At 50.2% G+C, this 56,115-nt stretch carries 60 protein-coding genes, 1 pseudogene and 1 riboswitch (1 of these 62 only partly in view); of the genes and pseudogenes, 45 read left to right on the top strand and 16 right to left on the bottom strand.

Annotation, left to right across the window (positions count from 1 at the left end):
- The 3 genes in view from kduD to kduI are tightly spaced (at most 3 nt apart) and all read right to left on the bottom strand, a layout consistent with a single transcriptional unit that may run on beyond the window.
- Nucleotides 1-675 carry the 5' portion of a 2-dehydro-3-deoxy-D-gluconate 5-dehydrogenase KduD gene (gene kduD, locus QQK89_RS27865; RefSeq protein ID WP_284242032.1) on the bottom strand. The gene continues 75 nt to the left of window position 1, outside the view, so only the first 675 of its 750 coding nucleotides appear in the window; its start codon is at nucleotides 673-675; the stop codon falls past the left edge of the window.
- 3 nt (nucleotides 676-678) lie between these two features.
- Nucleotides 679-1,446, bottom strand: coding sequence for a DeoR/GlpR family DNA-binding transcription regulator (locus QQK89_RS27860; protein WP_284242031.1), 768 nt, complete (start codon nucleotides 1,444-1,446; stop codon nucleotides 679-681).
- 2 nt (nucleotides 1,447-1,448) lie between these two features.
- Entirely contained in the window at nucleotides 1,449-2,282 is an 834-nt protein-coding gene (kduI, locus tag QQK89_RS27855; protein ID WP_284242030.1) for a 5-dehydro-4-deoxy-D-glucuronate isomerase, read from the bottom strand.
- A gap of 194 nt (nucleotides 2,283-2,476) precedes the next feature.
- On the opposite strand from kduI, the gene QQK89_RS27850 reads away from it, so the two are divergent.
- On the top strand, nucleotides 2,477-3,034 hold the full coding sequence (locus QQK89_RS27850; protein WP_349816757.1) for a GNAT family N-acetyltransferase: 558 nt from the start codon (nucleotides 2,477-2,479) through the stop codon (nucleotides 3,032-3,034).
- 38 nt (nucleotides 3,035-3,072) lie between these two features.
- Here the strand turns inward: QQK89_RS27850 and QQK89_RS27845 are convergent, their stop codons facing one another.
- On the bottom strand, nucleotides 3,073-4,641 hold the full coding sequence (locus QQK89_RS27845) for an FMN-binding glutamate synthase family protein (protein ID WP_284242029.1): 1,569 nt from the start codon (nucleotides 4,639-4,641) through the stop codon (nucleotides 3,073-3,075).
- A gap of 363 nt (nucleotides 4,642-5,004) precedes the next feature.
- Between QQK89_RS27845 and gmd the strand changes: the two genes are divergently transcribed.
- From gmd to QQK89_RS27820, 5 genes and pseudogenes are all read left to right on the top strand, one after another.
- The gene (gene gmd, locus QQK89_RS27840) at nucleotides 5,005-6,120 is read left to right on the top strand and encodes a GDP-mannose 4,6-dehydratase (protein ID WP_284242028.1); all 1,116 of its coding nucleotides are present in this window, start codon (nucleotides 5,005-5,007) and stop codon (nucleotides 6,118-6,120) included.
- A 184-nt stretch (nucleotides 6,121-6,304) separates the two neighbouring features.
- A complete protein-coding gene (locus tag QQK89_RS27835; RefSeq protein ID WP_284242027.1) occupies nucleotides 6,305-7,270 on the top strand; it encodes an ABC transporter substrate-binding protein in 966 nt (321 codons plus the stop codon).
- A 134-nt stretch (nucleotides 7,271-7,404) separates the two neighbouring features.
- Nucleotides 7,405-7,662: pseudogene (locus tag QQK89_RS27830) on the top strand (IS1595 family transposase); the annotation flags it as partial.
- A gap of 94 nt (nucleotides 7,663-7,756) precedes the next feature.
- The gene (locus tag QQK89_RS27825) at nucleotides 7,757-8,290 is read left to right on the top strand and encodes a GNAT family N-acetyltransferase (protein WP_284242026.1); all 534 of its coding nucleotides are present in this window, start codon (nucleotides 7,757-7,759) and stop codon (nucleotides 8,288-8,290) included.
- Between the two features lie 66 nt (nucleotides 8,291-8,356).
- Nucleotides 8,357-8,908 carry a hypothetical protein gene (locus QQK89_RS27820; RefSeq protein ID WP_284242025.1) on the top strand — a complete coding sequence of 184 codons (552 nt, stop codon included), beginning with the start codon at nucleotides 8,357-8,359 and terminating at the stop codon, nucleotides 8,906-8,908.
- A 60-nt stretch (nucleotides 8,909-8,968) separates the two neighbouring features.
- On the opposite strand, the gene QQK89_RS27815 is transcribed toward QQK89_RS27820, so the two are convergent.
- Entirely contained in the window at nucleotides 8,969-10,087 is a 1,119-nt protein-coding gene (locus tag QQK89_RS27815) for a DegT/DnrJ/EryC1/StrS family aminotransferase (protein WP_284242024.1), read from the bottom strand.
- Between the two features lie 26 nt (nucleotides 10,088-10,113).
- A complete protein-coding gene (locus tag QQK89_RS27810; protein WP_284242023.1) occupies nucleotides 10,114-10,767 on the bottom strand; it encodes an acetyltransferase in 654 nt (217 codons plus the stop codon).
- A gap of 190 nt (nucleotides 10,768-10,957) precedes the next feature.
- Here QQK89_RS27810 and QQK89_RS27805 point away from each other — a divergent pair, with 190 nt between their 5' ends.
- Entirely contained in the window at nucleotides 10,958-12,868 is a 1,911-nt protein-coding gene (locus tag QQK89_RS27805) for a DUF4214 domain-containing protein (protein WP_284242022.1), read from the top strand.
- 2 nt (nucleotides 12,869-12,870) lie between these two features.
- Here QQK89_RS27805 and QQK89_RS27800 read toward each other — a convergent pair whose 3' ends face one another.
- The 3 genes from QQK89_RS27800 to QQK89_RS27790 are packed head-to-tail and all read right to left on the bottom strand — an operon-like array spanning nucleotide 12,871 to nucleotide 15,857.
- On the bottom strand, nucleotides 12,871-14,043 hold the full coding sequence (locus QQK89_RS27800) for a glycosyltransferase family 4 protein (RefSeq protein ID WP_284242021.1): 1,173 nt from the start codon (nucleotides 14,041-14,043) through the stop codon (nucleotides 12,871-12,873).
- A 30-nt stretch (nucleotides 14,044-14,073) separates the two neighbouring features.
- On the bottom strand, nucleotides 14,074-15,171 hold the full coding sequence (locus tag QQK89_RS27795) for a glycosyltransferase family 61 protein (RefSeq protein ID WP_284242020.1): 1,098 nt from the start codon (nucleotides 15,169-15,171) through the stop codon (nucleotides 14,074-14,076).
- A 2-nt stretch (nucleotides 15,172-15,173) separates the two neighbouring features.
- Complete coding sequence (locus tag QQK89_RS27790; RefSeq protein WP_284242019.1) at nucleotides 15,174-15,857, bottom strand: class I SAM-dependent methyltransferase; 684 nt, start codon at nucleotides 15,855-15,857, stop codon at nucleotides 15,174-15,176.
- A 462-nt stretch (nucleotides 15,858-16,319) separates the two neighbouring features.
- Here QQK89_RS27790 and QQK89_RS27785 point away from each other — a divergent pair, with 462 nt between their 5' ends.
- Genes QQK89_RS27785 through QQK89_RS27775 form a run of 3 tightly spaced genes read left to right on the top strand, consistent with a single transcriptional unit; the run spans nucleotide 16,320 to nucleotide 18,985 of the window.
- Complete coding sequence (locus QQK89_RS27785; protein WP_284242018.1) at nucleotides 16,320-17,258, top strand: glycosyltransferase family 2 protein; 939 nt, start codon at nucleotides 16,320-16,322, stop codon at nucleotides 17,256-17,258.
- A complete protein-coding gene (locus QQK89_RS27780; RefSeq protein ID WP_284242017.1) occupies nucleotides 17,227-17,994 on the top strand; it encodes a glycosyltransferase family 2 protein in 768 nt (255 codons plus the stop codon). Before QQK89_RS27785 ends, QQK89_RS27780 begins: the two co-directional genes overlap by 32 nt.
- Nucleotides 17,972-18,985: a GT-D fold domain-containing protein gene (locus tag QQK89_RS27775; RefSeq protein WP_284242016.1), complete on the top strand. Its 1,014-nt coding sequence runs from the start codon at nucleotides 17,972-17,974 to the stop codon at nucleotides 18,983-18,985. Before QQK89_RS27780 ends, QQK89_RS27775 begins: the two co-directional genes overlap by 23 nt.
- A 59-nt stretch (nucleotides 18,986-19,044) precedes the next feature.
- Here QQK89_RS27775 and QQK89_RS27770 read toward each other — a convergent pair whose 3' ends face one another.
- The gene (locus QQK89_RS27770) at nucleotides 19,045-19,614 is read right to left on the bottom strand and encodes a hypothetical protein (RefSeq protein ID WP_284242015.1); all 570 of its coding nucleotides are present in this window, start codon (nucleotides 19,612-19,614) and stop codon (nucleotides 19,045-19,047) included.
- Nucleotides 19,615-19,911: 297 nt separating this feature from the next.
- Between QQK89_RS27770 and QQK89_RS27765 the strand changes: the two genes are divergently transcribed.
- Both QQK89_RS27765 and QQK89_RS27760 read left to right on the top strand, forming a co-directional pair.
- Entirely contained in the window at nucleotides 19,912-20,952 is a 1,041-nt protein-coding gene (locus tag QQK89_RS27765) for a mannose-1-phosphate guanylyltransferase (protein ID WP_284242014.1), read from the top strand.
- Nucleotides 20,949-21,902 carry a GDP-mannose 4,6-dehydratase gene (locus QQK89_RS27760; protein ID WP_284242013.1) on the top strand — a complete coding sequence of 318 codons (954 nt, stop codon included), beginning with the start codon at nucleotides 20,949-20,951 and terminating at the stop codon, nucleotides 21,900-21,902. Before QQK89_RS27765 ends, QQK89_RS27760 begins: the two co-directional genes overlap by 4 nt.
- Before the next feature lie 59 nt (nucleotides 21,903-21,961).
- Here the strand turns inward: QQK89_RS27760 and QQK89_RS27755 are convergent, their stop codons facing one another.
- The gene (locus QQK89_RS27755; RefSeq protein WP_284242012.1) at nucleotides 21,962-23,242 is read right to left on the bottom strand and encodes a glycosyltransferase family 4 protein; all 1,281 of its coding nucleotides are present in this window, start codon (nucleotides 23,240-23,242) and stop codon (nucleotides 21,962-21,964) included.
- Between the two features lie 168 nt (nucleotides 23,243-23,410).
- Nucleotides 23,411-23,523, top strand: a riboswitch (TPP riboswitch).
- Between the two features lie 145 nt (nucleotides 23,524-23,668).
- Here QQK89_RS27755 and QQK89_RS27750 point away from each other — a divergent pair.
- The 6 genes from QQK89_RS27750 (at nucleotide 23,669) to QQK89_RS27725 (ending at nucleotide 28,327) form a co-directional block, all read left to right on the top strand.
- Nucleotides 23,669-24,703: an ABC transporter substrate-binding protein gene (locus tag QQK89_RS27750; RefSeq protein ID WP_284242011.1), complete on the top strand. Its 1,035-nt coding sequence runs from the start codon at nucleotides 23,669-23,671 to the stop codon at nucleotides 24,701-24,703.
- 50 nt (nucleotides 24,704-24,753) lie between these two features.
- Nucleotides 24,754-25,056 carry a thiamine-binding protein gene (locus QQK89_RS27745; protein WP_284242010.1) on the top strand — a complete coding sequence of 101 codons (303 nt, stop codon included), beginning with the start codon at nucleotides 24,754-24,756 and terminating at the stop codon, nucleotides 25,054-25,056.
- Nucleotides 25,046-25,828, top strand: coding sequence for an ABC transporter permease (locus tag QQK89_RS27740; RefSeq protein ID WP_284242009.1), 783 nt, complete (start codon nucleotides 25,046-25,048; stop codon nucleotides 25,826-25,828). Before QQK89_RS27745 ends, QQK89_RS27740 begins: the two co-directional genes overlap by 11 nt.
- Entirely contained in the window at nucleotides 25,825-26,574 is a 750-nt protein-coding gene (locus QQK89_RS27735; RefSeq protein WP_284242008.1) for an ABC transporter ATP-binding protein, read from the top strand. Before QQK89_RS27740 ends, QQK89_RS27735 begins: the two co-directional genes overlap by 4 nt.
- Nucleotides 26,575-26,600: 26 nt before the next feature.
- Entirely contained in the window at nucleotides 26,601-27,401 is an 801-nt protein-coding gene (locus tag QQK89_RS27730; RefSeq protein ID WP_284242007.1) for a TatD family hydrolase, read from the top strand.
- A gap of 140 nt (nucleotides 27,402-27,541) precedes the next feature.
- A complete protein-coding gene (locus QQK89_RS27725) occupies nucleotides 27,542-28,327 on the top strand; it encodes a glucosaminidase domain-containing protein (RefSeq protein WP_284242006.1) in 786 nt (261 codons plus the stop codon).
- 26 nt (nucleotides 28,328-28,353) lie between these two features.
- Here QQK89_RS27725 and QQK89_RS27720 read toward each other — a convergent pair whose 3' ends face one another.
- Nucleotides 28,354-28,692 carry a L,D-transpeptidase gene (locus tag QQK89_RS27720; RefSeq protein ID WP_284242005.1) on the bottom strand — a complete coding sequence of 113 codons (339 nt, stop codon included), beginning with the start codon at nucleotides 28,690-28,692 and terminating at the stop codon, nucleotides 28,354-28,356.
- 135 nt (nucleotides 28,693-28,827) lie between these two features.
- Here QQK89_RS27720 and QQK89_RS27715 point away from each other — a divergent pair, with 135 nt between their 5' ends.
- The 4 genes from QQK89_RS27715 to coaD all read left to right on the top strand — a co-directional run bounded on the left by QQK89_RS27715 (nucleotide 28,828) and on the right by coaD (nucleotide 30,917).
- Nucleotides 28,828-29,274 (top strand): CBO0543 family protein, encoded by a 447-nt coding sequence (locus tag QQK89_RS27715; protein ID WP_284242004.1) that lies wholly within the window; start codon nucleotides 28,828-28,830, stop codon nucleotides 29,272-29,274.
- A 321-nt stretch (nucleotides 29,275-29,595) separates the two neighbouring features.
- Nucleotides 29,596-29,808, top strand: coding sequence for a single-stranded DNA-binding protein (locus QQK89_RS27710; RefSeq protein WP_284242003.1), 213 nt, complete (start codon nucleotides 29,596-29,598; stop codon nucleotides 29,806-29,808).
- Between the two features lie 19 nt (nucleotides 29,809-29,827).
- On the top strand, nucleotides 29,828-30,418 hold the full coding sequence (gene rsmD, locus QQK89_RS27705) for a 16S rRNA (guanine(966)-N(2))-methyltransferase RsmD (RefSeq protein ID WP_284242002.1): 591 nt from the start codon (nucleotides 29,828-29,830) through the stop codon (nucleotides 30,416-30,418).
- Entirely contained in the window at nucleotides 30,405-30,917 is a 513-nt protein-coding gene (gene coaD / locus QQK89_RS27700; RefSeq protein ID WP_284242001.1) for a pantetheine-phosphate adenylyltransferase, read from the top strand. The genes rsmD and coaD overlap by 14 nt, the downstream gene beginning before the upstream one ends.
- Before the next feature lie 7 nt (nucleotides 30,918-30,924).
- On the opposite strand, the gene QQK89_RS27695 is transcribed toward coaD, so the two are convergent.
- On the bottom strand, nucleotides 30,925-32,169 hold the full coding sequence (locus QQK89_RS27695; protein WP_284242000.1) for a nucleoside recognition domain-containing protein: 1,245 nt from the start codon (nucleotides 32,167-32,169) through the stop codon (nucleotides 30,925-30,927).
- A gap of 132 nt (nucleotides 32,170-32,301) precedes the next feature.
- Here QQK89_RS27695 and QQK89_RS27690 point away from each other — a divergent pair, with 132 nt between their 5' ends.
- Entirely contained in the window at nucleotides 32,302-33,102 is an 801-nt protein-coding gene (locus tag QQK89_RS27690) for a S16 family serine protease (protein ID WP_284241999.1), read from the top strand.
- Nucleotides 33,103-33,107: 5 nt separating this feature from the next.
- On the opposite strand, the gene QQK89_RS27685 is transcribed toward QQK89_RS27690, so the two are convergent.
- The gene (locus QQK89_RS27685; protein ID WP_284241998.1) at nucleotides 33,108-34,355 is read right to left on the bottom strand and encodes a nucleotidyltransferase; all 1,248 of its coding nucleotides are present in this window, start codon (nucleotides 34,353-34,355) and stop codon (nucleotides 33,108-33,110) included.
- Nucleotides 34,356-34,517: 162 nt separating this feature from the next.
- On the opposite strand from QQK89_RS27685, the gene QQK89_RS27680 reads away from it, so the two are divergent.
- The 18 genes from QQK89_RS27680 to trmD all read left to right on the top strand — a co-directional run bounded on the left by QQK89_RS27680 (nucleotide 34,518) and on the right by trmD (nucleotide 50,748).
- The gene (locus tag QQK89_RS27680; RefSeq protein ID WP_284241997.1) at nucleotides 34,518-35,042 is read left to right on the top strand and encodes a YceD family protein; all 525 of its coding nucleotides are present in this window, start codon (nucleotides 34,518-34,520) and stop codon (nucleotides 35,040-35,042) included.
- Nucleotides 35,043-35,080: 38 nt separating this feature from the next.
- Nucleotides 35,081-35,254 (top strand): 50S ribosomal protein L32, encoded by a 174-nt coding sequence (gene rpmF / locus QQK89_RS27675; protein WP_167280790.1) that lies wholly within the window; start codon nucleotides 35,081-35,083, stop codon nucleotides 35,252-35,254.
- Nucleotides 35,255-35,434: 180 nt separating this feature from the next.
- On the top strand, nucleotides 35,435-36,007 hold the full coding sequence (gene fapR, locus QQK89_RS27670) for a transcription factor FapR (protein WP_284241996.1): 573 nt from the start codon (nucleotides 35,435-35,437) through the stop codon (nucleotides 36,005-36,007).
- A gap of 60 nt (nucleotides 36,008-36,067) precedes the next feature.
- Nucleotides 36,068-37,060 (top strand): phosphate acyltransferase PlsX, encoded by a 993-nt coding sequence (gene plsX / locus QQK89_RS27665; protein ID WP_284241995.1) that lies wholly within the window; start codon nucleotides 36,068-36,070, stop codon nucleotides 37,058-37,060.
- The gene (locus QQK89_RS27660) at nucleotides 37,060-38,046 is read left to right on the top strand and encodes a beta-ketoacyl-ACP synthase III (RefSeq protein ID WP_284242089.1); all 987 of its coding nucleotides are present in this window, start codon (nucleotides 37,060-37,062) and stop codon (nucleotides 38,044-38,046) included. Before plsX ends, QQK89_RS27660 begins: the two co-directional genes overlap by 1 nt.
- 14 nt (nucleotides 38,047-38,060) lie before the next feature.
- Complete coding sequence (fabD, locus tag QQK89_RS27655) at nucleotides 38,061-38,984, top strand: ACP S-malonyltransferase (RefSeq protein WP_284241994.1); 924 nt, start codon at nucleotides 38,061-38,063, stop codon at nucleotides 38,982-38,984.
- Between the two features lie 31 nt (nucleotides 38,985-39,015).
- Nucleotides 39,016-39,765 carry a 3-oxoacyl-[acyl-carrier-protein] reductase gene (gene fabG / locus QQK89_RS27650; RefSeq protein ID WP_284241993.1) on the top strand — a complete coding sequence of 250 codons (750 nt, stop codon included), beginning with the start codon at nucleotides 39,016-39,018 and terminating at the stop codon, nucleotides 39,763-39,765.
- Nucleotides 39,766-39,860: 95 nt separating this feature from the next.
- A complete protein-coding gene (gene acpP, locus QQK89_RS27645) occupies nucleotides 39,861-40,094 on the top strand; it encodes an acyl carrier protein (RefSeq protein ID WP_091181516.1) in 234 nt (77 codons plus the stop codon).
- Nucleotides 40,095-40,244: 150 nt separating this feature from the next.
- On the top strand, nucleotides 40,245-41,486 hold the full coding sequence (fabF, locus tag QQK89_RS27640) for a beta-ketoacyl-ACP synthase II (RefSeq protein ID WP_284241992.1): 1,242 nt from the start codon (nucleotides 40,245-40,247) through the stop codon (nucleotides 41,484-41,486).
- A complete protein-coding gene (gene rnc / locus QQK89_RS27635) occupies nucleotides 41,476-42,171 on the top strand; it encodes a ribonuclease III (protein WP_284241991.1) in 696 nt (231 codons plus the stop codon). The genes fabF and rnc overlap by 11 nt, the downstream gene beginning before the upstream one ends.
- 132 nt (nucleotides 42,172-42,303) lie before the next feature.
- A complete protein-coding gene (smc, locus tag QQK89_RS27630) occupies nucleotides 42,304-45,891 on the top strand; it encodes a chromosome segregation protein SMC (RefSeq protein WP_284241990.1) in 3,588 nt (1,195 codons plus the stop codon).
- Nucleotides 45,892-45,937: 46 nt separating this feature from the next.
- Nucleotides 45,938-46,936, top strand: a complete 999-nt coding sequence (gene ftsY, locus QQK89_RS27625; RefSeq protein ID WP_284241989.1) for a signal recognition particle-docking protein FtsY — start codon at nucleotides 45,938-45,940, stop codon at nucleotides 46,934-46,936.
- Between the two features lie 117 nt (nucleotides 46,937-47,053).
- Nucleotides 47,054-47,425: a YlxM family DNA-binding protein gene (gene ylxM, locus QQK89_RS27620; protein ID WP_434481796.1), complete on the top strand. Its 372-nt coding sequence runs from the start codon at nucleotides 47,054-47,056 to the stop codon at nucleotides 47,423-47,425.
- A gap of 15 nt (nucleotides 47,426-47,440) precedes the next feature.
- Nucleotides 47,441-48,829 (top strand): signal recognition particle protein, encoded by a 1,389-nt coding sequence (gene ffh / locus QQK89_RS27615; RefSeq protein ID WP_284241988.1) that lies wholly within the window; start codon nucleotides 47,441-47,443, stop codon nucleotides 48,827-48,829.
- A 47-nt stretch (nucleotides 48,830-48,876) separates the two neighbouring features.
- On the top strand, nucleotides 48,877-49,149 hold the full coding sequence (gene rpsP, locus QQK89_RS27610; protein WP_015845058.1) for a 30S ribosomal protein S16: 273 nt from the start codon (nucleotides 48,877-48,879) through the stop codon (nucleotides 49,147-49,149).
- A 26-nt stretch (nucleotides 49,150-49,175) separates the two neighbouring features.
- The gene (locus QQK89_RS27605; protein WP_127499255.1) at nucleotides 49,176-49,406 is read left to right on the top strand and encodes a KH domain-containing protein; all 231 of its coding nucleotides are present in this window, start codon (nucleotides 49,176-49,178) and stop codon (nucleotides 49,404-49,406) included.
- Nucleotides 49,407-49,480: 74 nt separating this feature from the next.
- Entirely contained in the window at nucleotides 49,481-49,999 is a 519-nt protein-coding gene (rimM, locus tag QQK89_RS27600) for a ribosome maturation factor RimM (protein WP_284241987.1), read from the top strand.
- Between the two features lie 2 nt (nucleotides 50,000-50,001).
- Nucleotides 50,002-50,748: a tRNA (guanosine(37)-N1)-methyltransferase TrmD gene (trmD, locus tag QQK89_RS27595; RefSeq protein ID WP_284241986.1), complete on the top strand. Its 747-nt coding sequence runs from the start codon at nucleotides 50,002-50,004 to the stop codon at nucleotides 50,746-50,748.
- Between the two features lie 66 nt (nucleotides 50,749-50,814).
- On the opposite strand, the gene QQK89_RS27590 is transcribed toward trmD, so the two are convergent.
- Nucleotides 50,815-51,492: a C1q-like domain-containing protein gene (locus QQK89_RS27590; RefSeq protein WP_284242087.1), complete on the bottom strand. Its 678-nt coding sequence runs from the start codon at nucleotides 51,490-51,492 to the stop codon at nucleotides 50,815-50,817.
- Nucleotides 51,493-51,552: 60 nt separating this feature from the next.
- Nucleotides 51,553-52,131, bottom strand: coding sequence for a C1q-like domain-containing protein (locus QQK89_RS27585; RefSeq protein WP_284241985.1), 579 nt, complete (start codon nucleotides 52,129-52,131; stop codon nucleotides 51,553-51,555).
- Nucleotides 52,132-52,478: 347 nt separating this feature from the next.
- On the opposite strand from QQK89_RS27585, the gene rplS reads away from it, so the two are divergent.
- From rplS to QQK89_RS27565, 4 genes are all read left to right on the top strand, one after another.
- Nucleotides 52,479-52,820, top strand: a complete 342-nt coding sequence (rplS, locus tag QQK89_RS27580) for a 50S ribosomal protein L19 (RefSeq protein ID WP_284241984.1) — start codon at nucleotides 52,479-52,481, stop codon at nucleotides 52,818-52,820.
- Between the two features lie 106 nt (nucleotides 52,821-52,926).
- Nucleotides 52,927-53,604 carry a signal peptidase I gene (lepB, locus tag QQK89_RS27575; RefSeq protein ID WP_284241983.1) on the top strand — a complete coding sequence of 226 codons (678 nt, stop codon included), beginning with the start codon at nucleotides 52,927-52,929 and terminating at the stop codon, nucleotides 53,602-53,604.
- A gap of 20 nt (nucleotides 53,605-53,624) precedes the next feature.
- A complete protein-coding gene (ylqF, locus tag QQK89_RS27570) occupies nucleotides 53,625-54,515 on the top strand; it encodes a ribosome biogenesis GTPase YlqF (protein WP_284241982.1) in 891 nt (296 codons plus the stop codon).
- Between the two features lie 5 nt (nucleotides 54,516-54,520).
- Nucleotides 54,521-55,132, top strand: a complete 612-nt coding sequence (locus QQK89_RS27565; protein WP_284241981.1) for a ribonuclease HII — start codon at nucleotides 54,521-54,523, stop codon at nucleotides 55,130-55,132.
- Nucleotides 55,133-56,115: the final 983 nt, after the last annotated feature.

The raw sequence follows: 56,115 nt of genomic DNA, 5'->3' as shown, positions 1-56,115 counted from the left end.
GACGACGGGACCTTTCAGATCATCCGGCGTTCCCCAACGGCCCGCTGGAATCCGTTCGGTAATGGCGTTCGTACGGGCTTCGTCCTTCAGAATCGGAGCCGTATTGTTCGTTGTCATGTAGCCTGGAGCAATCGCGTTAACTTGTACGCCGCGGCCTGCCCATTCATTGGCAAGCGCTTTTGTTATGCCGGCAACCGCATGTTTGCTCGCTGTATAACCTGGCACATTAATACCGCCTTGGTAGCTAAGCATGGAGGCGATGTTTATGATTTTGCCGCTGCCGCGCTCCAGCATATGGCGGCCAGCCAGCTGGCTGAAGAAAAAGACGGAGTTTAAGTTAAGATCAATGACATCATACCAGTCTTGAGCGGAATGATCCGCAGCCGGCGTACGGCGGATAATGCCTGCATTGTTAACGAGTATATCCACCGAGCCAAACAATCCGCGGGCCTGGTTGAATACGTCTTCAAGTATGGACGCGTTGCTGAGATCTGCGGAAATTTCTTCCGCTTGTCCGCCAAGCTCGCGAATCTTGGCAACGGTTGCGTTGCTGTTCGAAGAGGAGATGGCTACGACCGACGCGCCGGCTTCTGCAAGTCCAATGGCCATTGCTTGGCCAAGACCGCCGGAGGTGCCTGTTACGACTGCGGTTTTGCCTGTTAAGTCAAATAACATTGATTAATTCATCCTTTCATAGACCGATAGATTGGCGCCAATCTCTGCGTATTGCCTGACCGTGTCCGCTGGTATCCCGGAGTCGGTTATGATTGTGCTGATTTCAGTAAAGTCCGCAAAAGTAAACAATGCGCCTTGGCCGAATTTATGATGATCAACCACCACATAGGAGCTTTGCGCCGAAGCGAGCAGTGCTCGCTTGAATGCGATCAAATCCCCGGTGTAGATCGTAAAGCCAAAGTCCGCATGTACGCCTGTTGCGGAGAGGAACGCTTTTTTTATGTTCAGTTTTCTGATGTAGGCTTCGGCTTCAGCGCCAGCCAGCATATTTCGGACGCGGTAACCGCCGGGTACAACAAGCTGAATCTCATCCTTGCGGGAAAGTTCGGCGATGATATGCACATCGTTGGTTACTACGGTAAGCGGCTGATTGCGAAGTTTTTTGGCGATCTCAAGCGTTGTACTGCCGCCATCCAAGGCGATGATGTCTCCTGACTCGATAAACGTAAGCGCCAGCTCCGCAATCTCCGCTTTCTCCGGGGCATGCCGTACGAGAGGCTCTTGCTGGGACAAAATACCGAACTGGCCCGTTTGGGCAAGGACTGCTCCCCCGTGAATGCGGAGGAGCAGTCCTTTTTCTTCAAGCCGCGCCAAGTCTTCGCGAATGGTTTTCCCCGTTACGTCCAGACGCTCGCTTAACTCTTGAACGGTCACTTCGCGGCTAGCCAGCAAAGCTTCCATAATTAATTCATGCCTGCGCACAACATTCATGGTTATCTCAGATCTTGAGGCGCGACCGCGTCCATATCTTCAAAGATTTGGTTCTCGCCAGCCATACCCCAGATGAAGGTATATGCGCTTGTTCCTACGCCGCTGTGGATCGACCAGCTCGGCGAGAGGATAGCCTGCTCATTGCGCACGACCAAATGACGCGTTTCCTGCGGCTCGCCCATGAAGTGGAAGACATTGCCGTCTACCGGCATATCGAAATAGAGGTAAACTTCCGAGCGGCGGTTATGCGTATGGCAAGGCATTGTATTCCAGTTGCTTCCAGGCTTCAGCATCGTGAGTCCCATTACAAGCTGGCAGCTTTGGATGCCGCCTGTATGAATGTAGCGGTAAATAGTGCGTTCGTTGTTTGTATTAAGAGCTCCCAGATGGTTAGGGGAAGCTTCGCTGATCGACGCTTTGACCGTCGGGTAGTTTTTGTGAGCGGGCGTCGAGTTCAAATAGAACTTAGCCGGATTAGCAGAGTCCGCGCTTGCGAATACAACTTCCTCCGCGCCAAGGCCGATGTAGAGGCAATCTTTGTTCTCCAGATCGTATACGGTGCCGTCTACGGTAACGGTGCCTCGTGCGCCAATGTTAATAATGCCGATCTCGCGGCGTTCCAGGAAGGTTGCGGCACCGATTGTTTTGGTGTCGGCTTCCAGCTTGACAGGCCCGCTAACCGGTACGGCGCCGCCGATGATGAAGCGGTCGACATGCGAATAAGTAAGCGTCAATTGATCTTGAACGAACAGCGTTTCAAGCAGAAATTCTTGGCGAAGACGTGTAGTGTCAAATGCTTTTACTTCTTGCGGATGCGATGCGTAACGGATTTCCATCGGGATTAACCTCCATAAGTTCAAATAATTTGGTTTAAATAAGTTCATTTAAGTTTGTATATGTTCATTTTAAAGTGGCTATTGTGGATTTGCAACCCTTATTTTAAATGGGAAAGTTTATTTATAAGGAAATAAGGTACTGAAGCGGGAAGGAAAGGTTGGTATATTAAGGAAAGAAAAGGAAGGAGGCGATCATGATGAGCGAAATTCGAATCGAGTGCCCGGCTGTTTATTTGCGGGAGTATACAATAGATGACTTGGAAAGCCTTCACGCTTTGACATGGCAGCCGGAAATATATGAATTTCTCCCGGGCTGGAATGTATCCAGAGAGCAGAGGGAAGAGTGGTTTGTCCATTATGAGCTGGAAGAGAATGCAAGGTTCATCCAGGCTGTAGCCGAGGGCGGACACGTGGGAGATTTGAGGCTTCGATTAGGGATTATCGAGAAAACAAGCGATGAATTTATAGGTTGGTGTTGTACGGGGATCAAGGATGAGTTACCGGAACCGGAGCGGGAGATTATGTACGCCATATCTAATAAGCACCGGAACAAAGGTTACGTCACGCAAGCCGTGAAAGGAATGATGGAGTATATGTTTCAATATACGAAGATCGAAAGTTTAGTTGCGCTCGCCCATATACGGAATTTGGCGTCCGCGCGCGTGATCGAGAAATCCGGCTTTACTTATAAGAAAAAGCTGAAGCTCGAGGAAGAGAACTTTCTGTATTACAAAATAGAAAAAATCCGTTAGACAAACGTCTAACGGATTTTTTTATGCCGAATCATTTCTCATACGGTATCTGGATACGGATAGAGATCAACAACACGGTCGGTATGACCGTTATCGGTCATAAATACGGCATGCTCGCGGCGGAATTCGCGCGGACTGTTAAGGCCGCATGCCGCTGCCAGGGAGAATAAGCCTTCCCGCATTTGGAGGATGTAATTCATGACACGCCACTGTTTCTCTTCGGGCGCGAGCGCCTCTTGATACTTGTCGTCAGTTGTTGTAACCCCAGCCGGGCATTTGCCGGTATGGCACTGAAGCGCCATAATACAGCCGTTTGCCATCATAAAGCCGCGTGCCGAGTTAACCGCATCGGCTCCAAGCGCCAGCGCTATGGCGACTTTATCTGGGGTGATGAGCTTGCCGGAAGCGAAGATTTTGAACTTCTCCCGGATTCCGAACTTTCGAGCCGCATCATCAAGGATTAGCAGAGCAGCGAATAAGGGGAGTCCCATGCCGTCCGCCATCGCTTTAAAGGTAGCGCCGGAGCCGCCTTCCGAACCGTCAACGGTTATGAAATCCGGATAAACATCCATATCGATCATCGCTTGGAAAAAAGGTTCAAGCCGCTTCGGATCGCCAACAACGATCTTGACGCCAATCGGCTTGCCGCCTTCCTGCTGCAAGGTACGGATAAAGTCCAGCGCTTGAACGGGGCTCGTCAGAAATTCGAAACGGTTTGGCGAGTTGACCGTTTTTCCGACAGGCACCAGTCTTGCGGCTGCTACCTTTTCATTAACTTTGGAGCCTTCTAGATGACCGCCGCGAATTTTCGCGCCTTGATGAAATTTGAGCTCGAAAGCTTTAATGTTGGAATGGCTGGCTTTGCGCTTAAAGGCTTCAATGGAAAAGTTCCCTGCTCCATCCCGGAAGCCAAACAGGCCGGGGCCAATCTGGGAGACGACATCAACGCCGGTTGCCAAATGCACGTCGGCAACGCCGCCTTCGCCGGTATTAATCCAGGAACCGCCTGCCATAAACGCACCGCTGCCGGTTGATTGAATGTAATTTTCGCCAACGGCGCCAAAGGAAGTGGCAGATGCGCCAAATAATCCTTTCAGCTTCCAGGGTTGCTCGCGGTCCCCGCCTACAATGAGGGCGTCATCATCATGCAGCAGCCATGGTCGAACGTCTTCGCTGATAAATTTTTCTGAACGCGTAAATATCCCTTCACCGGTAATGACGTATTTTTTGCCGGGCAACATGGCGTGATTATCAATCTTTAATTCGCTCGTTAATTTCGGGAACATGGCATTGGACAAATAGAAACCAGGCTTCTCATAGTCCCGGCGGCCTCCGAAGGAGATCAAGTCGGTCCGGTATTTCGCCGCATACACAACGCCAACAAAGTCTGCCCGCGAGAACGGTTTGCCTTCCGTATCGTTATCGAACCAATATTGCCTGAACTCAGGACCAAGCTTCTCAAGCAGGTAACGAAGCCATCCGAGGAACGGATGCGATCGGATAATGGAATGTTTCGGTTTCTTCGACAGGGCATACATATAGCTGAAGAAAATGAGCGGCGGAAGCAAAATTATTGCGATTAATATTAGCAAAACGGAAAGAAGCATAAGCAGGTAAACCTCCCGGGTGAACATTGAATTGGTTACCATTATATCACAGTCCGCTGACCGATTGCCTCTTGCGGCTTAAGCGCTTGTACCAATCCCGGTTGTACAATCTCGGCGAATGTCCCGCCCGCATATACTGAATACGTATATTGACGCTAAAGGGGACGATGCAATGAACAGACGGACAGCGCTACTAATATCCCTGGTTTTGTACGCGGCATTGGCAATAGTACTTATCTTAAGTGCTGTATTTCATTTTGGCTAAAATGGTTCTTTGTCCGATGCCGAGCCAGTTTGTCCTGTCATACCTTATTAGAGATAACCGGGACTAACCGGCTCAATACGACATTGACGGAGGGAACCATGAACAAGGTCGCCTTCATTACAGGGATTACGGGGCAGGACGGCATGTACCTGGCAGAGCTGCTGCTTGCCAAAGGGTATACCGTGCACGGCCTAAGACGGCGCAGCTCGCTGGCTAATACCGGACGGATCGACCGGATTGCGAGCGAAGCGAATACAACGGGACAGAAGCTTATTCTCCATTACGGCGATTTGACGGATTCCACCAATCTGGTTCGACTCGTCCAGCAGATCCAGCCGGACGAGATTTATAATCTGGCTGCCATGAGCCATGTTCACGTCAGCTTTGATTCTCCGGAGTATACGGCAAATGCGGACGGGATCGGTACATTAAGACTGCTTGAAGCGATCCGGATTCTTGGGTTGACGGAGAAGACCCGGATCTATCAGGCGTCTACTTCTGAGCTGTATGGCCTTGTGCAGGCTGTTCCGCAAAGCGAAACGACACCTTTTTATCCCCGCAGCCCTTATGCGGTGGCGAAGCTGTACGGCTACTGGATTACGGTGAACTACCGGGAAGCTTACAATATGTATGCTTGCAACGGGATCTTGTTCAACCATGAAAGTCCGGTTCGCGGCGAAACATTCGTGACGAGAAAAATTACGCGTGCCGTTGCGCGGATTGCTTTTGGACTGCAGGACGTATTGCCGCTCGGCAACCTGTCGGCCAAACGAGACTGGGGGCACGCGCGTGACTATGTCGATGCGATGTACCGGATTCTTCAGCAGGAGGTTGCGGAAGATTACGTGATCGCGACGGGCGAAACGACGGAAGTAAGAGAGTTTGTTCGTCTTGCTTTTGCGGAAGCGGGAATTGAAGTAGCCTTCGAAGGCGAAGGGGCAGAGGAATACGGCTACGTCGTATCCTGTAACCATCCAGATTATCAATTGCCGGCGGGCACAACCGTGGTGAAGGTGGATCCGCGTTTCTATCGGCCTTCCGAAGTTGAACTCTTGATTGGGGATGCCACTAAAGCACGGACCAAGCTTGGCTGGCAGCCGGTAAGCAGTCTTCAGGATCTTGTCAGCGAGATGGTGGCAGGAGATCTGGCTGAAGCGCGGCGGGTTGTTGACTTGCGCAAGCTTGGATATGACGTAAGTTTGGATATGGAATAACAGGGTGTGGCAATGGCATGCACAGTAGCGGAAGCTGTCTCGTAGAGGCAGCTTTTTGTTTTGGAAGAGAGTACCCGTTTATTTGTACATTCCCTATTGCCTGATTAGTAGACTTTCACTATAATCTCATTATGATAATGATTATCATTATTGAATACATAAACAGGGAGAACGGGAGAGAGACATGAAAAAGCTATTATTCGCTATTTTATTTTTGACTTTATTTGTTGCGGCATGCGGGAATGCCAACACATCTTCGAGTGCGGGAGAAGCGGGCAATGCGCCGGCACCAAGCGAATCAGCGGCTGCACAGCAGGAGGGCGCTACTAAAATCTATAAAGATTACAAAGGCAATGAAGTGGAAGTCCCAACGAATCCTCAGAAAATTGTTTATGTAGGCAGTAATCCGGGCGATCTGCTCGCGCTTGGAGTAACGCCTGCGGGAGCAACGCTTAGCGTCATCGCAAGTCAAGTTGCGTATCCGGATCTGATTGAAGGTATCACGGACGTGGGATATCCGTATTCTTCCGAGAAAATACTTGCCTTGCAGCCTGACCTGATCATTTTTGACGACTGGGATGAAGAAGGATTGGCGGCTTTGAGCAAGATTGCTCCAACGGTAGTCATTGGACTGGATGGAACTTTCCTGACCAAAGAGCGGGTAAGCCATCTGGCGGATTTGCTCGGCAAGACAAAAGAGTATGACGAATGGTTTGCGAAATACGAGGAGAAAGTGCAAGCGACCAAAACAAAATTAGGGATTAAAGAGGGCGATACGGCGACTTCTCTGCTGCTGCTTGGTCCCGACATGTACATCATGGGGAATAAGGGACTCAATACGACTTTGTTTAGTCAATTAGGTTTTACTCCTGCCAAAGGCGTAGATAAACTCGTGAGCGACAATGAAAGATTTATTGACGTATCGGATGAAGTATTGCCTGATTACATGGGCTCGTACGTGTTTCTGTTGACGGACAGTAGCAAAGAGACTTCCGCCAGACAAACGACGTTGACCAATAGCGGATTGTGGAAGTCCATTCCTGCCGTGAAAGAAAATCATGTGTATACGCTGGATAGCAAATTCAACTATGATGATCCGATTACGCTCGACCGTTTGCTCGACGAGATTGTCTCGATTATGAAACCTTAATCGGCAAGTATGCGTAATTAGAGCTGTCTCAGCGGAGGCAGCTTTTTTAAGTTTGGCTATGTTAAACCTCAATGTTGATATTTTGAATTATGCGAACGTTTGTTCTATAGTAAAGGTAACATCAAGCTTGGAGTTACCGCTGTAAATCTTGCCTTCAAACTTTTAATGACCTGACTAATGCATTGAAGCAGATCCCAACCGAAGCGTTCCAAGGCATCGTCGAAATGGACGAGACTTACTTCCTATACTCCGAAAAGGTCAGAAGGAACATCACTGAACGCAAGCCGCGTAAACGCGGCGGAAAAGCCAAATACCAGGGCGTCAGCAACGACCAAGTATGTGTGCTGGCTGCCCGCGATCGTCAGAAAATGACTTTCTCTGGCGCTATCGGAAAGTTTTGCACAAAGATCATTGCCAATTTTTTCTTAATGGATATAATGGGGACATATGTTCTTGTGTGATGAAGAGAGAAATGGAGTGAAAGATATGGCCAATCAACAACCTTTAATTCAGATACGTATTGAGTCTTGGGCAGATGAAGATGCCAACATGGAATTACTACGTCGTACATATGACCCGGAAATGACAAAGCACTTAGGGGGACCAGAAACCGAGGAGCAGCTCATTGCACGCCATAAGCGATATCTGAAGGTCAACAAAGCGGGGACTGGACGTATGTGCAGCATTGTGTTGCTCCCGAGTCTCGAAGTGGTTGGCGGCATCGGATATTGGGAAACACTCCACCACGGTGAGACCGTGTATGAAATGGGTTGGAGTGTATTACCACCGTTTCAAGGAAAAGGCATAGCCGTTGCGGCGATCGCAGCAGCTATATCCAGTGCCAAGTCGGAGCAGAAGCATAGGTTTGTTTACGCATTCCCATCCGTCGACAATCTTGCGTCAAACGCAATTTGCAAGAAGAATAACTTCTCGATTATCGGTGAGTGTGAATTCGAGTACCCGAAAGGGAGTTTTATGCGGTGCAACGAATGGCGTCTGGACTTAGAAACGACAATGTGAGATAGAGCAGCATTATCGTCTATGTCTTAAGTTTAAGTTGACCACAGCATAAAGGAGTCCTTCCGGATGCCCAATCGAATAATCCCGTTTTCTCTTCGTTTCAAAATGTTTTTCGTCGGGAATTACCAATTCACACAGGTTTTTCTCATCTTTTTTATCGTGTTTAGCACGATATCATTGCTTTCGTTTCGCAGCGAATGGAAAATGCAGCTGATTTTTGGAATTTTAGCTTTGCTTTTTCTCCTCTTTCTTGTGAATTCCTGGATCAAAGCTTACCGCCAGATTAGAGTTCTTAAAAATAGTAAGCTCGGTCGTGCAAGATATGTCAGCAGTGAACCAACGATGTTTAGAGTAGGATATACGAACATCAAACGACATACCTATTCCTATTATGGGGATGACAACAACCTGTATAAAGCGTATATGGATTCTACCGATTCGGAGCCGCCGCTGATGGTTGATCTTGTATACGATAGTGATGAACAGAACAGTGCTGTTATTCTAAGCGGATTGCCGGGCAATCCAACCCTGCAAGAGGGCGGTCATTTATCTCCAGTCAAATACATAGGGAGCTTGCTTATCTATCTCGTATTTATCTATTTATTTTTTATTCAATAACGAAAGCCCGTCTGCTAATCCTATAAGGAGCAGACGGGCTTTTTAACTTTATTTCAAACCTTACAATCCGCGGACTATAGCTTTAATCCGGTCGCAAATATGCTTGATATCCTGCTCGGTTAGACCGCCGTAAGTAGGGACGTTAAAGCCTTGCGCGGTAATGCGATTGGCAACGGGAAACTGCTCATCCGGCTGGAATCCGGCATAGGGTGGAAGCACGTGCATCGGATAGAAGAATGGCCGCGTTTCGATCCCGTCATCCTTCAACAACGCCATTACTTCGTTGCGTTTGGCTTCGTCCGCTCCATTGAGCACTACGCTATACATCCAGTAGACGTTGTTCGCCCAAGGCATCTCGACCGGCAGCGTAAGAGAAGGCTCATCTTTCAAATTCTCGCGATAGAGTCCGGCCACTCTCTTCCGTTCGCTAATATGCCAATCCACGTTTTCCAGCTGGGCACAGCCCACTGCGGCTTGCAGATTCGTTAGCCGGTAGTTGTATCCGATAACGGGGAACCAATATTTGCGTACAGGATCTATGCCTTGGCCGCGTAGGGTACGCATCGTGTTGGCCAACTGCTCGTCATCGGTCGTAATCATGCCGCCTTCACCGGTCGTAATGATCTTGTTGCCGAACAGGCTGAAGGTGGCGATATCGCCTAGCGAACCGGTCCGTTTCCCTTTGTACTGCGCGCCAAGCGCTTCAGCGGCATCTTCCAGTACAAATAATCCGTGTTTCTTCGCGATCGCCGCAATGGCATCCATATCGGCCGGGTGACCGTATAGATGAACCGGGATTATGCCTTTCGTGCGAGGCGTAATCAACTCTTCGATTTTGTCCGGGTCCAGATTCCAGGTTTCCGGTTCGCAATCCACGAAGACGGGTTTTGCTCCGCAATACACGACTGCATTAGCCGTAGCGATAAAGGTGACGGTCGGAACAATCACCTCATCGCCTGGCCCCACGCCAAAAGCCATCAAAGCCAGATGCAAGGCGGTAGTGCCGTTGCTGCAGGAGATGGCATATTTGGTACCGCAATAAGCGGCGAATTGTTCTTCAAACGCGTTAATATATTTTCCGGCCGAGGAGATCCAAGTAGAGTCGATGCAATCCATGACGTATTTCTTTTCGTTTCCGTTAAATACGGGTACGGCAACCGGATAAAATTTGTTGTCCACGTATGATGCCTCCCTCCGAGTTACCTTTATTTCTGAAGTAATGTCCGTTTGACAACAGCAGGTACGCCAACGGCGAGCGAATAGGAAGGAATGGGCCGAATGACGGCTGCTCCTGCTCCAATCATGCATCCCTCTCCAATGTGCATGCCGTCAATGACCGATACGCCTGTTCCAAGGAATGATTCATCGCCAACGGTGACGTTGCCGGATAAATGGCAGCCCGGCGCAATGTGGCAGGCAGTGCCGATATTTCCGTCATGGTCAACGGTAGCTCCCGTATTAATGATGCTGTATGACCCGATCCGGGTATCCGGCTGTATAATGCTTCCCGGCATAACCGCTACTCCTTGGCAGAGTGTGACGCCGGTAGCCAAATAAGCGCGTGGACTTACGGCATTGATCAGCTCGAACCCGAGAGCTTCCGCTTGCTTGCAAAGAGCGTGTCGCCGGGCATTGTTGCCAATCGCAACAAAAGCATGACGGACTCCTTGGGCGAGCAGCTCCGGAAGCAGCTCGTCACCGCCCAAAACCCGTAGTCCAAGCACGTTGGCATTTGGATCATGACCGATACAACCGACTAGTTCGACATGCGGATCATGCAGCAAAATATCAACAATGACTTTGGCGTGACCGCCGGCACCAATGATTACCGTCTTGTTCGGCAAGGCATGATGAAACAACACAATCGACTCCTTTTTGCATATTCCATCATATTCAAGCTCATCTAAAAGGTCTCAAATCCTTCTAGACAGGCGTCTATTTCAGCAAATATGGTTGAAATCCCCAGAGGGCTAGGGCGTCTGCCGTTGCTTTTTCAAACCGTGACAATACTCTATCTACAGAGGAATAGTGATGGGAGGCCAGGCATCAATGAAGCGGAAGAAGAAACGCAAGTCGGTCAAACGCACCTTGCGGAGCCGAACTACACGAAGTAAACGCCGCAAGAATGGCAAACCGAAGAAATTATCCGGGAAAAAGGGCCGGAAACGTCTCCGCGGTAAAAAATCTAGAGGTCGAAAGAAAAAGCGGGAATCAGCTCCGGAACTTCCCGTATCAGACGCCCTTACCATACCTCCGGGGGATATCGCCCGGTTAAGAGCCAATAACACAAGAATCAGGGGAAGTCTGGCAGAAGGGGGCCGGATGATCGACTGGCTCCATTTTATTTTCAAGTTGGATAACGAAGACTTTTTATGGGAGCTTTACCGCCAATTGCTGCAAAGAGAGCCCGATCCCTTCGGATTCTACGATTTCAAAGGAAAACTGGATACGGGCGCGATGAGCAGAGCCCAAGCTGTGGCATCCATTCTGCAAAGCGGAGAAGCAGAGCTGGTCTTCACGAGGAAACCTTCCGGAGACCGGAATACTTCGGCGTATATCCTTCAATCGCTTTACCCTGCGCATACGCTTGATTATATCCACGGTATTTATGTTCAATTGTTGGGACGCGAACCGGATGAGTCAAACGTCAATCACGATGTGATGGCCGTACATTACGGAGTATCCAAATCAGGGCTGGTGGCACGTCTCATCATGTCGGAGGAAGCGCAAAACTTGCTGCGAGCAGCCAATCCGCCGGCGCCGATTATAAGAGCAACGGGAGGGGCGAGAGGTTCAGGTAACGTAAATATCGGGATTTTCTTATGCTTTGGAGCCCAAATCTCGATGGACGGCGAAGGAATCGGCCGGTTTATCGTCCGGTTGTCCGAAGGGTTGTTAAGTCTGCCGAATGGCTATAATCTGCATGTTGCGACGACTAACGCCAATCTCAAAGAGACCGAAACGATATTTGCTCCTCTGAAAGCAGCTAATCAGACGCGCTTGCATATTTACCATTCTGACAGCATGCAGACAATTAACAGGAGCATACCGGCAGATATATGGATCGTCCCTTATATCGGCATGGGGCTGGCGCAATACTTGCATCGTCCGTATATCGTCTGTCTGCATGACCTTGTCTATATGCATTTTCCGGATTTGTACGCAAAGGACATGGACCATTTCCAGTACATTCATTCTTTGGCGGCAAACATTACAAGGAACGCAGCCATCGTTGTATTTGACTCGGAATTTATCCGAAATCACGAAGGCCTTACTTTCCTTAACCTGCCGGTGCATCAGACCGAAGTGGTCCGGTTTGCGGCGCCTCATGAAGAATACTCCACATTTGGTTACAAACCGGAACTGGAATTCCGACGCAAATTCAATTTGTACGGACCCTACATCACGTTCCCGTCGGTTATCCGGCTTCATAAGAACCATGAGCGCCTGATTGATGCTTTCAACCGTTTCCGGCTTAGCGATCTGGGCAGAGCATCCGGGCTCAAACTCGTGTTTACGGATGACCTAATTAATCGGCCAAGGCAGCAGGAAATTACAGCTGCGTTAAATGCGATTGAGGATCCGAATATTCGAGCTTCCATTATATTTATGGGCCGGATCCCGTCTACCGATTTGCCGTCTCTATACAAATATGCCGACGGAGTCGTCGTGCCTACCCTGTTCGAAGGCAGTTGTCCGTTCCCGATTGTGGAGTCGCTGCTGATGGATACGCCCGTGTCCTATGGCCGGCTGCCAATCGTGCAAGAGGTTATTCCGGATATGAGCAATTTTGCGACGTTTGATCCTTATAATCCGGAGGAAATGGCCGGTTCGATCAGCAGGCTTTATTTGCAAGGGAAGTCGGTCGTTCCCGTGCAGAAGGCCGCTGCAAGCGGACTTCTGCAGAGGAGCTGGGCGGACGTGGCTCTCGATTACGCGACCATTATCGGGAAGATATAAGCCTAATAAAGAATCTTTCCGTAATAGCGCCAGAAGGTAAGGCGGAATACTTCAATATACTGTTTGGCAATGTCGTCCCAGGTTTGCGTTTCGTCATGAATGCCATGCAAAGCAGATAATTTGTACGTGTCGTAGTCATCAAACAAATTATCCAAAGCTTTGGCAATGGAATCCGGGTTATGAGGGTCAAACCAGGCAATCTTGGCGCTGTGTCTGGAGAGATGCTCCCGCATAACCGGAATATCCGAACAGAGCACCGGCGTGCCTAACCGCAGCGCTTCTTCAACCGGATAGCTGCCGCCCCCTTCCGAGAGACTTGGCATAATGAGTGCTTTGGCGTTTTTGATAAGAGCGGGAATATCATGATCGCCAACGAATCCTAGCGGATACACTTGCCGGTCCAGCAGAAGTCCGGTACGTTTCATTGTAGATACAAGCGTTGGAATCCAGTTGACTTCCGAAGTGCTGTCAGGGAACGGAATACGCAATTTGTCGGTTAGATACCCGGTTAACAGTAACGGGTATTTTCTTTTGTACTTGGACTTTGCAAAGCCCATCAGCAGATTGTTATGGTTTTTATGCGGAGAAGTATTGGACGGATAAATGATATAGTCGGATGGAATTCGGGCTCCAAGCTCAGGCGATACTTTTCGGTTATATACTTTGGCAATTGGCGTTATGGCATGAGGGATGACAAAAGCTTGCTCGGAACGGTTGCCGAAATGGGCGATCAGCCTGTTTTTCACATGTTGGGAAGAGACAACGACGGAAGACGTATGGTCGATCCATTTCTTCGACAGCCGCCAGTGGAACGACAATTCATCGCCTTTCATAAACGGCGGTACAAAGTCGAAGATGGTCGTGTCATGGAACGTACAAACGGTAGGACGGTCAATAGCTTGGTACTGCTCGGTATGCGGCCAGAAAAAGTAAACCACGTTCATATTCGCGAGCAAATGGCTGCTTGTTGGATGGTTAATCGGATTGTTGCTATAGCAGATTTCAATATTTCCGGTTTTTTGCAGCTCCACGTAATTTCTAAGCTGCGAATTTGGTGCCACGACTAGTCTGACCCGCTCTACGCCCGGCTGGCGGGCGATGGCGGAGGTCAGATTGTACAGCAGTCTCATTCCCCCACCAATAGAGAACTGATTAGACCAAATCAGGATATTCATGCCTTATCCTCCTGTTTATATAAGATCCGATTAAGCATCGATACCGTTTAACCGCAAATAGTGATCCAGCTTGCCGATATCAACAATGATGTTGTCTGCGCCAACATGTGCTTTCGGTTCGACCTGGCATAAGAGCTCGTAATAATCTAGACCTGCGTGACAGCATAACTTCCAGAAGTAATTGTCTACGAAGGAGACGGGGGCCAGCTCGATAAGGGATGCTCCCGGATCGCAGAAGGCAACGTTGATGCTGCCGCTCCCGAATGGGGCTACAATGATCTTTGCCGAAGCGAACACTTCAATTTTGTCCTCCGTGGACATAGGGGTAAGCACGATTTTCCGGAATCCTCTTAGCTTTAAATAACGCAACACTTCATCTTCGTTAGCGACGTAGCGGGCCGTTGCATCCTCCCGCGTAATATAAATCCTCTCATAACCTTGCCGTTTGCGAATCTTTCTGTTGTTCTTAAGCTGGTCAGCCATATAATGCGAAGCCCATGGCGGACATTTGCCGATCATAAGCGGAACGGCGGATACAACCAGCTTGTCGGCTTGCAGGTGAAAGTCCGGCTTATCCACTTGAATGACTTTGTTCATCGGTATGCCCAGCAGCTTCAAGGATTCGTATTGAAACGGAAGGTTCAGCTTGGGCAGCACATATTTATCTATCGCGATTCCGCTTTCCTTCAGAAGGTGAATGCGGGGCAGGATGTCGAAGAACCAGTGTCCAAATACGGTATGAGTGCCGTGGCTAGCCGGTATAGGGAAATTCCATCCCCAGAATAAGGAGGCTACCGTGCCGGCAACCCAATCGGGCTCCGAAAGGACCAATTTCTCGTACCCGGGATCAAATAATTCCAGATCGGCAAGTCGTTTGTTATCCGGCGTTACGACGTACATGTGGCTGGTCATCAGCCGTCCACCAGGAATCGTTGCGACAAAAGCTTCATCATATGCGCAATCAGCCACCCATCGGTGGGGATCGACGCTTCGCGGAGCTGGCAATTGAATCGTTTCGGCGGGATAGATCACTTTGTAGAGATCTTCCCTCGCGCTAGAGGGATAGGTTTGAACCCAATCTCTCGTCTTCTTATAGCTGTCAGTGGGTATCGTATATTTCAGTTTCATAATCAGCCTCTTGCGTATCGGAGTATGAGCTTCTCTTGGCCTGCGAGAACATTCTGAAATTCATCGCTTACGCCTTTCGGGAACAACACGCCCAAGCCATTTGAATGATGAAACCTCATGTGCGGATGGATCGCGCTAAGCTGATCCCACAAGAGGTGTACGCCAAAGTCCAACACTTTCACAGCCGTATCGTGAAAAAGAACGACTCCTTTAGGCGCTAACTTTGGCAGCCAGCTTGCGTAATCGTGCAAGACAGCTTCATAAGCGTGATAACCGTCGATGTGCAGAATATCAATGGATTCCTTGGGAAACAGGGGCAGCGCTTCATCAAAGGTATGTCGAAGCAAAGTTCCGACGGCTGGGAATTCTCTCTTTTTGACGGAACTTACTGCCTGGTAGATCCCGTCGTTAATCGTGCCGTACATGCCGGTATGAGGATCGCCTTGCCAAGTATCAACGGCATAACAGGACGTCGATAGTCCCTCGTCTTTAATCGCCTGACAGAAGCTGAAGAATGAAGTCCCGTATAAGGTGCCTAGCTCAACTATGACTTTTGGCTTCGCGAACCGAACCAAATCGTAGGCGAAGCGGCGATGGCCAGACCATGCTCCTTCGGTCATCATTCCTGCCGGCATCTCTGGCGCGTGGTCAACTGCGAATACTGGCCTATAAAACTTCCAATCCATATGTCAACTCCCCATCTATCGTTATAGAAGCACAAGAATTGAGATATTTTATGTTCGTCTGCTATGAGAGGTCAGGGACAAACGTGCAGGAGAAATACACATTTATAAAGCACATGGCCGTACATAAGCCGTTGCGAACCTATTGTCCGTACATACAATGTGAGAGGCAATCGTAATAGATCGTCATCTGTCATAGAAAGACATTAAACGGATATTGAGGTGTACGAAATGAGGAGCCTCGCCAGAAAAAGAAAAAACGCCAATTCTATTAAACTGGCGTCTAATCGGCAACGGCGGCGGTTGCCCGCGAGCGTTGGCCAGTCCCGGACGATCTCCCGCAAGCCGCGTAGGGGAGGGACGGCCACTAACTCCAAGCCAAGGTCTAACTCTAGCTCAAGTTCTAAATCGAAACCCTCCATGCTCGCTTGGCGACTCGGAAGAAAAGCGGGCGAGCAAGTTCAGGTGGCTGAAGGAGCCGATGTTCGGCAGCTCGTTCAGGACCTTTGGGTGAATGAGAGCAGCTTAAGCAGATTGACTAACGCCGCAAATTATAAAACGGCAATGAAAGCATTTATAGATGGTTTCGCTTCTGTTCACCCGGAAGAGATACATTCTGATTGGGTGCTGTTGCCGGTCAATAAGAAGGTTGCGGCAGTCGTAATGGCCATGAATGAAGAGCAGTCCATTAGTTCCGCTTTACGGGAGCTGGAGCGAATGCCCCTGAACGAAATGATAGTAGTGGTGAACGGCTCCACGGATGCGAGCCTGACGCTGGCAAGAACGAGCGGTAAAGCGATTGTGCTGAACTATAACGAAGCTTTGGGGCATGATGTCGGGAGGGCAATCGGAGCAAAAATAACGACATCCGACATCGTCCTGTTCGTGGATGCCGATATACCCGTAGCCGCCGAACAGCTGGTTCCTTTTGTACGGGCGGCAAGCCGCGGAGTAGACGTCGTGCTTAATGATTTATCCCGGTATGTAGGGAAGTTCGCGGATTGGGATGAAGTGACGATTATGAAATATTTTCTGAATCGCTCTAATCGCCGCGAAGACCTGTCTGTCAATTCCATGACCGCCGTGCCGCATGCGCTCACCCGCAAGGCAATTGAAGCCATTGGCTCAGCCAATTTGGCGGTTCCGCCCAAAGCCCAAGCCATCGCCATGCAACGAGGTTTGAAGATCGGCATTGGCGGCAGCGTTAACGTGTTTACGAAAAATCGGCACCGGACAGACAATGTCGGGCTGAGCAATCCCATCTCCAAGCTCATTATGGGAGATCATCTGGAAGCGCTGGGGTGGTCGATGAAGGAGGAGAACCCTCGCCTTAAATATATCGATCATCTGCGCAGAAGGGATCGTGTGAAGGATGCTAACCAGCATTATCATCCCCACTTATAACGCTCTCCCTATGCTGAGAGATACGATTGGTTCCATTCGGAAGCACACGAAGGAAAGCTATGAGCTCATTGTCATAGACAACGGCTCAACGGACGGCACGCTGGACTATTTGAAGCAACAACGTATTATTACAATTTCTCTGCCAGCGAATACCGGATTTCCGGCGGCATGCAACTGGGGCCTTCGATTGGCAAGAGGAGAACGGCTGCTTCTGCTTAATAATGATGTGCTGGTGACGTCGGAGTGGCTTAGCCGATTGCATCGGGCTTATGAGGCTGATCCTTGGATGGGAATAGTGGGTCCGATGACCAACTATGCAAGCGGCAGACAGCAGATTGCAATGTCCGGGCGATACGATGAGTTTGCGGCGCAATTAAGGGTGACGCAAGACGGGAAGATGGAGAAGGTCAATCGCATTATCGGCTTCTGTATGCTGTTCTCCCGCGCATTGCTCCAGAAGATCGGCATGCTTGATGAACAATTCTCGCCCGGGCATTTCGAAGATGACGACTATTGTTACCGCGCCTGGCGCGCAGGATATAAAGTCATGATTGCCAAAGACGTGTTTATCTATCATCATGGCAGTGCTTCCTTTGGCAGTTATGCCAAAGAAGACCTGGAGCCCATTCTTGCCCGAAACAGGGAGTTGTTCATACAGAAATGGGGCATTGATCCTATCCAACTAGCTGGAGAAGACAACAAGGGGGAACGTCATGAACATTCGGGCGCCTCGTAAGAAGACAAAAGGCAAAAAACAACGTAAGCGGAAGAGAACGGTATACCGGAAACGCCAAGTAGTCAAAAAGGCACCGCAGCTCCCGGTTGATGCAATACCGGCTATTGCGGATACGGCAATGGATTACGAACGCGTTCAGCCTGAATCCCATCCGCAGGAAAATTTTCAGGCCGGGTACGATAAAGGATATCAGGATGGGAAGTATGCCGGCGGAGAGCAAATGATCGACGAACTGCTTCCCCCCCATATGATATTTCCCGATCTTTCGCTGAAGCAGATTATCGCTACAGGGGTAAGCATGTACCATGAACACGCTGTTTCTCTATTGATTGCGGAGCAAGTCAGAGATCATATCCTTCATGCCCTGGATGAGCGCAAGCCTTTATCCATCGTCCGGCTAGGGGATGGGGAGCTTCTTACATTAGCTCAAGAAACCGTTATGCCGGTTGACGTCGTCAGACGGGAAGGCAAGTTTCTGGAGTATGCCGGCGTAAAGGTGCCGGATCTGGATATTCGTAACCGTCTGGCAGAGGCGGTTGCAAAGGCGGACATAGTAGGCATTCCGAGGACCAGAATGCCGAATTACCAGCTGCTCGTCTCGCCAGTATTCCGTGCGTACGGCATCTCGTTCCAGGAACGGCAATGGACGGACTCTCTTATTAATTACAGCTTATGTCAATCGGGTTGCCTCCTGCCGGTCCTGCGGAATCGGAAAGTTCTACTCATCGGCAACATGGCTGAGCCGCTAGCTGCAGTTCTTGCGCAGCATGGGATTTCGCTAGCCGGAATGGTAGCTCCCGTTAACGGCGCTCGCGATGCAGACAGGGTAATTATGATTGCCCGTCAATATGATTTTGACATTGCCCTTGTCTCCGCTGGAATTGCCGCCGTTATCATTACGGAAGAGCTTGCCCGCGCAACCGGGAAGGTCGCGGTCGATTTCGGCCATATGGCAAACGCGCTTGTTAAGGGAGATGCTGTAATCCATTAACCTATGTAAGAGGAACAGCCTTTCCGCGGATGCGAAAAGGCTGTTGGGGCTGTTCAGACTTAGACGCCGATCGAAGCAGCAAGCGAAGAAAATTGAACGTCAGCAGTTGCGCCAGTAATGGCGATCGAGATCGAGTTAACCGAAACTTCAAGCGTATACTCGTGTGCTCCTACTGTAAGCGTGTCGAAATATGTGATTGGAATCACGACTTCGAGATCAAGTACAGCAGCAAGTGCAATCGTTGCGAAAGTTGTGCTAGTAACCGAAGCCACTACAAGACCATCGCGAAGCAAATCTACTGTGATAGTCGGGTTAAGCAATACGCCGATAATTGTACCGGAAATCGATACATCAACTACACCGTCAATTTTGACTTTATTGGCTGCCGCCGAAGTAATGGTAACTGGAGTCGCGAGAACCTCAACCGGCGGAATTACGGTTCCGATGATCCCGATTGGACCAAGAGGGAATAGTCCTCCGTTAGCTCCAAATACCGCAGCTCCTGGACCAGCGGGGCCAGTCAAGCCAGTTAACCCGGTTGGACCTGTGGGACCCGTAGGACCTGTAGCACCCGTAAGGCCAGTTGCGCCTGTCAGACCGGTAAGACCTGTCAAACCTGTTTCTCCCATATCTAATCCTCTCCTTTCAAGTGATATAACACATCATATGTTCAGAGATTCATAGAGAAGACGGTAATAGCCGTGAACGAACGTCTATTTTTGCTAGATTATGTAAATTCATAGTCGGGCGGAGTCATATGCCTGATTTCTGTCCCTTTTGGCTATTCGTCCACTAGCATTTCTCTATCAAAGCATAAGTTATAGATATGTAATTGATCAATCCGGCACCGGTTAAGGAAGGAGCTCCGGCTTGAATACGCGAGAGAGATTAATACTAGTAGAGTTGCCGTTTCGAGGTGAACAACCATGATAGCAGTCATTATGGCAGGAGGGAAAGGAACTCGTTTTTGGCCGCGAAGCACGGTTGCGAAACCGAAGCAATTTCTGACGCTTGCTTCGGAAGAAGCTACGATGCTACAGCAAACGTATGCAAGGTTCCGTTCTTGCCTGCCCGAAGACAATGTTTATGTCGCCGTAAGCGAGAATTATTTGCCTATCGTCAAGGAACAACTCCCCGAGCTGGGAGAGAATCGGATTATCGTAGAACCGGAGCAAAGAGACACCGCTCCATGCATTGCCCTGACCGCAAGTTTCTTCATGAAGCTGGAGCGGGATGAAGTACTCGTTACGGCGCCTTCGGATCAATATATTCCGGATACGGAGGATTTAATGGAAGCGCTGCGGGAAGCGGAGAAAGCAGCTAGACAGGATGGCGTAGTCGTGACGCTTGGAATCGTTCCTACAAGAGCGGAAACGGGTTACGGTTATATTGAAGCGAAAGAGACGGTTGACTCGGTACTACGGATCAAAGAAGTGAAAGCTTTTATTGAGAAACCTACGAAGGAAAAAGCCGAGAAGCTCATCGAGATGCCCAATATGTATTGGAACAGCGGTATTTTTATATGGAAGCCCTCTACAATTGCCCGTTATATGCTAGAGTTCCAGCCTCAGATGTGGTCGATCTTCGAGCAAGAGGGAGAAGAATTCAGACAGTCGTATGCCCGTTTGCAAAAACTCTCTATCGATTATGCACTGGTAGAAAAGCTAAAGCGTCTCTATACGATACCGATCGAATTTATTTGGGATGATGTAGGTACCTGGACGTCGCTTGAGCGTATTTTCAGTACGGACGGGGACGGGAATTTGCGAATCGGCAATATCTATCCGTTCGCCACGCGCAATACCATCATCTATTCCGAACAGCAGCAGGTCGTCGTCATAGGCATTGAAGATCTGATCATTGTCTCGACGGAAGAAGGGTTGCTCATTTGCCGCAAATCGGATGAGCAGAATGTGAAGCATGCCATTGCCGCGCTTACGGCCGATCAAGAAGGCCGGCAGGCATGAAAGCACTAATTACAGGGATAACCGGTTTTGTAGGCAGTCATCTTGCTGAGCATCTGCTTAGTCAGGGAATTGAAGTGACAGGAACGATACGGAGTCACAGCTCGCTTCGGCATATTCGTCATCTGCTGCCGGATATGCGCCTGTATGAGTGCGAACTGATGGATCCAGATGCCGTAGAGCGGATGATGACAGAGGTCAGGCCGGACCTGATCTTTCATCTGGCTGCGCAAAGTTATGTGCCTTTGTCTTGGGAGTCGCCTGCCGAGACTTTAACTAATAATATTATGGGTCAGATTCATTTGCTGGAAGCCATCAGAAAGCTTGATTTAACTCCCAAAGTGCTGATTGCCTGCTCAAGCGAAGAATACGGCCAGGTCCAAGAGGATGAAGTACCGGTTACGGAGATGAATCCTCTGCGTCCGATTAGTCCTTATGCCGTCAGCAAGATTGCCCAGGACTACTTGGGATACCAATATTACAAGACGTACAACCTGCACATCGTACGAACGAGGACATTTAACCATTCCGGTCCGAGGAGAGGCGAGCAGTTCGTTACTTCCAATTTTGCGAAACAAATCGCCGAGATTGAGAAAGGCTTCAAACCGCCTGTTTTGTATGTGGGAAATCTGGATGCAACGAGGGATTTCATGGATGTCCGGGATGTTGTAAGGGCGTACCGGATGGCGCTGGACTATTGCCAGCCCGGTGAAATCTACAATATTGCTTCAGGACAAGGCCGCGAGGTTCGAGAAGTTCTCCAAGTGCTGCTTGGTTTTAGCACGGTGGACATTACAGTCGAAGAAGACAAGACCAGGCTGAGGCCATCCGATGTGAAAGTATTGGTTGGCGACTATACGAAATTTTATCGCCAGACCGGATGGACGCCGGAGATTTCGTTTGAACAATCATTAAACGATTTATTGAACTATTGGCGACATGAGCTGGCTTAACAAGCCCTAACCCGGTTGCGGTGCGATTTATGCCTTGACCGGGCTTAGGGTTTTGTTAGCTAAATAAGCGCCAGCTCTTTTAACCGGTTTTTAATTTTTTGCCCGATGACGGCCGGAGAAAATTCCGTATGGATCGTGCGCATGCCGCTTGACGCGATGGATTCGCGCCAACGCTCGTCGGTGACCAGACGCTGCATATAGTCGGCGGCATTGCGGACATTAGGTTCCGCCCAGATTTGATGGCTTTTGTACGGTCCCCAATCCTGGCCGATATTTACAAGCTGGTAGGATACCGGGCAAGAATTGGATGCGTTCATAAATTCGGTATTGCCGGACCAGTTCGTAGCGATAACGGGTTTGCCGAGGTACATCGCTTCCGCTAGGCCGAGTCCAAATCCTTCGGCTCGATGAAGAGATACGTAACTGTCGGTGCATTGAAGCAACGAATTAACCTCATGCCTCGACAATACTTTGTCGATCAGATACATATTGCTTCGCTCGGCAATCATCTTCTTCAGTTCGATCAAATCGTGCGGCCGGTATTCGGCGTTGTTGACTTTCAGCACAAGTCCTACCCGCGAATCGGTTTTATCGAAGGCTAGCTTGAAAGCTTCAATGACGGCGCCGGGATTTTTGCGCAAGGTAGAGCTTTGCACGTCGTACATCATCAGGAATAGAAACCGGTTCTCCGGGAGGCCGAAGGAAGAACGGTTAATATTTGGCGCTACTTGCACTTGAATGCAGTGCGGGATGGTTGTCACGGGAACATTGGAGCGTTTGGAGACGGATGATGCGACAAATTTGCTGCATACCCACACCTCATTGACATGGTTGAAGCCTTCGACATATTCATCCGGAAACTCCGGCAACTCCCAATGCCAATACCCGATATTATATCGGCTGTTGTACAAATCATCGCCAAAATGTTCGCGCGCAGGACGCATAAAGTCGGCGTTCATATGGAAAATATTCGTGTTGAAGCGGGCTTTGTCCAGCATTTTATGCGACCAGCTGTAGTCCGACATTCTCGACGCTACGGGTAATGGGAAGTTGATCAAGCCAAATGGAAGATTGGCCGATTCCATTGCTTTGGCAGCAAGCCGCGAAGATTCCCCGATGCCCATCTCGGCATGAACGAAGCCAATGATATTAACGCCAGGTTCCCTTAGAGTGGCATCAATCGGAGGCGATGCGGCAGCAGTGGCTCGGCGGTTGTGGCGTCTATGTTTTTTTCTATTAGGTTTACGGCGTGATTTGGAACGGCTGGCGGAATTGCGTTTTTTCGCTTTTACTTTATTGGACCGTTTCAGCTTTTTGCTTTTCTTGTGTCGTTTGGTCACCCCGGTTCAATCCTCTCGATATTAGCGGATATGCACTCGACTACATACTATTCATGCCAATTGCCAGGCTATAAGGACAACAACCTACTAGAGGCAAAAAAACGGCGTATGACTAAATAAGCTGGCTTTTTTGGCCAGAAGGGTTATAATATTGTTTATTGACGTAATTGAATAGTAACGGGGAGCTGGTTGAGGCTAGCTGAGAGGGGATTCCGCAGAAAATCCCGACCCTTATACCTGATCTGGATAATGCCAGCGTAGGAAATGATGATATAGGTTTGCCTCCTATTTGAGATAGGAACGGGTAAGTCTATATACATAGCTGACGAAATGTATGGTCCTCCGGAATCGGAGGGCCTTTTTTTATTGCGGCAGACAGGTGAAGCAAACGTCATGACGGTTGTAGAGAGAAAGGGAGAGAGACAGATGAGGACAGGGACAAAAAAAGGATTAGCGGTTATTGCGGCGATGTTGGCAGTTGTTATGCTTCTGGCGTCATGCGGATCGGGCAATAACAAGAATGAGGCATCGGAAGCTCCGGCGGGCGGCGGAGACAAGCCGTTGACCAAAGTGAAGGTTGTGCTCGACTGGACGCCTAACACGAATCATACCGGCTTGTACGTTGCGCGCGACAAAGGTTATTTCAAAGAACAGGGACTTGACGTGGAGATTATTCAGCCCGGCCAGGACGGTGCGGATAAAATGGTTGCTTCCGGCGGTGCCGAGTTTGGCGTAGGTTATCAGGAATCGCTCACGATGGCGCGGATCGCCGGCGTACCGCTCGTGTCCGTTGCCGCTGTTATCCAGCATAATACATCGGGATTTGCTTCTCCCGTATCCAAAGGAATCGATTCACCTAAGAAGTTCGAAGGCAAAACGTATGGCGGCTGGGGAGCGCCGGTAGAGGAAGCCGTAATCGGCTCGCTCATGCAGGAAGAAAACGCGGATGTATCCAAAGTGAAAATGCTGAGCATCGGCGACACGGATTTTTTCACGGCGGTGAAGCGCGACATTGATTTTGCGTGGATCTATTATGCATGGACTGGCGTAGAAGCCGAGCTTCGCGGCGAGAAGCTGAATATGGTTTATTTGACCGATTACAGCAACAAGCTGGATTATTATACGCCGCTGCTTGAGACAAGCGAGAAGATGGTTGCCGAGAAACCGGAGATCGTGAAAGCTTTTGTTGCAGGGGCGGCAAAAGGGTATCAGTATGCTATTGATCATCCGGAGGACGCGGCCGAAGTGCTTATTAAGGCAGAACCGGACTTGAACGCGGATTTGGTGCGGGCAAGCCAGAAGTGGCTAAGTCCGAAATATACGGACGATGCGTCGCAGTGGGGGATCCAGAAGAAAGAGGTATGGGTCAACTATTCGCAATGGATGTTTGAGCACAAGCTGCTTGAGAAAGAGCTGGATGCGGACAAAGCGTTCACGAACGACTTTTTGCCGCAAGCTTAATTGGGAATAAAGAGGACAAGACGAGATAAGGAAGAGGAGAGCTGACGATTATGGCTAATGCGCTTGTAAGCATTCAAATATTACCGACAACCCCAAACGGAGACAGCGTAATTCCTTACGTTGACCGCGCGATCGAAATCATTAAGGCATCCGGGGTGCCTTACCGTGTAGCGCCGCTGGAGACAACGATGGAAGGCGAGTTGCCGCAGCTGTTTGAAATTGTTCAGTCGATGAATGAAGCGATGACGGAAATGGGTTGTCCATCTGTCATTTCGCAAGTAAAAGTTTATTTCAATCCTGCTAATGGCGCTTCTATGGGCCGTTTATTGGAGAAATATCCGGATGGGCAATAAGGGCCGGAGAAGCCTGCATGCGATTTGGCCTTCTGCTCTGCTTGTCCTTATTCTGCTTGCCGCTTGGCAGCTATCGGTAGACAGCGGCCTTGTACCGGAGTGGCAGCTGCCATCGCCGATTACGATTGTGAAAGAAATGGCCGAAGTATGGCCGCGTTTGATGGATAACGCCTCCGCAACGGTAAGCCTGGCCTTGATCGGATTTGCGGGAGGCGCGTTGGCCGGATTTGCGCTAGCCGCCATTCTTCATTTGATTCCGATTGTACGTAAGGCGGTATATCCGCTGCTTGTCGTCACTCAGAACGTACCGGTCATCGCAATCGGACCAATCTTGACGATCTGGCTGGGCTACGGCGTGCTTCCGAAGCTGATACTGGTCTGGATCGTTTGTTTCTTCCCGGTGTCGGTTGCCATGCTGAACGGGTTCAAGGATACGGATCCTACGCTTCGCAATTATATGCAAATGATTGGAGCGGGCAAGTGGCAGCTGTTTATGCGATTGGAGCTTCCCAATGCGGTTACGCATCTATTTTCCGGACTCAAAATCGCCGCCTCGTATGCGGTTCTCAGCGCGGTGGTCGCCGAATGGTTAGGCGCGGACAAGGGATTAGGCCATTATATGATTCTTTCATCCAAAGGGTATGAACCGGCAAGGGTGTTCGCGTCCGTTGTTCTGATCGTCTTGCTCAGCCTAGCCTTATACGGCCTTGTTGCGCTCGTCGAGAAGTTGGTTATCCGGTGGCGGCCCGTGAAGGGAGAGGTACGTTCATGAGCACATCTGCATTAGAATTGAAAGACATTTATAAATCGTTTGATTCCGGCAGCAAACAGGTGCTGGACGGCTTGTCGTTCACGGTGGCCGAGAATGAATTCGTCTCCATTATCGGCCCTTCCGGCAGCGGCAAAACAACGTTGTTCCAGTTGATCGGCGGTCTGGAAAAACCAACCTCAGGAGAAGTGTGGATCAGCGGAAAACCTACGACAGGGAGCCGCGGACATATTGCTTATATGCCGCAACAGGCCTCTCTTATGCCTTGGCGATCGGTTGCCGCCAATATCGAGCTTGCGCTTCAGGTTGCAGGCGTGGAACGGAAAGCTTCGGGCATAGCGGCTCGGGAATGGCTGGATCGGATTGGTCTGTTGGAATATGCGGATTCCTATCCGCATGTCTTATCAGGCGGCATGCAGCAGCGAGTATCTTTTTTGCGGGCGCTGTTGTCTCCTCAGCCGCTCATGCTTCTGGATGAACCGTTTGGCGCGCTGGACGCGTTAACCAGACAACAGATGCAGCGTTGGCTCATGGAAATATGGGAGCAGAACAAGCGGTCCGTCCTGCTAGTTACGCATAGTATCGAAGAAGCTTTGCTGTTGTCCGACCGAATTATGGTATTGTCTTCCGCTCCCGCTGTCCTATTGGAAGAGATCGAGGTACCATTCGCAAGACCTCGTTCCCCGCAGCTATGGAAGGAACCGTTGTTTAATGAATTGAAGCAACAGATTCAGGACCTGCTTCAATGAGCAAAGACGGAAAAGAGGAACCGCGCATGCAGCAAAAGAAGGCTATTGATGCCCATATTCATGTGGATCTATATGAAGATCAAAACAGGCTGTTCATGCTTGAGCAAGCTTTTCAGGCAGGTATTGAGGCGGTTGTGGCGGTGTCCATGCATCTGGAGTCCTGCAAGATACAGGCTCTTCTGGCGGAGAAGTTTCCTGGACGCGTGATTCCCGCTTACGGGTTTCATCCCGAGCAGCCCATTCTCTCGGACGAGCATAAAGATGAGCTGTTTGCGTGGATTTGGGCACAACATGAAGCGGGGGAATCGTTCGCCATCGGTGAAGTGGGTTTGCCTTATTACGATAGAACTTCCGCGGAAGAAAGCGGAACGCCGTTTGACGAAGCGCCGTACATTGCGCTGCTTGACCAATTCGCAGCGCTCGCGGCGGAACTTGACCGGCCAATCGTTCTTCATGCGGTCTATGAGGATGGGGCAAAAGCTTGCGATATCATGGAGCGGCATCAGGTGAAGAAGGTTCATTTCCATTGGTTCAAAGGGGATGAAGCAACGGTTGAACGGATGATCCGGCTTGGTTATCTCATTTCGATTACTCCGGATGTTGCTTATGAGGAGGAGATTCGGCAGTTAGTCGAGCGATACCCTCTGGAGCAATTGATGGTGGAGACGGATGGTCCTTGGCCTTTTGAAGGTCCTTACGAAGGCCGCGCGACAGTGCCGGAAATGGTATTTGACGTTTGTTCGCACATCGCTGCGATTAAACGGCTCCCCGAACAGGAAGTCCGGGAGAAGCTGCTTCGCAACACGCGCGGATTCTACGAAATATAGAGGAGTGTACTCCGTTAAACCCCGGCATGGCCGTGGGCTTAACGGAGTTTTTTATTTCAGGCACGGCAGTAACCGTTACCTATTGGATCAAGAATCCATAAACTTTAGTATGATTGTTTCATGGGAAGGAGGAGGACAAGATGGCATCTCTAACAAGAACTCAATTTATCGGTGCGCTAATTCCAACCGTTCTGCAAGTTAGACGCGAAGGCTCGCCCATACTCCCTTCCGTGCGGCTTGCGCAATGCATTCTGGAAACCGGCGGCACGATTCATTCGTGGTACAACTTAGGCGGAATTAAAGTGGGAAGCGGCGTTCCCAATCTGTATTGGCATGGAGAAGCCGTTGTGAAAGGAACTTGGGAGGTCGTTAACGGCATGCAGGTGAGCATGAATTCGGCTTTCCGCGCATACAAAAGCGTCTATCATTTCATGAAAGACCAAGATCTGCTCTTTGCAACTTCACGGTATGTACGCGTCCGCGCTGCCGTAACTCCCGAACAGCAAGCAGTCGCTTTGTACGTCAGCGGTTATGCAACCGACCCACAATATCCGAATAAGATAATGGCCATTATTAACCAATATTTGCTGAAGCAATACGATACCGCTTTTGCCTCCGCGCCGGCGACAACGCTGTTCAGGTCTTCGCAGACGATTCCAATTCTAATTGACGGATTGGTCGCGGCTGTCGGCTATTACGACGGTGGGACAACCTGGGTGGCAGCCCGCAAGCTTGGAGAGATGCTTGGCGCCGAGATCGACTGGGTAGGCGGCAAGGTAACGGTGAATGGCAAGGGGCTTGATTCCAGGCTCGACATTTCTACCGGTTATGTAGCGGTAAGAGACTTGGCGGCGGCGCTAAACCGCAAAGCAGTTTGGGAGCAAGCGACCCAGACGGTAACGCTGAAATCGGCAGATCTCCCCTGAGAGACTGCCGATTTGTTGTTTTGGGGTCAAGGGCGTATCGTTACGCGCGTTCCTACAGGGGTAAGATCGGATAAGGCAAGCACGTCCTCGTTATACATTCGAATACATCCGTGGGAGACATATCTGCCAATGGATGAAGGATCATTGGTCCCGTGAATGCCGTAATGCGGCTTGGACAACCCCATCCAGAGCACGCCAAACGGTCCGCCGGGATTTTCCTGTTTATTAATGATTTTGAACTCGCCGGTAGGCGTTTGCGTCACCATTCGGCCAATCCCGACGGGATAAGAGTGAACGACGACATTTCCGTCAAGCAAATGAAGCATCCGGTCCGACAAATCGACGATAATGCGGTAAACGGGCATCGGAAGCAACCACCTTTTCTTGGAGTTAGCTTATAGCCAACATATTTCCGGACAAGTCGTATGGTTACAAAATGTTGTCTTATTTGGATGACTTCTGAGAATACTATGGGAAAAAGCGCAGGCAAGGGTGTACATATGCTATTTAACTTTATCGTCGGATTTATCGTTCCGTGGTTAATCTTCCTTGTTGCTCCGATCCCGAATAAAACAAAATTAGTCATTCGCGTGTTGCCGATTAGCTCGCTAATGGCTTTTCTTCTTAATGACTTTTTTGTCAAACATGGCTACTGGCTTGTGAAACCGGTCTTTGAAGCGAATGAATCTTATTCGGCCATCCCCTTTAACCTTGGTTTGTACCCTGTATGGGGGATTTTCCTGATTTACTTTATCGAGAAGAAGCGTAACTGGTCACCGGTCTTGTGGATTGGGACGTGGAGCGTCGGCATTTCGTTCGCGGAGTATTTGCTTGTAGCGGCAGGAAGGGTGATCTATGACAACGGTTGGCACATCTATTGGACGTTTGTGTCGTACCTTGTAGCCTTCTCGGTCGTGTATTTGTACAGTAGGTTGAATAGGAAGTGAATATAAAAGAATCGGACGCTCGTGAAAGAATGTGTAAAAAAGATTCAAAACATATCGTATGCTATCGGTTTCTTGAATTTCATAATATCAAACAAAAAACCCGCAAGACCTTGTTTTACAAGGTTTTTGCGGGTTTATATGTTTAAAAGGCGTCCCTGTAGGGATTCGACTCTTACCGTGCAGTGAAAGTTGGTGAAGGTTTTGATTTGGTGGACAATTGGTAGACAACTCATTTGAGATCGCTTGATTGGTTTGTAAGAAGGCCTTATAAATAAAGGGTTTTTACAAAAAAATCGGACGCTCATTTCTGAGCGTCCTTTCATGGGAGAGGAGAAACCGGACGAAGAGCTTATGGGGAAACGTAAGTCTTCTCCGCGGTTGTCTACGGCATCTTCCGACGCCGATGATCTTATCTTGTCCGCTTTATGGGCGATTATACATTTTACGCCAAAAAAATATTATGCGGCTCCTTGTAACGGTGCCCATGCCTTTATCATCCAAGGTAAAGTGTGGTACGATAGGCAACGACAGTAGAGGAAGGGAGCAATAAGCAGTGAGAGTCATTGCGGGAGCGGCAAAAGGCCGCACGCTGAAGGCGGTTCCCGGCACGAATACGCGCCCAACGACCGATAAGGTGAAGGAAGCGATATTCAGCATGATTGGACCGTTTTTCGACGGTGGCCTGGCACTCGATTTATTCGCTGGCACCGGCGGGCTCGGTATTGAAGCTTGGAGCAGAGGCATCGAGCGGACGATCTTTATCGACCGAGAAAAAATAAGCATTGATATTATTAAATTAAATACCGAAGCGGCAGGAATGGGTAGACATGCGGAGATTTACCGCAACGATGCAGAGCGCGCGCTTAAGCTGCTTGAGAAGCGCGGAATAGCGTTTTCCCTTGTATTCCTGGATCCGCCTTACCGTTTGACCCATATGGACGAGCTGATGGCTGATTTGGCGCAGCGTTCGCTGCTCGAAGAGGGCGCGACCATTGTGGTGGAGCACGACGCAAGCCACGAGTATCCGGAACATATGGAGCCATTCGAACAGTTGAGAAAACAAAAATACGGCGATACGGCAGTGACGATCTACCGCTATTCGCCTGGCGGCACAGATGGAGGAACAAGCAATGCAGATGAATGAGAACGGTCGCGTGGCGGTATATCCCGGAAGCTTTGATCCGCCGACATTAGGACATCTCGATATTATCCGCCGCTCAGCGAAGCAATTCGATCATGTCATCGTAGCTGTATTGAACAATACGAGCAAAAGTCCGATGTTTACGCTTGACGAGCGCAAGGAAATGCTTCGGGAGATTACAAGCGATATTCCGAACGTATCGATCGACAGCTTCCGCGATTTGCTCGTCCGGTTCATGAAGTCACGCAAAGCGAGTGTTATTGTGCGCGGGATCCGTTCGGTAACGGACTTTGAATACGAGCTGACGCTTGCTTCGACCAATCAATTGCTGGATCATGAGATTGAGACGATCTTCATGATGACAAATCCGAAATTCTCTTACCTCAGCTCCAGCATCGTGAAGGAGATTGCCATGTTCGGCGGACCGGTGCAAGAACTGGTGCCTTCTCCGATCGAACAGCGATTGCTGGAAAAATATAAAGCCAAGCAGACTAACAATTAGTTGAATTTTAACCGCGATGACTCGGATCAGTGGTCCGGGGGGCTAGGAATTGCAACGCGAGAATTAGTATAGCAAGTACGGCCGCGGCCGTCAGCGCATAAGGCCACAGGACGGGGAGGCCGATTGCATTGACGGCCTCGTATGCGTTAGACGGCCTTTGCCAGCCTGCGCCGTCTTGCGGCAGCATGGCACTCTCAGAGCCGGTTAAGCGGCTTGGCAGCAACGTTATGACGGCTTGTGCCGGCTTCCATAGCAGCAAGCCAAGCACGGCGGCGTGCAGGGCATGTACAAGCCTGATTCCGATCAAGGGAAGAAGCTTCAGATCCGTGCCGGTAATCGAATAACCGGTCTGCAGCAAGGCGCTGATGCCGCTCCAGGCAAGCACAGCCGCTACTGCAGCTGCGCTCATTGCGCTGCTTACGTTTGGTCCTTGCCATACGGCAGCCGCATAAGAGCCGATATGGCCTTCCAGAAGGGCAGGCAATAAGAGCTCGGTTGCCCCATTCGGCAGGGCATAAGGAATAAGCGGCAACGCCAGCCTGGCGATTACGGCAGCAAAAATCATAAAGCCGCCTGCAATAAGCAGCTTTTGTACGCTGGAAGAGACCGCGTCGCCGAGCACTTTGCCAAAGCTTCGGCCATCCCGGTCCCGGCTTGTATTAATCGCATCCGCTACTTGAACGAGCATTCTTGCCGGTGCGTTTGATGAATGCGGTGAAGCATGTCCCTGCTGAGCAGAAGACTCCCGTCTTCTGCTAAATATCGATATCCAGCCGGCCGTACACAAAGCCGATAGCCATACAATAGCGGCGATGAATAGGCCAAGCTCTGGACGATGGAGAAAGCCTGCGCCGATCACGACCAGCATAAACAGCGGATTCGGCATATGGGAAAGAGCCAGCAGCCGTTGTCCTTCGCGCCTCGTCACGATCTTTTCCTTGCGAAGAGCTGCCGTTGCCTCAGCGCCAGCCTGATGTCCGGACAACCATCCGAAGAGCAGCGGCAGCGCTGCTTCACCAGGCAATTTGAGCAAGGCTTGCATAATGGGCCGGAGCACAACGCCAATACCGTGAAGGAGACCAAATGCGGCAATGAGTTCGAATAAGACGAGGAACGGCAAGAGGCCCGGGAAGACGATATTCCACCAGATCGTAAGCCCTTGGAGAGAAGCTTGGAAAGCTTCATCCGGCTGCCGAATTATGGAGGCGACGAATACAATCGACACAACGGCGTACAAAACGGTTCGGATCATCTATCAATCAACTCCAATAGAATTAGGATCGTAAGGACACGAATAAATTCGGACAAACCAAGGTCTGTTTCATTGTACGCTTGGGCAGAGCCGGTTAGACCAAGCCCTTGTGAAGGGAGGCAGCGATTTGTCATGCACAAAGCAATACGAACCGGCAAGGCGAGACAGGCAGCGGGAGTCCTATTAATCGCCGTTTTGCTATGGGTGGTTGTCTATGCCCCTACGCCGCTAGTGATTTACGAACCGGGCCAAACCTTCGATACGAAGACGCTTGTCCAGCTCGGAACGGAAGAAGCACAAACAACCGCTCCGGGTTCCTCTTCGAATGAAGGCGAATTTCTGATTACGACGGTTAAACTTACCGACGCGAAATATTGGCAGGTCATTGAAGCAGCGTGGAAGAAAGACTTTGCGGTGTACAGCAAAGATTCGGTTATGAAGGGTATGTCGGAGAAAGCGTATTTGGAGAAGGCGAAGGCCCAAATGACATCCTCGCAAAATGTCGCTTTGGAGGCCGCTTATCGATACGCAGGCATTGCGTATAAGGTTTCTGCAGACGGACAGCACATTCAATCTGACAAGGATAGCGAGCAAATCACGATTAAAACGAGTGAGATTGGCGGACCTTCCGCCGGACTTATGTTTGCTCTGCAATCGACTCAGCTATTATTGGATCGGAATTTGACCGGAGGGCTTCGGATAGCAGGTACAGGAACCATTAATCCAACCGGCAAAGTGGGGGCAATCGGAGGCATTACATTCAAGGTGGCTGCTGCTGACAAGGAAGGGGCGCAGTTATTTCTGTCGCCTGCGGATAATTATGCGGAGGCTGCCGCCAAAGCAACAGAGCTTCGCAGCGAGATGAAGATTATTCCCGTCACCTCGCTGGAATCCGCAATATCGGCAATTGAGCTTGCTTCTGCCTCGGAATGATCTAACTATTCGATGATAATCGGTCTGTCGGTAAAATCACGGAATATCGCCGCGGACGAAGCATGTCCGGGCTGAGCTAGCATGTAAGCCGCCGTCGCTTGGGTATCAAGCTCGAGGTAGCGGGATTGGACAGGCGATCTTGCGGCGCTGAGCAGAACAGGCAGCCTCGCTTCCTTTTTCATGCGTTTAAGCAGCTGCTGCCCTTTGCTCGTAAAGCCCAGTACGCGAATGTACTCCACCCCGGCAGCAAGCTTGTCCGGCGTGAAATCTTCTTTCTTATGGTTAAGCAGAATAGAGAGCAAAGCTCGCTGCAACTTCGTTCTGGTGTATCGCTTCGTCTTCAGAGCCTCAAGCAGCGGTTCCATGCCGGTATGCTCGAGCTCAGGCAACGCATTCAGCAACCGGTATTCGAGACCTTCCGTCATCTCGCGGTATTCGGCTAGCTGATCCGGCCTCTGCGTAACGACAGCATGCAGAAGGGGCTGTACAAAGTTTGCCCAGCTCACCGGACTTCTGCCAGATGCCCATTCCCTTTGCATCACATCATAGGTTGCGGATGGCACAAGCGGCCGGCTTGCTTCAAGCTTGCCGTCTTCCAATAGCAGCTTGCGGATCGCCGTTGCGCTTGCGATGGCACTGTCGGTAACGGTGGTCTGTCCGTATTCCGACTTCTCCCGGCGGATCGTATACGGCGTCATGCGTCCCTGTATGCGCTCCAAAGCAATTAAATAGTGAAGTCCCAGCGTATGGTTAGGTTGGGCAAACGGAAAGCCGGCAGCTTCCTTGCGTCCGACCGATAATAAATAAGCTGCGATTGCCGAGCTGTATGCGCTTGGATAACTTTTGCCGCTTAACAATTCTTCGCGAAGCAGGCGTTGGAACTCAGGAGGCTCATGGGCAATCAGTTTTGCGGCATCATGCAGCACTTCGATCTCGCCGCTCTCAGTCCCGAAGCAGAAGGCGTCGACAATGCCTGTAGCCTCCAGTACGGCGACAGCGCCGTAAGCGAACCATTCTGCCGCTTGCGTGGCGTAGGCGGTCGGCAATTCCAGGACAAGGTCGCAGCCGCCTCTCAGCGCGGCTTCCGTCCTTGCCCACTTATCCATAACCGCCGGTTCTCCGCGCTGCAGGAAATGCCCGCTCATGACGGCAACAACGGCATCGGCTTCTGCTATTTTTACCGATTCTCGCAAATGATATTGATGACCGTTGTGAAATGGGTTATACTCAACAATTAGTCCTACCGTGCGCAACCTTGACATCTCCTTGTTTCAGATGGATATATGTTCCATCATAACACAGGGAAGCCGATTTATTCATGAAATTACCGGCGAAAAGATGAAAAACATGGTTAAATTGTTGACAAAACCGCTCAAAGATAGATATAATAATTTTTGTTTGTTTGGGGTGATCTCATGCAGTTTCATGTACAAGAAACGATGTCCAAAGGCATTAAGGCAAAGATTGATGAGAATCTGGATGTGTCGGCTTTATTCAAAGACAGATCCGATGTTATCAGTAACGGTCCGCTCCACGTATCGCTTCAGGTAACCGGCAATGAAGGATCGATTGCAGTCGAAGGCGAATTGTCCATCGATTGGGAACTCGCTTGCTCGCGGTGTCTTGACCCCGTGAAGCTTCATACGGTAATTCCTGTAGCCGATCAGTTCAAACCGGCGTCCGAAGACAATGAGGACGAGACGGATGAATCAGAGGATGACGACATTATTGCGGTAACAGGGGACAGGCTGGACTTGAGGCCTTATGTGGAAGAAGTGCTTCAGCTGTTCATGCCGTTCGCTCCGTTATGCAGTAAGGATTGCAAAGGACTGTGCCAAAATTGCGGACAAAACTTAAATGAACACAAATGCGGCTGCTCAACCGAGAAGATTGACCCTCGAATGGCAGTGCTCAAGGATTTATTCAAAGACGAACAATAATGAATGACCGATTGATTCTATGAAGGAGGTGGGAAACAATGGCAGTACCACAAAGAAGAACATCCAAAACTCGCCGCGACAAACGTCGTACGCATTTCAAACTGGCTGTACCAGGTATGGTGAAATGCGAGCAATGTGGAGAGCTGAAACTCGGCCACCACGTATGCAAAGTGTGCGGATACTACAAAACAAAAGAGGTTATCTCCCAATAATCTCAGGTTTTTCCCACAATAGCACTTCATTACGATGAGGTGCTATTTTTTTTATGTCCGTTGCTTACATAAGCTTTTTTTTATATACTAAATTAGTACCAGGTTATAATATCAGTTATCATTCGAGTAAAATTAGACAAGGGTCACAATACTGTTAAGGTGGTGCCGAGGATCGAACGAATGCCAAAGCGACAGCGGCATCAGCTGCTCGCTCAACTGATTGACGAAAACCCCTTTATGACGGATCGGGAGCTTACGAGGCATTTGAAAGTCAGCATACAGACGATTAGGCTTGACCGGATGGAGCTCGGTATTCCCGAGCTGCGCGAGCGGATGAAGCTGATGGCTGAGCGGACGTATGATTCTGTTCAGTCTTTGCCGCTGCATGAAGTGATCGGTGACATTGTGGACTTGCAATTGGACAAAAGCGGGATTTCGATGTTCGAAATTCGAGATGAGCATGTTTTCTCGCGTACGGGGATTGCCCGGGGTCATCATGTATTTGCCCAAGCAAACTCGCTCGCGGTTGCTGTTATTGATGAGAAAATCGCTCTCACGGTTACGGCGGACATTCGCTTTATCAGACCGGTCAAATTAGGCGAGAAATGCATTGCAAAAGCTTATGTACGTTCGATATCCGGCGAGCGCCACAAGTCAAAGGTGGAGCTCTTTACCTATGTCGGGGACGAAATGGTGTTCCAAGGGAACTTCGTCATCTACCGGTCAACAGGTGAAGGTGAGAGCGAAGCGTAAGCTTTTATGAGTTTAGGCTTTGCCGCTATTGAGGGGCGAAGCTTCTGGGAGGAAAAAGACATGCGGATCGCCATAGATGCGATGGGAGGCGACCACGCGCCGAGCCTTATTGTGCAAGGCGCGCTGGAAGCTGCGGCGGAGTGGCCGGATACGGAATTGGTTCTTGTTGGAGACACGGCAGCCATTGAGCCGCTCCTCAAAGGACAAAAGCCGGCCAACGTGACGTTATGCCATACGGATGAGGTGATCGGTCCGGATGAAGAACCGGTCAAAGCGGTTCGTCGGAAAAAAGGCTCATCCATGGTCGTTGCCGGCCAGCTAGTTCGGGAGAAGCATGCGGACGCTATGATTTCAGCAGGCAACACAGGCGCTTTGATGACCACTGGACTGCTCGTTGTAGGCAGGCTTGATGGCATTGAACGCCCGGCGCTTGCGCCAATGCTTCCGACCATGGATGACGTAGGCGTACTTGCGCTCGACTTAGGCGCTAACATGGACGCGAAGCCGGAGCATTTGCTGCAGTATGCAATCATGGGCAGTATTTACCGTACGAAGGTACATGGTTTGGAAAATCCTCGTGTAGGGTTGCTGAACGTCGGTACTGAAGAGCGGAAGGGTAACGAATTGACCAAAGCCGCATATGATCTGCTTGAACAAGCACCGATCAACTTTATTGGCAATGTCGAGGCACGGGATTTGCTTAATCGCAGCTGCGATATTCTTATTTGTGACGGCTTTGCGGGGAATATTATGCTTAAGGCGATTGAAGGTACGGCAGGTACGTTGATGACTTATCTGAAAGAATCCTTTGGCGCTACTTTTATGACGAAGATTGCGGCAGCCATTATGATGCCAAGACTTCGCAGTTTAAGAAAGAAAATGGATTACAAGGAGCATGGGAGCGCTCCGCTGCTTGGTCTGAACGGTCTCGTGATGAAATGTCACGGATCATCGGATGCTCTTGCTGTCAAAAACGCGATCCGGCAAGCCCGAATCGCCATTGAAGCACAGCTAACAGAATCAATCGCAGCGGAAATAGGCGGGAGGTCATGATGAATTTACATCCTGTTGGCATTATTGGTACGGGCAAATACGTTCCCGACCGGATTTTATCCAATCAAGAACTGGAACAAATGGTTGAAACAAATGATGAGTGGATCGTCACGCGCACCGGCATCCGCGAACGCCGTATGGCAGCTGCGGAGCAAGCGACATCCGATCTGGCTTATCAAGCTTCGCTGAAGGCGATTGAAGCAGCAGGCATTACGGTTGAAGATATCGATCTAATTATCGTTTCGACCATTACGCCGGATACGTTTTTCCCTTCAACGGCCTGCCTATTGCAAGATAAACTAGGCGCCAAGAAGGCTGCGGCATTTGATTTGTCGGCTGCTTGCTCCGGATTTATCTACGGACTTGCCACCGCGTCCAACATGATTGCAACAGGCATGTACAAGCATGTTCTGGTCGTGGGAGCGGAAACTTTGTCCCGCATTACGGACTATACGGACCGCAACACCTGCATTTTGTTCGGTGACGGTGCCGGCGCTGTCGTGCTCGGACAAGTGGAAGAAGGCCGAGGCTTCAAAGCGTTCGAACTTGGCGCGGACGGCAGCGGCGGAGAATTGCTGAAAGTAAGCGGCGGCGGTTCCCGTATGCCTTCATCGGCGGAAAGCGTTGCGTCCAAACAGCATTATATTCATATGGCCGGCAATGACGTGTTCAAGTTTGCGGTTCGCATTATGGGCGGAGCCGCTGAAGAAGCGCTTCGCAAGGCTGGCATGAATAAAGAAGACATTGATCTGCTTGTTCCCCATCAAGCCAATGTCCGCATTATTCAATCGGCATTGAACCGTCTCGACCTTTCGGAAGAGAAATGTATGATTAACCTGGACAAATACGGCAACATGTCGGCTGCGTCCATTCCGGTTGCGCTCGCGGAAGCCGTGGAGCAAGGCCGGGTTAATGAAGGAGATTGCCTCGTATTCGTAGGCTTCGGAGGAGGCCTCACCTGGGGCGCTTCCGTATTGATCTGGTAACGGAGGGAATTCATTTGAGTAAAACAGCCTTTGTATTTCCCGGCCAAGGCGCGCAAGCGGTTGGCATGGGCAAAGACGCGTATGAAGCATTAGACAGCTCGCGCGCTATATTCGAGCAGGCGGACGAAGCGCTTGGCTTCAAGCTAAGCGAGATCATCTTCAACGGTCCGGATGACGAGCTGAAGCAGACGGCAAATACGCAACCTGCTCTATTGACGGTTAGCGTAGCCTTCCTGAAGGCGCTTGAAGGCCGAGGCCTTAAGCCGGATTATGTAGCCGGACACAGCTTGGGCGAGTACAGCGCTCTTGTGGCAGCAGGCGTAATGAGTTTTGCGGATGCTGTCCGCACGGTTCGCGCCCGCGGTCAGTTCATGGAACAAGCGGTTCCTGGCGGACAAGGGGCGATGGCAGCCGTGCTTGGAGCGGAACGCGGCGTATTGGCTGAGCTTTGCGCGAACATTTCGCAGGAAGGAAATGCGGTTGAATTGGCGAATGTTAACTGTCCGGGTCAAATCGTCGTTTCCGGTTCGGCTGCAGGCGTGCAGGCGGTTGTGGAGCGCGGCAAAGAGGAAGCAGGCGCCAAACGCGTCATTCCTCTTGAAGTAAGCGGGCCGTTCCATTCTTCGCTGATGAAGCCAGCTGCTGAGAAGCTGTCCGGCGTATTGTCGGATATTTCGATGAACGACGCATCCGTACCGGTCGTGGCCAATGTAACGGCGGCTCCAGTAACGGAAGCGGCTGCGATTCGCAATCTTCTGGTTGAACAAGTTTATTCTCCCGTTCTATGGGAAGATAGCGTCCGTTATTTAATCGAACAAGGCGTGGATACGTTTGTTGAGATTGGTTCGGGTACCGTATTAGCCGGCCTAATCAAGAAAATCGACAAAAACCTGCGCGTTATTTCGGTTAACAGCATCGCAGCAATCGAAACCCTGTAAGGTACCGCGCAAAACTTGGAGGAGGTATACCATGTTTGCTAGTCTTGAAGGTAAAAAAGCGCTAGTAACCGGCGCATCCCGCGGGATCGGCCGCGCGATTGCCGTCGCTCTTGCGGAAGCAGGCGCTGATGTGGCGATCAATTATTCGGGCAGCGAAGCCGCTGCTGCCGAAACGGCGAAGGCTGTTGAGGCGGTTGGCCGCCGCGCGATTATTCTGAAAGCGAATGTCGGAAAATCCGCTGAATTCGAAGCCATGGTCAAAGAAGTTGTCGATCAATTTGGCTCGATTGATATTTTGGTGAATAACGCCGGCATTACAAGAGATAATTTAATTATGCGTATGAAAGAAGAGGAATTTGACCAGGTTATTGAGACGAACTTGAAGGGTGTCTTTAACGGGATCAAAGCGGTAACGCGGCCTATGATGAAGCAGCGTTCCGGACGCATTATTAATATCTCTTCGGTTGTTGGCGTGCTCGGAAATCCGGGACAAGCGAATTACGTGGCAGCGAAAGCTGGCGTGATTGGCCTCACTAAATCGAGCGCACGCGAGCTTGCATCCCGCGGCATTACCGTCAACTGCATCGCTCCAGGCTTCATTCAGACGGATATGACGGACAAGCTTTCCGACGAAATGAAGGAATCGCTGTCCTCGCAAATACCGCTTGCGCGTCTTGGAGCGGCAGAAGATATTGCTGCAGCAGTGCGCTTCCTGGCATCCGGCGCAGCATCTTATATGACCGGCCAAACCGTCCATGTAGACGGCGGCATGTACATGTAAGATTTGCTTATCCGCTGGTGTGACAGCAATTGCAACGGTTTGTATGGCATTTTGTCTTAAATTCTCGTATAATACCCTAGGAGGAGGTGAATCGGATGTCCGAAGTAGTAGAACGTGTAAAACGTATCGTCGTCGACAGACTTGGCGTAGACGAGGCGGAAGTCACGCTGGAAGCTTCCTTCAAAGATGACCTCGGCGCTGACTCTCTTGATGTCGTTGAGTTGGTCATGGAACTGGAAGACGAGTTTGATATGGAAATCTCTGATGAAGATGCAGAGACCATCACCACGGTGGGAGAAGTAGTCAATTACATACAATCTCATACGTAAGGAAATCAGGGTCCCGTTGTAATAAACGGGACTTCTCTCCATCTGAGGCACGGAATCATCATGACATTATGAATGAGCTTGTACGCTTTTAATCATAGAAGATGTGATGCACACATCTAAATAGCAGTCCACTTGAGGTGAATCTTACTAATGAAGCAAAGAGTTGTTGTTACCGGCATGGGGGTTATTACCTCGCTCGGAGCAGATCTGGATCAGTTTTGGGGTAATTTGATGGAAGGCAAATCAGGCGTATCGCATATCGAAGCGTTTGACGTATCCGAATACCCGACTCAAATTGCTGCCGAAATTAAAAACTTTAATCCTGAGGATTATAATCTCGATAAAAAAGAAGCACGCCGCATGGACCGTTTCGTCCAGTTCGCTTCCGTAGCCAGCTTGAATGCGGTTAAAGATGCCGGCCTTGATATCGGTGCCAGCGTAGATCCTGAGCGTGTGGGCGTTATCGTGGGTTCCGGTATCGGTGGCCTCGGCACATGGGAAGACCAGCACAACATCCTGCTCGAGAAGGGTCCTAAGCGCGTAAGCCCGTTCTTCATTCCGATGATGATCGCGAATATGGCTTCCGGACAAGTATCGATGCTGACAGGTGCTAAAGGTCCTAACAGCACAGCGGTAACCGCTTGTGCAACGGGTACCCACTCGATCGGCGACTCGTACAAAATGATTCAGCGCGGAGATGCGGATGTAATGATCTGCGGCGGTGCCGAAGCAACGATCCGTCCTACCGGTCTTGCGGGCTTCTGCTCGATGCGCGCAATGTCCGTTCGCAACGACGAGCCTGAGAAAGCAAGCCGTCCGTTTGATATCGACCGCGATGGTTTCATTATGGGCGAGGGCGCTGGCGTTCTTGTTCTGGAATCTCTTGAGCATGCGCAGAAACGCGGAGCCAAAATTTATGCGGAAGTGATCGGTTACGGCATGAGCGGAGACGCTCACCACATGACGGAGCCGGATCCGGACGGAGCAGCACGCTGCATGACGAAAGCATTGCGCGATGCCGGCATTGAACCTGAAGCGATTGATTATATCAATGCTCATGGCACATCAACGCCTGTAGGCGACCGTTCCGAAACAAGCGCAATCAAGAAAGCGTTTGGCGACCATGCTTACAAGGTGGCTGTCAGCTCGACCAAATCGATGACGGGCCACCTGCTTGGCGCTGCCGGCGGCGTTGAAGCCGTTATTCTCGGTCTTACGCTTCAAAACGGCATCATTGCGCCAACCATCAACTTGGACAATCAAGATCCTGAACTTGACCTCGATTACGTGCCTAACAAGCCACGTAAAGCGGATGTCAAGACAGCGCTGTCTAACTCATTTGGCTTCGGCGGTCATAACGCGACGATCGTGATGAAAGTCTATGAAGCGTGATTCCATCAACGAGCTGCAGACCCGTCTGCAGCTTCGCTTCAAACAGCTCAAGCTGCTGAAGCAGGCATTTACGCACACCTCCTATGTGAATGAACATAAGCATGGGACGATCGAGCATAATGAACGCCTGGAGTTTCTGGGCGACGCTGTATTGCAGCTGCTCGTTTCGGAATATTTGTTCAGTGCATATCCGAACCGTCCGGAAGGCGAGCTGACCCGAATGCGGGCATCTGTCGTATGTGAACCTTCACTTGCGCAGTTTGCAGAGCGTCTGGAGCTTGGCGCGCATATTCAGCTTGGCAGAGGCGAAGAGCAGCTTGGAGGTAGACAGCGTCCTGCGCTGCTCGCCGATTTGTTCGAAGCTTTTGTTGGAGCGATCTTCCTGGATGCAGGGATTGAACGGACTAGAACGTTTCTCGAGACGCATATGTTCCCGTATATCGAGTCCAATGACTACGGCCTGCTGGTGAAGGACTTTAAGTCCAAGCTGCAGGAACGCGCGCAGCACAAAGGACTTGGCGCCGTGGAATATCGGATTATGGAAGAACGTGGACCTGCTCATGACCGGGAGTTTGTCGTCGAGGTATGTATCGGCGAGATACCGTACGGGAATGGCAGCGGCAGAACGAAAAAGGAAGCAGAGCAGCGTGCTGCGGCCGTAGCTTGGAAATCGCTGACGGAATAAGAGAATACGCCCGCCTGAGGATTCTGGCAAGGATCTCAAGGCGGGCTTTTTTGTCTTATTTTGCAGAGGTCAAAAGGATTAACGAGCCGCGTCAAGTTGTGTTACAATAGGCGTTGAGGTGAAAGCCAGGTTATGTTCCTGAAACGGATAGAATTATCGGGATTTAAATCATTTGCCGACAAGACGGAAATGGAATTTGTCACCGGCATTACAGCTGTTGTTGGACCAAACGGCAGCGGAAAAAGCAATATTTCGGACGGGATCCGTTGGGTATTGGGCGAACAAAGCGCCAAAAGCCTTCGCGGCGGCAAGATGGAGGATATTATTTTTGCCGGAAGCGATGCGCGCAAGGCGGTTAACTACGGGGAAGTATCTCTGACGCTTGATAACGGCGATGGTGCACTGCCGCTGGAATATCATGAAGTGACAGTAACACGCCGCGTCCACCGGAGCGGCGATAGCGAATATATGATCAACAAACAGCCGTGCAGGCTGAAGGATATTACCGAACTCTTTATGGATACCGGTATCGGTAAAGAAGCTTACTCCATTATCGGACAAGGCCGGATCGAAGAAATATTGAGTACACGGTCGGAAGACCGGCGGGGAATATTTGAAGAAGCATCGGGTATTGTTAAATACAAATCCCGCAAACGCGAAGCACAGCGCAAGCTGGACGATACCGAGAATAATCTGCTCCGGATTCACGATTTGGTGACGGAGCTGGAAGATCAGGTAGAGCCGCTGCGCGTTCAATCGGAGAAAGCGATTCATTTCAAGCAGTTAAGGGAGCAGCTCAAGACGCAAGAGATTTCGATGTACGTACATAACATAGAAAACGTGTACGGTTCATGGTCCGAAGCGAATGCCAAGCTTGAACGTCTCAAGCGCGAGCAACTGGAGCTGTCGACCGTTGTCAGCAAACATGACGCCCATCTGGAGAAGGATCGCCAGGCGCTCAGGGAGCTTGAGGAAGCGCTCGATCGACTCCATGAAGATATGCTTCAATACAGTGAAGAATACGAGAAATGCGAAGGGTATGGCGAAGTTCTGAAGGAACGGAAGAAAAACCTGGAGCAGAACAAAAAGCAGCTGGAAGAAACGATTGCCGCACAGGATGAACGCATTGCTTCATTAACAAGCGAAGAAGCGGAATTCCGCAACCGCGGTGCCGTCTTGGAATTGCAGTTGGCCGAGCTCAAGCAGAAGCTTTCCGTTGAAGAAGCAAACCTGATTGGCGTAACCGGCGGAGCTGCGCTTGACGCGGAAGAAATGCTGAAGAGCGAGCTGCTTGAAGTGCTCAGCACGATGGCCACGCTTCGCAACGAAATCCGTTACGCTGCCCAGCAGCAGGAAGCGGTTCAGCGCCGCATGGAGCGTCTTAGCGATGAAGAGGCGAAGTGGGCCGAGCAGCAGCGCAAGCTGAATGCGCGAAGAGCGGAGCTGGAGAAGCAGCTTGAAGCCACGCTGGACTCCATTAATAAAGCCCGCACGAAATATATCGATGAAGCGGAAAAAGCGAAAGAGTTCAGTCAGATTTCTGAAGATGCTACTGTCGCGCTCCGCAAGTGGGAACAAAAGCTGGACGCGCAAGTTTCGCGGCGCGACACGATGAAAGAAATGCAGGATGCGCTCGATGGGTTCATGCATGGCGTCCGGGAAGTGCTGAAAGCGTCCCGTCGCCCGGCTAATTCCGGCGGCATCGGCGGCGTTCATGGTGCCGTCGCGGAGCTTGTGCGCGTACCTGAGAGAATAGAGACTGCCGTAGAGACCGCACTCGGCGGCGCGTTGCAGCATATCGTCATGGAAGACGAGAAATCGGCACGAACCGCTATTTCCTTCTTGAAGCAGCGTCAGCTTGGCCGCGCAACATTCCTCCCGCTTGATGTTATCCGGGGACGCCATGTTTCCGAGCATGACAAACGCATGGCAGAGTCCGTTGACGGTTTTGTTGGCGTCGCAGCCGAGTTGGTATCTTGCGAACCTAGATATGAAGCGATTATTAATAGCTTGCTCGGCAATGTTCTGCTTGCCGAAACACTCGAGCAAGCGAACCGAATTGCATCCAAATGCCAATATCGTTACCGCGTCGTTACGCTTGAAGGCGATGTAGTTAACGCCGGCGGTTCGATGACGGGCGGCAGCCTGCAGAAGAAAGGGGCTAGCCTGCTCGGCCGGCAACGTCAAATCGAAGCATTGGACGAGGAAATCAACGAAGGCACCAAAACCATTGCCCAGCTGCGGGACAAGCTTAGCGATCTTCGCAAAGAACAGTCGATTCTTTCGCAAAACATGGAAGAATTGCGTTCCCAAGCCGAGCAATACCGGATTGACGAACAGCAGGTTCGAGCGGAGCTTCAACAATTAAATAATGAAGCCAAACATCTCAGCGAGCAGGAACAGCTGTTTACGGCAGATCGCACCAATCATACAGCCGAGCAGCAGTCGATGTTGTCCATGGCAACGGAAGCTGAAGTTAGGCTGGAGCAACTGACGGCCGACGAAGCCAGGTTGCAGGCGGCGATCCAGCTTGCAGAGGAACGTCGTAAGGCTAGCGAATCCGCCAAGGAAGAGCTGCAAGTGCAACTGACGGATTTGAAAATTGCCGTTGCGAAGACCGACCAGGAGAAGCAATCGTTTGAAGATCAAGCGGCACGTGTCCGTTCGGATATTCAACGCGCCAAGCAAGAACTTGCCGGCTACCGGACGATGTTTAACCAGCAGGAAGCCGAACTGGAACGCCATAGCGAAGAAACCGTTGCCCAAATCGAGCAGTTGAACCATTTGCGGTTGAAGAAACAGGAATGCGCGGAACAGACCGATCTGAAGCGATCGGCTAGAGCCGAACGGGTGAAGGAGCTTGAGCAGGGTGAAAGCGATACGAAAGATCAGCGCGCCCAGCTGCGGCAGGTTGAAGACCAGATGCGGCAAACGGAAATCGCGGCGAACCGGCTGGATGTAGAGCTCGATAACCTGCTCCGCAAATTAAGCGAAGAATACGAGCTAAGCTTCGAGCTTGCGAAAGAACAATATCCGGTGCCGGAAGATATCGTAGGCACGCAAAATGCGGTACGCGACATTAAACGCCAAATTACCGCGCTTGGCGACGTGAACCTTGGCGCGATTGAGGAGTATGAACGCGTAAGGGAACGTTTCGAATTCCTGACCGAACAGAAAGATGACCTGGTTGAAGCCAAAACAACCTTGTACCAGGTTATCCGCGAGATGGATGAAGAAATGTCCAAACGCTTCAAATCGACGTTTGAGCAGATTCGCAGCCACTTCGTTGTTGTGTTTGCGAAGCTGTTTGGAGGCGGCCGCGCCGATCTGGTTATGGTCGAGCCGGACCGCGTGCTGGAGACGGGCATTGATATCGTTGCCCAGCCTCCGGGCAAAAAGCTGCAAAATCTGCAGTTGCTATCCGGCGGGGAACGTGCGCTAACGGCGATTGCTTTATTATTTGCGATATTGCAGGTTAAGCCGGTCCCATTCTGCGTACTTGACGAAGTCGAGGCGGCGCTTGATGAAGCAAACGTTGCGCGTTTTGCCCAATATTTGCGCGAATTCTCCGAACTAACGCAATTTATTGTTGTTACGCACCGCAAAGGAACGATGGAGGAAGCCGACGTTCTGTACGGGGTGACGATGGAAGAAGGCGGCGTATCCAAGCTCGTATCCGTACGCCTTGAAGAAGATGGAGAAGAGCAGGAATCCGCTTAAGCTTATTGTAGCGGCTGCTCGAATAGGATGGAGGACTTGAACCCGTATGAGTTTTTTCAAAAAGCTGAAAGAAAGCATCGCTTCCAAGACGGAAGCGGTAACGACGATATTCAAGGAAGGCCTTACCAAGACCCGCGTTGCCTTAGTGGAGAAGGTCGAGGAATTGATTACCCGCCGCAAAAAAATCGATGAGGAATTTTACGAAGAGCTCGAAGAAATTCTCATTGGCGCCGACGTTGGCGTAAATACGGTAATGACGTTGATCGACGAGCTTCGCGCGGAAGTGAAGAAACGGAAAATCGAGCAGGCCGCCGAACTTCAGCCGATCTTGTCCGAGAAGCTGATCGGGCTGCTCAAGGGTGAACAAAACCCGGGTCTTCAAATGGCGAAAAGCGGGATTACCGTTATTTTGTTCGTTGGCGTTAACGGCGTGGGCAAAACAACAACTATCGGCAAACTCGCGCACAAATTCAAAAGCGAAGGCAAGAGCGTAATGATGGCAGCAGGCGATACGTTCCGCGCAGCGGCGATTGAACAGTTGGAAGTATGGGGCGAGCGCGTTGGAGTTGACGTGATTAAGCAGCAATCGGGTTCCGATCCTGCGGCGGTTATGTTTGACGCCGTTCAAGCAGCGAAGCAGCGCGGAGTAGACGTATTGCTCTGCGATACGGCGGGTCGTCTTCAGAACAAAACAAATCTGATGGAAGAGCTGAACAAGATTTTCCGCGTTATCCAGCGTGAAATTCCGGATGCTCCTCATGAAGTGCTGCTGGTTCTGGACGCAACTACCGGGCAAAACGCGCTTAGCCAAGCTAAGCTGTTCGGTGAAAAAAGCGGCGTTACCGGTCTTGTGCTTACTAAGCTTGACGGAACGGCCAAAGGCGGCATTGTTATCGCCATTCGCAATGAGCTTAATCTTCCGGTGAAGCTAGTAGGCCTAGGCGAGAAGATGACTGATCTGCAGGAATTCGACTCCGAGCAATTCGTTCATGCCTTATTCTCAGGACTCATTCAGCGCGAAGAAGAACAATCGGAAACAAATTAAATAAGTGACAAGGACAAAAGCTTGACAGCCCTATCTGACTTCGTGTAAGATAAGAAACGTTGCGACACTGTCAAGTCTTTTTCCTTGACGGATGATGTTGAAAGGGGCTTGAAGCGGATGACAATACATGAACCGGATGCCCTTGCCAAGACAACACGAATTAACTTATTATTTGATTTCTACGAGCCGCTACTCACCGAGAAACAGCGGACGTTCTTAAAATATTATTTCCACGATGACTACTCGCTTGGCGAGATCGCGGCAGAATCGGGTATCAGCCGGCAGGCGGTATACGAACATGTGAAACGGGCGGAGCAGGTGCTTGAAGGTTATGAAGCCAAGCTGAGCCTGCTGATGAAACATGAAGCGATGCAAAGACTGGCCGCAGGGCTGGAACGCAAAGTCGCGGAATTGCCGATCGACCATACTTATAAACAAAAGCTACTTCAAGACATAGAGCAATTAACCGATACGGAAATTATGAAGTGACGGAGGTGACGAATCATGGCGGCATTTGAGAGCTTAACGAACCGGCTGCAAAATGTGTTCAGCAAGCTGAGAAGCAAAGGTAAAGTAACGGAAGAAGATTTGAACGAAGCGATGCGCGAAGTGCGCCTAGCGTTGCTCGAAGCTGACGTTAACTTTAAAGTCGTCAAGGATTTTATCGCCAAAGTGAAAGAGAAAGCACTTGGACTTGACGTATCCAAGAGCTTTACGCCAGGCATGGTCGTTATCGATATCGTTAACAAAGAAATGACGGAATTGATGGGCGGTACGCAGAGCAAACTTGCGAAAGCGAACAAGCCTCCTACCGTTATTATGATGGTTGGTCTGCAAGGCGCGGGTAAGACAACTACTACGGGCAAATTGGCCAAATTGCTTCAAAAAAGCAATCATAAGCCGCTCCTTGTAGCCTGCGACATTTACCGTCCTGCGGCGATTAAGCAGCTGCAAGTATTGGGCGAGCAAATTAATGCCCCGGTATTCTCGATGGGCGATCAAACTTCCCCGGTTGAGATTGCGAAAGCCGGTCTTCAGCACGCGAAAGAAAATCAAAACGATTACGTAATCTTCGATACCGCGGGCCGTTTGCATATTGATGAAGCGCTGATGGAAGAGCTTAAGCAAATCCACCAGAACGTGAAGCCTGACGAAGTATTGCTCGTGGTTGATGCAATGACCGGTCAAGATGCCGTTAACGTCGCGCAAAGCTTCCATGAGCAGCTTGAACTGACAGGCGTTGTGCTTACGAAGCTCGATGGCGATACCCGCGGCGGTGCGGCATTGTCCGTCAAAGCGGTAACCGGCAAACCAATCAAATTCGCTGCAATGGGCGAGAAGATTGATGCGCTCGAACCTTTCCATCCGGACCGGATGGCTTCCCGTATCTTGGGAATGGGGGACATGTTGTCCCTGATCGAGAAGGCACAAGCAAACATTGATGCGGATAAAGCCGCGGAGATGGAACGCAAAATGCGGACTGCCGAGTTTACTTTCGACGACTTCCTTGAGCAAATGGCTCAAATCCGGAATCTGGGTCCGCTGGATCAACTGATGGATATGCTGCCCGGCATGAACAAAATGAAGGGCAACATGAAGGATATGAAGGTAGATGAGAAACAGATCAACCGCGTTGAAGCGATTGTGCGCTCGATGACGAAAGCCGAGAAGCAAAAGCCCGAACTTCTGAATCATAGCCGCCGCAAGCGCGTAGCTGCAGGCAGCGGCACATCCATTACGGAAGTGAACCGGCTGATCAAGCAATTCGAAGACATGCGCAAGATGATGAAGCAATTCTCGTCCATGATGGGTCCTAAAGGCCCTAAGGGCGGAATGAAAGGTCTGAAAGGCATGCTTGGCAAAGGCGGCAAAGGGTTTAAGTTTCCGTTCTGACCAATATAAAAGTTACTAAGTTGATTAACCGAAGGAGGTGAATTTCCATGGCAGTACGTATTCGTCTGAAACGTATGGGTGCTCACAAGGCTCCATTCTACCGGGTTGTCGTTTCTAACTCCCGTTCCCCACGTGACGGTCGCTTTATCGAAGAAATCGGTACTTACAACCCGGTTGCTCAACCGGCTCAAGTAACGATCGATGAAGAGAAAGCGTTGAAATGGCTGCAAACAGGTGCACAAGCATCTGATACCGTTCGCGACTTGCTTTCCAAAGCAGGTGTCCTGAAAAAGTTCCATGAGCTTAAGCAACAGAAATAACTGTTGAATAGCGGAGGGCCTTGAAAATGAAAGAATTGATTCTTGTCATCGCAAAGGCATTAGTGGATCATCCAGAGGACGTGCGCGTTAATGAGCGAGAGGATGACCGCGGTACGGTGTACGAGCTGTCGGTTCATGCCGATGATATCGGCAAAGTAATCGGCAAGCAGGGACGAATTGCGAAAGCGATTCGTGCCGTCGTAACATCCGCGGCCATCAAATCCCAGAAGCGCGTTATCGTAGACATCATATCGTAAACACATACGATGCAGGGTTAGGATTATTATCCTAGCCCTTTTTCGTACAAATATAGATGGGTGAGGTACATATAATGAGCAAGAAATATTATAATGTCGGCAAACTGGTCAATACGCATGGTCTTCGCGGTGAAGTGAAGATTTTGCCGCAGACGGACTTTGCCGATAGCCGGTTTGCGCCGGGAAGCAAGCTGTCGCTTCAGCATCCGGACAACGGACAAAGTCTTGTGGTTGAGGTTGTCTCGGCTAAGGAGCATAAAGGCATGTATATCGTGAAGCTGAAGGGCTATAACGATATTAACGAAGTCGAGAAATATAAAGGCTGGGTCCTGAAAATCGCCGAGGATGAGCTTGAAGACCTTGAAGATGGCGAATACTACTACCATGAGATTATCGGCTGCAAGGTTGTAACAGAAGACGGCGAAGAGCTGGGGAACATTTCGGACATTCTCCGTCCTGGCGCTAACGATGTTTGGGTCGTCGATATGCCGAAGAAAAAACAGCTGTTATTGCCCATTATCGACGAGGTTTTGCTGAAAGTCGATGTAGCAAACAAAACGGTTACGGTGCGGTTATTGGAAGGGCTGATTTAAAGATGCGCATTGACGTATTGACCTTATTTCCCGAGATGTTTGAAGGCGTATTTGGCGCGAGCATCCTGGGAAAAGCTAAAGATAAAGGAATTGTATCGCTTGAAGCGATCAATTTCCGCGATTATTCCAATAATAAGCACAACACCGTGGATGACTACCCGTATGGCGGTGGCGGGGGGATGGTGCTTAAAGCCGAACCTGTCTTCGCTGCCGTAGAGGATTTGATGGCGAAGAAAGAGAGCGGAGGTCGCCCCCGCGTTATTCTGATGTGCCCGCAAGGAGAAACCTTCACGCAGCAAAAGGCGGAGGAACTGTCACAAGAAGAACATCTGGTGCTAATCTGCGGACATTACGAAGGTTACGACGAGCGAATTCGCGAGTTTCTGGTGACCGATGAATTATCGGTCGGTGATTATGTATTAACTGGCGGAGAAATTCCGGCTATGACGGTTATAGACAGCGTTGTCCGGTTGTTGCCCGGCGTTCTTGGGAATGAGTCTTCCGCGGTAACCGATTCGTACAGTACGGGCTTACTGGAGTACCCGCATTATACGCGGCCATCCGTCTTCAGGGACTGGGCTGTACCCGATGTGCTTATATCCGGTAACCATGCGAAGATTGACAGCTGGAGACGAGAACAGTCGCTGCTGCGGACGCTGAAGCGCCGCCCCGATTTGCTGGAGTCAGCCGAACTCACCGATAAAGAGCGTAAATGGTTAGCTGCGCAGAAACAAGATAAATCCACATAAAAAAGAACCGTCGTCCCGTTTATGAGCGGAGCGGACGGTTCTTTCTTTAGTTGCTTGTCTGGTACCTTACTTTGTAATGCGGTTCAGAACGCCCTCGAAATGCGTTGCGGAACTAGGGACGATGCTGCCGGCGAGAGACGTGAAAAATTCTACTTGTACGTCGTCGCCGCTGCGGAGCTTGACGATAGTGGAAACGTCTAAAGTGACACCGCCAGAAGCGGAAGATGTTGTTTCGGTTGCAACCGGTACACCGTTTACTGTAATCGCGAGTCCAAAAGAAGCAGGATCATTAGTGCTGGTGAAAAAGACGCTTGCAATAAAGGAGTAGATTCCGCTTTGTTTTGGACGGAAAGTCGATGTAGCGGGATTGTACTCTCTTCCGAGGTCATACTGTTCGATTCCATAATTGACTTGGACAGTAGCGCCGGCAATTACCGATTGAGCGATTGCAGAAACGGCGCGGAACGCGGATTTACGGGCAACTACAGCCTTTTTGCAAGTTTTTTTGCTGACCGGTTTGCAAACATATTTGACGGTTTTGCATACTTTTTTTTCTGTCTTGTAACCATATTCAGATTTCTTTTTACAGCCGTATCCGGATTTTTTGGTACTAGAACCGCCGTACTTGCTAGATCCATGTCCGCATTTCTTGGTGCAGGAACCATGACCGTATCCCGAAGTTCTAACCGCTTTATTAGCTTTGACACTGCCTTTAGCAGCTATTCTGACTGCTTGTTTTTTCACTGGCAATGTTCATTCCTCCATTCAAATAACAAAAATTGTTCATAATGCATGCTTGTCTGACTACTTTGTAGCACGAGTCAGAGCTCCGTCGAAATGAGTTCCCGCGTTAGGGATAATGGACCCCGCGCTGCTTGAGATGAATTCAACGGTGACATTGTCGCCGCGACGCAAGCTTACGATGCCTGATGTGTCAATGACTCCATCAAACGACAACGTCTCGGTATCGCCGAACGCGGTTTGTCCGTTAACTCGAAGAACAACCGTAACTTCAACAGGCGCTGCAACAGCAAAGCTGAAGTACACACTTGCAAAGAACGTATAGATGCCGCTTTGCTTCGCTTGAAAGGTGGAAGTAACGGGATTGTATTCTCTGCCTAGGTCAAACACTTCTTGTCCAAAAGCAACCTGAACAAGAGTTGCGGCAGGAATAGATTGTACTTGGTTGGCATTCGCGCGGAAAGCAGATTTGCGGACGACTTTTTTGCATTTCTTTTTGACAACCGGTTTGCAAACGTATTTCACGGTTTTGCAACTTTTTTTGGCCGATTTGCAGCTATGGCTGTATTTTCTTTTGCAGGATCCGTATCCGGAAGTTTTAGCGGAGCTTTTCGTACGCGAAGCTTGTTTTTTCATTGGCATAGGTTATAACCTCCAATCTGTTGTGAAATATAGAATTGCTAAATCTAGCAATACATTAATGTATGGCGGAGGCTATTTGATAGAAACGGCGTTAGCGGGGGGAATCTATTAAACGGGCTCTTGCGGTTCATATCGCAAGGTTTAAAGGTCTTTCGTGGTGGCTATAATAAGAAATACTAGGGAAATTAGGGTTGTTCGAAGATTATAGGTTGAAAAATGTTGTGGGCTATGTTAAAATTTCAAATGTTGTTCGTATTAATCGGGCGGTCCGCTAATAGTGATGACGCTGCTCAGATGGAGCAGAAAGAGCTATTAAGAACGTCTATGGTGGAAGGAGTGATACTACGATGAATCTTTTACAAACGATTGCGCAAGAACAGCTTCGTCAAGACCTTCCGAGCTTCCGTCCTGGTGACACGTTGAAAGTACACGTTAAAGTTATCGAGGGCTCGCGTGAGCGTATTCAGTTGTTCGAAGGCGTTGTAATTAAACGTCGTGGCGGCGGAATCAGCGAAACTTTCACAGTTCGCAAAATTTCGTACGGTGTAGGTGTGGAAAGAACTTTCCCGCTGCATTCGCCAAAAATCGAGAAAATTGAAGTTGCTCGTCGCGGTAAAGTGCGTCGCGCGAAACTGTACTATCTTCGCGAACTGCGCGGTAAAGCTGCGAGAATTAAAGAAATTCGTTAAGATTAAACGACAAGAGGGGCTTGGTCAAACAAGCTCCTTTTCGTTATTTTGACATGACTTGCTATGTACGAATAGGGACACTATAGAATGGAAAGAAGGCGTACTGGTGAATTCACAACAACCTAATGAAGATTCCAATCAACAAACAGAAGTAATCAATGGATCTACACTGAATACATCAGGGCCGGCTGACGCTAAAAAAGGCGGACGAGCTTACAAAGAGATTGTAGATTGGATAAAAGCTCTGGCGATCGCGGTCATTCTCGTGTTTGTTATCCGTACGTTTTTATTTTCCCCGTTTATTGTTGACGGACCATCGATGGAACCAAACTTCTATACGGGTGAACGTCTGATTGTCAATAAGCTTATCTTCAAAATGCGTGAACCGCATCATGGAGAAGTTGTCGTGTTCCATGTACCTGATCAAGGTCGCGATTTCATCAAGCGCGTAATCGGCGTGCCGGGCGATACGATCAAAGTCGTTGGCGATGATGTATTCATCAACGATCAAAAGGTTGAAGAGCCATATCTTAAAGAAGCGATTGCACTCGCGCATGAGAATGGCGAGTTGTATAATACGGGTCCGGACTTCCCGAACGCTAACGTGTCGGAATCCGTTGTGCCCGAAGGCAAGATTTTCGCAATGGGCGACCATCGCGGAAATAGTCAAGACAGCCGCGATATCGGCTATGTGTCGGAAAAAGAAATTATCGGCCGTGCGGACGTTATGTTCTGGCCATTAAATAAAATTAGCATCATTAAGCACTATAAAGTGCACTGGTAATGTTGCAATGAGGTGAGGAAATGACCATTCAATGGTTTCCCGGTCATATGACCCGGGCGAAACGGCAAATTCAAGCGAAGTTAAAACTTATCGATATTGCCATTGAGCTATTGGATGCGCGTGTTCCGCTTTCCAGCCGTAATCCTATGGTTGATGAGATTTTGAGCGGTAAGCCGCGGTTGATTGTTTTGAACAAATCGGATTTAGCTGATCCGAAGGTGACAGAGCAATGGATTGAATATTTCAAATACGAAGGTCATGAGACGGTAGCAGTTGATTCGTCGACAGGAACGCGTATTGGAGATATTCCAATGAAGGCGAAGGAAATCCTGAAGGAAAAAATCGATCGTCAGCTTGCAAAAGGGATGAACCCTCGTGCAATGCGTGGATTGATTGTCGGGATTCCGAACGTCGGCAAGTCAACGTTGATCAACCGTTTGGCTGGGCGCAATATCGCCATTACGGGCGATAAGCCGGGCGTAACGAAAGGCCAGCAATGGATTAAAACAACGTATGAGATGGATTTGCTCGATACACCGGGTATTTTGTGGCCGAAGTTCGAGGATGAACTGGTAGGTTACCGTCTGGCGATGACAGGCGCGATCAGAGAGCAAATTTTGAACGTAGAGGACATTGCGTTTTTTGCGGTACGTGAGCTTGTCGAACGGTATTGGCCGGCTATGCAGGAACGATTCAAGTTGGACAAAGCGCCATCCGACCCTACAGATTCCGATGAAGTGGTACGGGTCATGGAGGACATTGGACGACGCAGAGGTTGTCTCGTTAGCGGGGGGCAAGTAGATCTGGAGAAAACGTCAGGTATCATCTTGCGTGAGCTTCGGTCAGGCAATCTTGGCCGCATTACGTTGGAAGCGCCGTTCCCGGCAGCAGCTGGAAGACCGGGGGAATAAACGACGTGCTGGAATATGAAGAGAGACTTTGGGCCGAAGGGTATTCCGCAATTGCAGGCGTGGATGAGGTAGGAAGAGGCTGCTTATTCGGGGATGTTGTTGCGGCAGCGGTTATTCTACCGCCCCACTTAGTGCTTGATGGGGTCAATGATTCGAAGAAGTTGTCCGAGAAAAAACGGAATGAGCTCTACGAGGTCATTGTGGATCAAAGCATTGCATGGGCTGCAGCCCGCGTGGATTCGGAGACCATCGACCGGATCAACATCAAGCAAGCAGCAAGGCTTGCGATGAAGATTGCGCTCGAGTCACTGAAGACGGAACCGGATTATTTGCTTGTGGACGCGGAAAAGGTAGACCTGCCAAAGCCGCAGCTTGCCATAATTAAAGGCGATGCCACAAGCCAATCGATTGCGGCCGCTTCCATCATCGCCAAAGTGACGCGTGATCGGCTTTGCCTGACAGATTGGGAGCAGATGTACCCGGAATACGGCATTGCGATACATAAAGGCTATGCAACTAAGCTTCATCGGGAGCGGCTGCTCGAATACGGAGCAAGTCCGCTTCACCGCAAGTCTTTTTTAGGCAAAATTTTCGTGGAGCAACAACAGCTATTTTAAATTCTTTATAATGTGTAAAAACAGCGTATTGCTTGAAACGAGCATTACGCTGTTTTTTTGTGCGGATGATTGTGACGGAGAAGGATATGCAGAGAAATGAAGTTATTTGAATAACAACTTCATTAGGAGCGGCCATCTTCCGATAAATAGGATAACTTCACAGCGAAAGCAGGTGACGAGGGTTGAACATTGGGCAATTGGTGAGAGGTTTGTTAGGGGAAGCTTCAGGCAGCGGGGATACTCGGAAGCTAGAGCTTAAGCCGGGACAGGTCGTTCGGGGCGTAGTTCTGCAGTTGCTGGAAAACAATGAAGCTACCGTTCAAATAAACGGCGTGCAGGTGCGCGCTTTTTTGGAATTGCCTCTTGAGCCGGGCAAGTTTGCCATGCTCCAGGTGCAGCCGCAGTCCGCAGGCGGATTGCTTGTATTGAAACAAGTAGAGAATCAGGCGGGACTGGACGATGCTTTGAAGGATTGGCTGAAGCAAAGCGGGTTACCGGATCAGGAATGGGCAACGGGATTGTTGAAGGATTTGAGAAAAGACGGCGTTACGATGAACCGTGACACCTTTGCGGCATTAAAGGCGGCGGCGGATGCGATGCCGCCGGATGTTGACGCCGAGCAGTGGATGCAAGCGGCGGCGGCGGGTCTAAAGCGCGGGCTGCCGATATCCGGCGGCACGGTTGCTGCGCTGCAGCAAGTGATGTTCGGGCGGCCAGCGCACGAACTACTTGATTCGCTGCAGCAGCAGCTTGGTGTTATCGCCGGCGCTGCATCCGGCGATGATGGGGCCGCCGCGCCTCAGGCTGGCGGAAGCGGCGCGCCTGCGGCGCTGCCGCAGCTGGCCGCGCGGCTCGCGGCGCTGCTCGCCGAAGGCGCAGCGCTGCAGAGCGCCGCGGCCGCCGGCGCGGCTGCTGTCTCTTATACACATCTGACGCTGCCGCCGAAGAGGATAGTGTAGATCTCGGTGGTCGCCGTATCATTA

The organism is Paenibacillus glycanilyticus, from assembly GCF_030161375.1.
Classification (GTDB): Bacteria; Bacillota; Bacilli; order Paenibacillales; family Paenibacillaceae; genus Pristimantibacillus; species Pristimantibacillus glycanilyticus_B.
Note: the sequence above shows the minus strand (reverse complement) of the source record. Positions and strands in the feature narration are given on the sequence as shown.

Bases quoted from the DNA above. Each gene is read 5' to 3' on its own strand.
- QQK89_RS27860 (WP_284242031.1), bottom strand. From the start codon at position 1,446: ATGAATGTTGTGCGCAGGCATGAATTAATTATGGAAGCTTTGCTGGCT.
- kduI (WP_284242030.1), bottom strand. From the start codon at position 2,282: ATGGAAATCCGTTACGCATCGCATCCGCAAGAAGTAAAAGCATTTGAC.
- QQK89_RS27850 (WP_349816757.1), top strand. From the start codon at position 2,477: ATGATGAGCGAAATTCGAATCGAGTGCCCGGCTGTTTATTTGCGGGAG.
- QQK89_RS27845 (WP_284242029.1), bottom strand. From the start codon at position 4,641: ATGCTTCTTTCCGTTTTGCTAATATTAATCGCAATAATTTTGCTTCCG.
- gmd (WP_284242028.1), top strand. From the start codon at position 5,005: ATGAACAAGGTCGCCTTCATTACAGGGATTACGGGGCAGGACGGCATG.
- QQK89_RS27835 (WP_284242027.1), top strand. From the start codon at position 6,305: ATGAAAAAGCTATTATTCGCTATTTTATTTTTGACTTTATTTGTTGCG.
- QQK89_RS27825 (WP_284242026.1), top strand. From the start codon at position 7,757: ATGGCCAATCAACAACCTTTAATTCAGATACGTATTGAGTCTTGGGCA.
- QQK89_RS27820 (WP_284242025.1), top strand. From the start codon at position 8,357: ATGCCCAATCGAATAATCCCGTTTTCTCTTCGTTTCAAAATGTTTTTC.
- QQK89_RS27805 (WP_284242022.1), top strand. From the start codon at position 10,958: ATGAAGCGGAAGAAGAAACGCAAGTCGGTCAAACGCACCTTGCGGAGC.
- QQK89_RS27800 (WP_284242021.1), bottom strand. From the start codon at position 14,043: ATGAATATCCTGATTTGGTCTAATCAGTTCTCTATTGGTGGGGGAATG.
- QQK89_RS27795 (WP_284242020.1), bottom strand. From the start codon at position 15,171: ATGAAACTGAAATATACGATACCCACTGACAGCTATAAGAAGACGAGA.
- QQK89_RS27790 (WP_284242019.1), bottom strand. From the start codon at position 15,857: ATGGATTGGAAGTTTTATAGGCCAGTATTCGCAGTTGACCACGCGCCA.
- QQK89_RS27780 (WP_284242017.1), top strand. From the start codon at position 17,227: ATGCTAACCAGCATTATCATCCCCACTTATAACGCTCTCCCTATGCTG.
- QQK89_RS27775 (WP_284242016.1), top strand. From the start codon at position 17,972: ATGAACATTCGGGCGCCTCGTAAGAAGACAAAAGGCAAAAAACAACGT.
- QQK89_RS27770 (WP_284242015.1), bottom strand. From the start codon at position 19,614: ATGGGAGAAACAGGTTTGACAGGTCTTACCGGTCTGACAGGCGCAACT.
- QQK89_RS27765 (WP_284242014.1), top strand. From the start codon at position 19,912: ATGATAGCAGTCATTATGGCAGGAGGGAAAGGAACTCGTTTTTGGCCG.
- QQK89_RS27760 (WP_284242013.1), top strand. From the start codon at position 20,949: ATGAAAGCACTAATTACAGGGATAACCGGTTTTGTAGGCAGTCATCTT.
- QQK89_RS27750 (WP_284242011.1), top strand. From the start codon at position 23,669: ATGAGGACAGGGACAAAAAAAGGATTAGCGGTTATTGCGGCGATGTTG.
- QQK89_RS27745 (WP_284242010.1), top strand. From the start codon at position 24,754: ATGGCTAATGCGCTTGTAAGCATTCAAATATTACCGACAACCCCAAAC.
- QQK89_RS27740 (WP_284242009.1), top strand. From the start codon at position 25,046: ATGGGCAATAAGGGCCGGAGAAGCCTGCATGCGATTTGGCCTTCTGCT.
- QQK89_RS27735 (WP_284242008.1), top strand. From the start codon at position 25,825: ATGAGCACATCTGCATTAGAATTGAAAGACATTTATAAATCGTTTGAT.
- QQK89_RS27730 (WP_284242007.1), top strand. From the start codon at position 26,601: ATGCAGCAAAAGAAGGCTATTGATGCCCATATTCATGTGGATCTATAT.
- QQK89_RS27725 (WP_284242006.1), top strand. From the start codon at position 27,542: ATGGCATCTCTAACAAGAACTCAATTTATCGGTGCGCTAATTCCAACC.
- QQK89_RS27720 (WP_284242005.1), bottom strand. From the start codon at position 28,692: ATGCCCGTTTACCGCATTATCGTCGATTTGTCGGACCGGATGCTTCAT.
- QQK89_RS27715 (WP_284242004.1), top strand. From the start codon at position 28,828: ATGCTATTTAACTTTATCGTCGGATTTATCGTTCCGTGGTTAATCTTC.
- QQK89_RS27710 (WP_284242003.1), top strand. From the start codon at position 29,596: ATGGGAGAGGAGAAACCGGACGAAGAGCTTATGGGGAAACGTAAGTCT.
- coaD (WP_284242001.1), top strand. From the start codon at position 30,405: ATGCAGATGAATGAGAACGGTCGCGTGGCGGTATATCCCGGAAGCTTT.
- QQK89_RS27695 (WP_284242000.1), bottom strand. From the start codon at position 32,169: ATGATCCGAACCGTTTTGTACGCCGTTGTGTCGATTGTATTCGTCGCC.
- QQK89_RS27690 (WP_284241999.1), top strand. From the start codon at position 32,302: ATGCACAAAGCAATACGAACCGGCAAGGCGAGACAGGCAGCGGGAGTC.
- QQK89_RS27680 (WP_284241997.1), top strand. From the start codon at position 34,518: ATGCAGTTTCATGTACAAGAAACGATGTCCAAAGGCATTAAGGCAAAG.
- rpmF (WP_167280790.1), top strand. From the start codon at position 35,081: ATGGCAGTACCACAAAGAAGAACATCCAAAACTCGCCGCGACAAACGT.
- fapR (WP_284241996.1), top strand. From the start codon at position 35,435: ATGCCAAAGCGACAGCGGCATCAGCTGCTCGCTCAACTGATTGACGAA.
- plsX (WP_284241995.1), top strand. From the start codon at position 36,068: ATGCGGATCGCCATAGATGCGATGGGAGGCGACCACGCGCCGAGCCTT.
- QQK89_RS27660 (WP_284242089.1), top strand. From the start codon at position 37,060: ATGAATTTACATCCTGTTGGCATTATTGGTACGGGCAAATACGTTCCC.
- fabG (WP_284241993.1), top strand. From the start codon at position 39,016: ATGTTTGCTAGTCTTGAAGGTAAAAAAGCGCTAGTAACCGGCGCATCC.
- acpP (WP_091181516.1), top strand. From the start codon at position 39,861: ATGTCCGAAGTAGTAGAACGTGTAAAACGTATCGTCGTCGACAGACTT.
- fabF (WP_284241992.1), top strand. From the start codon at position 40,245: ATGAAGCAAAGAGTTGTTGTTACCGGCATGGGGGTTATTACCTCGCTC.
- rnc (WP_284241991.1), top strand. From the start codon at position 41,476: ATGAAGCGTGATTCCATCAACGAGCTGCAGACCCGTCTGCAGCTTCGC.
- smc (WP_284241990.1), top strand. From the start codon at position 42,304: ATGTTCCTGAAACGGATAGAATTATCGGGATTTAAATCATTTGCCGAC.
- ftsY (WP_284241989.1), top strand. From the start codon at position 45,938: ATGAGTTTTTTCAAAAAGCTGAAAGAAAGCATCGCTTCCAAGACGGAA.
- ylxM (WP_434481796.1), top strand. From the start codon at position 47,054: ATGACAATACATGAACCGGATGCCCTTGCCAAGACAACACGAATTAAC.
- ffh (WP_284241988.1), top strand. From the start codon at position 47,441: ATGGCGGCATTTGAGAGCTTAACGAACCGGCTGCAAAATGTGTTCAGC.
- rpsP (WP_015845058.1), top strand. From the start codon at position 48,877: ATGGCAGTACGTATTCGTCTGAAACGTATGGGTGCTCACAAGGCTCCA.
- QQK89_RS27605 (WP_127499255.1), top strand. From the start codon at position 49,176: ATGAAAGAATTGATTCTTGTCATCGCAAAGGCATTAGTGGATCATCCA.
- rimM (WP_284241987.1), top strand. From the start codon at position 49,481: ATGAGCAAGAAATATTATAATGTCGGCAAACTGGTCAATACGCATGGT.
- trmD (WP_284241986.1), top strand. From the start codon at position 50,002: ATGCGCATTGACGTATTGACCTTATTTCCCGAGATGTTTGAAGGCGTA.
- QQK89_RS27585 (WP_284241985.1), bottom strand. From the start codon at position 52,131: ATGCCAATGAAAAAACAAGCTTCGCGTACGAAAAGCTCCGCTAAAACT.
- rplS (WP_284241984.1), top strand. From the start codon at position 52,479: ATGAATCTTTTACAAACGATTGCGCAAGAACAGCTTCGTCAAGACCTT.
- ylqF (WP_284241982.1), top strand. From the start codon at position 53,625: ATGACCATTCAATGGTTTCCCGGTCATATGACCCGGGCGAAACGGCAA.